The organism is Rhizobium changzhiense (genome assembly GCF_013087625.1).
In the GTDB taxonomy this organism is placed as follows: Bacteria; Pseudomonadota; Alphaproteobacteria; order Rhizobiales; family Rhizobiaceae; genus Rhizobium; species Rhizobium sophorae.
Map to the genome: position 1 here is coordinate 1 of NZ_JABFCQ010000002.1, position 54,663 is coordinate 54,663.

General features: G+C 60.0%; 54 protein-coding genes, 1 tRNA gene and 1 pseudogene (1 of these 56 only partly in view). 32 read left to right on the plus strand and 24 right to left on the minus strand.

Going from position 1 to position 54,663, the window contains the following annotated elements:
- The 5 genes and pseudogenes from G9X68_RS09350 to G9X68_RS09370 form a co-directional block, all read left to right on the plus strand.
- Positions 1 to 248, plus strand: a pseudogene (locus G9X68_RS09350) (sugar ABC transporter ATP-binding protein); the annotation flags it as partial.
- Positions 249 to 263: 15 nt separating this feature from the next.
- On the plus strand, positions 264 to 1,814 hold the full coding sequence (locus G9X68_RS09355) for a GMC oxidoreductase (RefSeq protein ID WP_171602191.1): 1,551 nt from the start codon (positions 264 to 266) through the stop codon (positions 1,812 to 1,814).
- Between the two features lies 1 nt (position 1,815).
- Positions 1,816 to 3,471 (plus strand): GMC family oxidoreductase, encoded by a 1,656-nt coding sequence (locus tag G9X68_RS09360; RefSeq protein WP_171602192.1) that lies wholly within the window; start codon positions 1,816 to 1,818, stop codon positions 3,469 to 3,471.
- A 24-nt stretch (positions 3,472 to 3,495) separates the two neighbouring features.
- Complete coding sequence (locus G9X68_RS09365; protein ID WP_171602193.1) at positions 3,496 to 4,674, plus strand: Gfo/Idh/MocA family protein; 1,179 nt, start codon at positions 3,496 to 3,498, stop codon at positions 4,672 to 4,674.
- Positions 4,671 to 6,755: an FAD-dependent oxidoreductase gene (locus G9X68_RS09370; protein ID WP_171602194.1), complete on the plus strand. Its 2,085-nt coding sequence runs from the start codon at positions 4,671 to 4,673 to the stop codon at positions 6,753 to 6,755. Before G9X68_RS09365 ends, G9X68_RS09370 begins: the two co-directional genes overlap by 4 nt.
- Before the next feature lie 31 nt (positions 6,756 to 6,786).
- On the opposite strand, the gene G9X68_RS09375 is transcribed toward G9X68_RS09370, so the two are convergent.
- From G9X68_RS09375 to G9X68_RS09390, 4 genes are all read right to left on the minus strand, one after another.
- On the minus strand, positions 6,787 to 6,969 hold the full coding sequence (locus G9X68_RS09375; protein WP_017963940.1) for a hypothetical protein: 183 nt from the start codon (positions 6,967 to 6,969) through the stop codon (positions 6,787 to 6,789).
- Between the two features lie 83 nt (positions 6,970 to 7,052).
- Positions 7,053 to 7,847, minus strand: coding sequence for an exodeoxyribonuclease III (gene xth / locus G9X68_RS09380; protein WP_171602195.1), 795 nt, complete (start codon positions 7,845 to 7,847; stop codon positions 7,053 to 7,055).
- Positions 7,848 to 7,883: 36 nt separating this feature from the next.
- Positions 7,884 to 8,285 carry a GFA family protein gene (locus G9X68_RS09385; RefSeq protein ID WP_171602196.1) on the minus strand — a complete coding sequence of 134 codons (402 nt, stop codon included), beginning with the start codon at positions 8,283 to 8,285 and terminating at the stop codon, positions 7,884 to 7,886.
- A gap of 10 nt (positions 8,286 to 8,295) precedes the next feature.
- The gene (locus tag G9X68_RS09390) at positions 8,296 to 8,793 is read right to left on the minus strand and encodes a hypothetical protein (protein ID WP_171603039.1); all 498 of its coding nucleotides are present in this window, start codon (positions 8,791 to 8,793) and stop codon (positions 8,296 to 8,298) included.
- 297 nt (positions 8,794 to 9,090) lie between these two features.
- Here G9X68_RS09390 and G9X68_RS09395 point away from each other — a divergent pair, with 297 nt between their 5' ends.
- Positions 9,091 to 9,603 (plus strand): hypothetical protein, encoded by a 513-nt coding sequence (locus tag G9X68_RS09395; RefSeq protein ID WP_171602197.1) that lies wholly within the window; start codon positions 9,091 to 9,093, stop codon positions 9,601 to 9,603.
- Between the two features lie 27 nt (positions 9,604 to 9,630).
- Here G9X68_RS09395 and G9X68_RS09400 read toward each other — a convergent pair whose 3' ends face one another.
- The 3 genes from G9X68_RS09400 to G9X68_RS09410 form a co-directional block, all read right to left on the minus strand.
- Positions 9,631 to 10,254 carry a response regulator gene (locus tag G9X68_RS09400; RefSeq protein WP_171602198.1) on the minus strand — a complete coding sequence of 208 codons (624 nt, stop codon included), beginning with the start codon at positions 10,252 to 10,254 and terminating at the stop codon, positions 9,631 to 9,633.
- A 2-nt stretch (positions 10,255 to 10,256) separates the two neighbouring features.
- Positions 10,257 to 11,645 (minus strand): sensor histidine kinase, encoded by a 1,389-nt coding sequence (locus G9X68_RS09405; protein ID WP_171602199.1) that lies wholly within the window; start codon positions 11,643 to 11,645, stop codon positions 10,257 to 10,259.
- 62 nt (positions 11,646 to 11,707) lie between these two features.
- Positions 11,708 to 11,884, minus strand: a complete 177-nt coding sequence (locus G9X68_RS09410; RefSeq protein WP_171602200.1) for a hypothetical protein — start codon at positions 11,882 to 11,884, stop codon at positions 11,708 to 11,710.
- Positions 11,885 to 12,059: 175 nt separating this feature from the next.
- On the opposite strand from G9X68_RS09410, the gene G9X68_RS09415 reads away from it, so the two are divergent.
- The 3 genes from G9X68_RS09415 (at position 12,060) to G9X68_RS09425 (ending at position 16,719) form a co-directional block, all read left to right on the plus strand.
- Positions 12,060 to 12,896 carry a class I SAM-dependent methyltransferase gene (locus G9X68_RS09415; protein ID WP_171603040.1) on the plus strand — a complete coding sequence of 279 codons (837 nt, stop codon included), beginning with the start codon at positions 12,060 to 12,062 and terminating at the stop codon, positions 12,894 to 12,896.
- 116 nt (positions 12,897 to 13,012) lie between these two features.
- Complete coding sequence (locus G9X68_RS09420; RefSeq protein ID WP_171602201.1) at positions 13,013 to 13,960, plus strand: FecR family protein; 948 nt, start codon at positions 13,013 to 13,015, stop codon at positions 13,958 to 13,960.
- A complete protein-coding gene (locus G9X68_RS09425; protein ID WP_171602202.1) occupies positions 13,957 to 16,719 on the plus strand; it encodes an EAL domain-containing protein in 2,763 nt (920 codons plus the stop codon). The genes G9X68_RS09420 and G9X68_RS09425 overlap by 4 nt, the downstream gene beginning before the upstream one ends.
- Positions 16,720 to 16,742: 23 nt before the next feature.
- On the opposite strand, the gene G9X68_RS09430 is transcribed toward G9X68_RS09425, so the two are convergent.
- Positions 16,743 to 17,009 (minus strand): hypothetical protein, encoded by a 267-nt coding sequence (locus G9X68_RS09430; protein WP_171602203.1) that lies wholly within the window; start codon positions 17,007 to 17,009, stop codon positions 16,743 to 16,745.
- A 198-nt stretch (positions 17,010 to 17,207) separates the two neighbouring features.
- Between G9X68_RS09430 and G9X68_RS09435 the strand changes: the two genes are divergently transcribed.
- The 5 genes from G9X68_RS09435 (at position 17,208) to G9X68_RS09455 (ending at position 19,819) form a co-directional block, all read left to right on the plus strand.
- Positions 17,208 to 17,606, plus strand: a complete 399-nt coding sequence (locus tag G9X68_RS09435; RefSeq protein WP_171602204.1) for a DUF1236 domain-containing protein — start codon at positions 17,208 to 17,210, stop codon at positions 17,604 to 17,606.
- 115 nt (positions 17,607 to 17,721) lie between these two features.
- Positions 17,722 to 18,594: a DUF1236 domain-containing protein gene (locus G9X68_RS09440; RefSeq protein WP_171602205.1), complete on the plus strand. Its 873-nt coding sequence runs from the start codon at positions 17,722 to 17,724 to the stop codon at positions 18,592 to 18,594.
- Positions 18,595 to 18,648: 54 nt separating this feature from the next.
- Positions 18,649 to 18,816, plus strand: coding sequence for a hypothetical protein (locus G9X68_RS09445; protein ID WP_171602206.1), 168 nt, complete (start codon positions 18,649 to 18,651; stop codon positions 18,814 to 18,816).
- A complete protein-coding gene (locus G9X68_RS09450) occupies positions 18,813 to 19,394 on the plus strand; it encodes a BA14K family protein (protein WP_171602207.1) in 582 nt (193 codons plus the stop codon). The genes G9X68_RS09445 and G9X68_RS09450 overlap by 4 nt, the downstream gene beginning before the upstream one ends.
- A 110-nt stretch (positions 19,395 to 19,504) precedes the next feature.
- A complete protein-coding gene (locus G9X68_RS09455) occupies positions 19,505 to 19,819 on the plus strand; it encodes a hypothetical protein (protein ID WP_171602208.1) in 315 nt (104 codons plus the stop codon).
- Positions 19,820 to 19,953: 134 nt separating this feature from the next.
- On the opposite strand, the gene G9X68_RS09460 is transcribed toward G9X68_RS09455, so the two are convergent.
- Complete coding sequence (locus G9X68_RS09460) at positions 19,954 to 20,847, minus strand: LysR family transcriptional regulator (protein WP_171602209.1); 894 nt, start codon at positions 20,845 to 20,847, stop codon at positions 19,954 to 19,956.
- Positions 20,848 to 20,966: 119 nt separating this feature from the next.
- Here G9X68_RS09460 and G9X68_RS09465 point away from each other — a divergent pair, with 119 nt between their 5' ends.
- Positions 20,967 to 21,968, plus strand: coding sequence for a L,D-transpeptidase family protein (locus G9X68_RS09465; protein WP_171602210.1), 1,002 nt, complete (start codon positions 20,967 to 20,969; stop codon positions 21,966 to 21,968).
- 81 nt (positions 21,969 to 22,049) lie between these two features.
- Here the strand turns inward: G9X68_RS09465 and G9X68_RS09470 are convergent, their stop codons facing one another.
- Complete coding sequence (locus G9X68_RS09470; protein WP_171602211.1) at positions 22,050 to 22,280, minus strand: hypothetical protein; 231 nt, start codon at positions 22,278 to 22,280, stop codon at positions 22,050 to 22,052.
- Entirely contained in the window at positions 22,277 to 23,632 is a 1,356-nt protein-coding gene (locus G9X68_RS09475; RefSeq protein WP_171602212.1) for a S8 family peptidase, read from the minus strand. Before G9X68_RS09475 ends, G9X68_RS09470 begins: the two co-directional genes overlap by 4 nt.
- Before the next feature lie 676 nt (positions 23,633 to 24,308).
- On the opposite strand from G9X68_RS09475, the gene G9X68_RS09480 reads away from it, so the two are divergent.
- The gene (locus tag G9X68_RS09480; RefSeq protein WP_171602213.1) at positions 24,309 to 26,090 is read left to right on the plus strand and encodes a peroxidase family protein; all 1,782 of its coding nucleotides are present in this window, start codon (positions 24,309 to 24,311) and stop codon (positions 26,088 to 26,090) included.
- Positions 26,091 to 26,151: 61 nt separating this feature from the next.
- On the opposite strand, the gene G9X68_RS09485 is transcribed toward G9X68_RS09480, so the two are convergent.
- Positions 26,152 to 26,943, minus strand: a complete 792-nt coding sequence (locus G9X68_RS09485) for a phenylalanine 4-monooxygenase (protein ID WP_018241701.1) — start codon at positions 26,941 to 26,943, stop codon at positions 26,152 to 26,154.
- A gap of 123 nt (positions 26,944 to 27,066) precedes the next feature.
- Here G9X68_RS09485 and G9X68_RS09490 point away from each other — a divergent pair, with 123 nt between their 5' ends.
- Positions 27,067 to 27,528: an Lrp/AsnC family transcriptional regulator gene (locus tag G9X68_RS09490; protein ID WP_171602214.1), complete on the plus strand. Its 462-nt coding sequence runs from the start codon at positions 27,067 to 27,069 to the stop codon at positions 27,526 to 27,528.
- A gap of 48 nt (positions 27,529 to 27,576) precedes the next feature.
- On the opposite strand, the gene G9X68_RS09495 is transcribed toward G9X68_RS09490, so the two are convergent.
- Positions 27,577 to 28,056, minus strand: coding sequence for an Lrp/AsnC family transcriptional regulator (locus G9X68_RS09495; RefSeq protein ID WP_003558671.1), 480 nt, complete (start codon positions 28,054 to 28,056; stop codon positions 27,577 to 27,579).
- 129 nt (positions 28,057 to 28,185) lie between these two features.
- Between G9X68_RS09495 and hppD the strand changes: the two genes are divergently transcribed.
- The 4 genes from hppD to maiA all read left to right on the plus strand — a co-directional run bounded on the left by hppD (position 28,186) and on the right by maiA (position 32,413).
- Positions 28,186 to 29,295 carry a 4-hydroxyphenylpyruvate dioxygenase gene (gene hppD / locus G9X68_RS09500; RefSeq protein ID WP_171602215.1) on the plus strand — a complete coding sequence of 370 codons (1,110 nt, stop codon included), beginning with the start codon at positions 28,186 to 28,188 and terminating at the stop codon, positions 29,293 to 29,295.
- A gap of 61 nt (positions 29,296 to 29,356) precedes the next feature.
- Complete coding sequence (hmgA, locus tag G9X68_RS09505) at positions 29,357 to 30,718, plus strand: homogentisate 1,2-dioxygenase (protein WP_171602216.1); 1,362 nt, start codon at positions 29,357 to 29,359, stop codon at positions 30,716 to 30,718.
- A 40-nt stretch (positions 30,719 to 30,758) separates the two neighbouring features.
- The gene (locus G9X68_RS09510; RefSeq protein WP_171602217.1) at positions 30,759 to 31,784 is read left to right on the plus strand and encodes a fumarylacetoacetate hydrolase family protein; all 1,026 of its coding nucleotides are present in this window, start codon (positions 30,759 to 30,761) and stop codon (positions 31,782 to 31,784) included.
- Positions 31,781 to 32,413 carry a maleylacetoacetate isomerase gene (maiA, locus tag G9X68_RS09515; RefSeq protein ID WP_171602218.1) on the plus strand — a complete coding sequence of 211 codons (633 nt, stop codon included), beginning with the start codon at positions 31,781 to 31,783 and terminating at the stop codon, positions 32,411 to 32,413. Before G9X68_RS09510 ends, maiA begins: the two co-directional genes overlap by 4 nt.
- A gap of 434 nt (positions 32,414 to 32,847) precedes the next feature.
- Here maiA and G9X68_RS09520 read toward each other — a convergent pair whose 3' ends face one another.
- Positions 32,848 to 33,756, minus strand: a complete 909-nt coding sequence (locus G9X68_RS09520; protein ID WP_171602219.1) for a COG3904 family protein — start codon at positions 33,754 to 33,756, stop codon at positions 32,848 to 32,850.
- Between the two features lie 162 nt (positions 33,757 to 33,918).
- Here G9X68_RS09520 and G9X68_RS09525 point away from each other — a divergent pair, with 162 nt between their 5' ends.
- From G9X68_RS09525 to G9X68_RS09535, 3 genes are all read left to right on the plus strand, one after another.
- On the plus strand, positions 33,919 to 35,187 hold the full coding sequence (locus tag G9X68_RS09525) for a patatin-like phospholipase family protein (protein ID WP_171602220.1): 1,269 nt from the start codon (positions 33,919 to 33,921) through the stop codon (positions 35,185 to 35,187).
- Positions 35,188 to 35,416: 229 nt separating this feature from the next.
- On the plus strand, positions 35,417 to 35,557 hold the full coding sequence (locus tag G9X68_RS09530; RefSeq protein ID WP_171602221.1) for a hypothetical protein: 141 nt from the start codon (positions 35,417 to 35,419) through the stop codon (positions 35,555 to 35,557).
- Entirely contained in the window at positions 35,541 to 35,951 is a 411-nt protein-coding gene (locus tag G9X68_RS09535; RefSeq protein WP_171602222.1) for a DUF2314 domain-containing protein, read from the plus strand. Before G9X68_RS09530 ends, G9X68_RS09535 begins: the two co-directional genes overlap by 17 nt.
- A gap of 68 nt (positions 35,952 to 36,019) precedes the next feature.
- Here the strand turns inward: G9X68_RS09535 and G9X68_RS09540 are convergent, their stop codons facing one another.
- Both G9X68_RS09540 and G9X68_RS09545 read right to left on the minus strand, forming a co-directional pair.
- Positions 36,020 to 36,388 carry a hypothetical protein gene (locus G9X68_RS09540; protein WP_171602223.1) on the minus strand — a complete coding sequence of 123 codons (369 nt, stop codon included), beginning with the start codon at positions 36,386 to 36,388 and terminating at the stop codon, positions 36,020 to 36,022.
- A 244-nt stretch (positions 36,389 to 36,632) separates the two neighbouring features.
- On the minus strand, positions 36,633 to 40,451 hold the full coding sequence (locus G9X68_RS09545) for a vitamin B12-dependent ribonucleotide reductase (protein ID WP_171602224.1): 3,819 nt from the start codon (positions 40,449 to 40,451) through the stop codon (positions 36,633 to 36,635).
- A 121-nt stretch (positions 40,452 to 40,572) separates the two neighbouring features.
- Between G9X68_RS09545 and G9X68_RS09550 the strand changes: the two genes are divergently transcribed.
- Positions 40,573 to 40,854: a hypothetical protein gene (locus G9X68_RS09550; RefSeq protein WP_171602225.1), complete on the plus strand. Its 282-nt coding sequence runs from the start codon at positions 40,573 to 40,575 to the stop codon at positions 40,852 to 40,854.
- A 186-nt stretch (positions 40,855 to 41,040) separates the two neighbouring features.
- Here G9X68_RS09550 and G9X68_RS09555 read toward each other — a convergent pair whose 3' ends face one another.
- The 4 genes from G9X68_RS09555 to G9X68_RS09570 all read right to left on the minus strand — a co-directional run bounded on the left by G9X68_RS09555 (position 41,041) and on the right by G9X68_RS09570 (position 44,227).
- Positions 41,041 to 41,631: a hypothetical protein gene (locus tag G9X68_RS09555; RefSeq protein WP_168310148.1), complete on the minus strand. Its 591-nt coding sequence runs from the start codon at positions 41,629 to 41,631 to the stop codon at positions 41,041 to 41,043.
- A gap of 192 nt (positions 41,632 to 41,823) precedes the next feature.
- Positions 41,824 to 42,318 carry a xanthine phosphoribosyltransferase gene (gene gpt, locus G9X68_RS09560; protein ID WP_168310149.1) on the minus strand — a complete coding sequence of 165 codons (495 nt, stop codon included), beginning with the start codon at positions 42,316 to 42,318 and terminating at the stop codon, positions 41,824 to 41,826.
- Positions 42,319 to 42,499: 181 nt separating this feature from the next.
- Positions 42,500 to 43,342, minus strand: coding sequence for a universal stress protein (locus G9X68_RS09565; protein ID WP_168316565.1), 843 nt, complete (start codon positions 43,340 to 43,342; stop codon positions 42,500 to 42,502).
- Positions 43,343 to 43,450: 108 nt separating this feature from the next.
- The gene (locus G9X68_RS09570) at positions 43,451 to 44,227 is read right to left on the minus strand and encodes a competence/damage-inducible protein A (RefSeq protein ID WP_168310151.1); all 777 of its coding nucleotides are present in this window, start codon (positions 44,225 to 44,227) and stop codon (positions 43,451 to 43,453) included.
- Between the two features lie 285 nt (positions 44,228 to 44,512).
- Here G9X68_RS09570 and wrbA point away from each other — a divergent pair, with 285 nt between their 5' ends.
- A complete protein-coding gene (wrbA, locus tag G9X68_RS09575; protein ID WP_003538774.1) occupies positions 44,513 to 45,109 on the plus strand; it encodes an NAD(P)H:quinone oxidoreductase type IV in 597 nt (198 codons plus the stop codon).
- A gap of 211 nt (positions 45,110 to 45,320) precedes the next feature.
- Positions 45,321 to 45,405 (plus strand) — tRNA-Leu (locus G9X68_RS09580).
- Between the two features lie 386 nt (positions 45,406 to 45,791).
- Here the strand turns inward: G9X68_RS09580 and G9X68_RS09585 are convergent.
- Positions 45,792 to 46,166 (minus strand): VanZ family protein, encoded by a 375-nt coding sequence (locus tag G9X68_RS09585; RefSeq protein ID WP_168316567.1) that lies wholly within the window; start codon positions 46,164 to 46,166, stop codon positions 45,792 to 45,794.
- A 183-nt stretch (positions 46,167 to 46,349) separates the two neighbouring features.
- Here G9X68_RS09585 and ilvA point away from each other — a divergent pair, with 183 nt between their 5' ends.
- From ilvA to G9X68_RS09600, 3 genes are all read left to right on the plus strand, one after another.
- Positions 46,350 to 47,600, plus strand: a complete 1,251-nt coding sequence (ilvA, locus tag G9X68_RS09590) for a threonine ammonia-lyase (RefSeq protein WP_168310153.1) — start codon at positions 46,350 to 46,352, stop codon at positions 47,598 to 47,600.
- 37 nt (positions 47,601 to 47,637) lie between these two features.
- Positions 47,638 to 47,964 carry an HlyU family transcriptional regulator gene (locus G9X68_RS09595; protein WP_003538786.1) on the plus strand — a complete coding sequence of 109 codons (327 nt, stop codon included), beginning with the start codon at positions 47,638 to 47,640 and terminating at the stop codon, positions 47,962 to 47,964.
- A gap of 234 nt (positions 47,965 to 48,198) precedes the next feature.
- Positions 48,199 to 49,470 carry a GGDEF domain-containing protein gene (locus G9X68_RS09600; protein ID WP_168316569.1) on the plus strand — a complete coding sequence of 424 codons (1,272 nt, stop codon included), beginning with the start codon at positions 48,199 to 48,201 and terminating at the stop codon, positions 49,468 to 49,470.
- A 7-nt stretch (positions 49,471 to 49,477) separates the two neighbouring features.
- On the opposite strand, the gene G9X68_RS09605 is transcribed toward G9X68_RS09600, so the two are convergent.
- Complete coding sequence (locus G9X68_RS09605; RefSeq protein ID WP_168310155.1) at positions 49,478 to 50,254, minus strand: SDR family oxidoreductase; 777 nt, start codon at positions 50,252 to 50,254, stop codon at positions 49,478 to 49,480.
- Positions 50,255 to 50,361: 107 nt separating this feature from the next.
- Here G9X68_RS09605 and G9X68_RS09610 point away from each other — a divergent pair, with 107 nt between their 5' ends.
- Positions 50,362 to 50,937: a TetR/AcrR family transcriptional regulator gene (locus G9X68_RS09610; RefSeq protein WP_168310156.1), complete on the plus strand. Its 576-nt coding sequence runs from the start codon at positions 50,362 to 50,364 to the stop codon at positions 50,935 to 50,937.
- A 49-nt stretch (positions 50,938 to 50,986) separates the two neighbouring features.
- Here G9X68_RS09610 and G9X68_RS09615 read toward each other — a convergent pair whose 3' ends face one another.
- Positions 50,987 to 51,601: an FMN-dependent NADH-azoreductase gene (locus tag G9X68_RS09615; RefSeq protein ID WP_168310157.1), complete on the minus strand. Its 615-nt coding sequence runs from the start codon at positions 51,599 to 51,601 to the stop codon at positions 50,987 to 50,989.
- Positions 51,602 to 51,739: 138 nt separating this feature from the next.
- Here G9X68_RS09615 and G9X68_RS09620 point away from each other — a divergent pair, with 138 nt between their 5' ends.
- Positions 51,740 to 52,708, plus strand: a complete 969-nt coding sequence (locus G9X68_RS09620) for a LysR family transcriptional regulator (RefSeq protein WP_168310158.1) — start codon at positions 51,740 to 51,742, stop codon at positions 52,706 to 52,708.
- A 39-nt stretch (positions 52,709 to 52,747) separates the two neighbouring features.
- On the opposite strand, the gene G9X68_RS09625 is transcribed toward G9X68_RS09620, so the two are convergent.
- Positions 52,748 to 54,663: the 3' portion of a bifunctional 2',3'-cyclic-nucleotide 2'-phosphodiesterase/3'-nucleotidase gene (locus tag G9X68_RS09625; protein ID WP_168310159.1), read on the minus strand. 73 nt of this gene lie beyond the right edge of the window; the window shows 1,916 of its 1,989 coding nt (coding positions 74–1,989); its start codon lies beyond the right edge, outside the window; it ends in the stop codon at positions 52,748 to 52,750.

Genomic DNA, 54,663 nt, shown 5'->3' on the forward strand with positions numbered 1-54,663 from the left:
CGGAGGCCTTGACCGATCCCGATGGCGCCGACCGCAAGGCGCGCTCGCTGACCGAGGGCGACTGCCTGATCGAGGTGGTCGAACCGGCCGGCTCCGACACCTTCGCCGTCACCAAACTCGGCGGCAAATCCGTCGTCGCCCGCCTGCGCGCCGACACAGGCATCGCGCCCGGACAAAACACCCGCCTTGCCTTCAATCTCGACAAGGCCGTGTTCTTCGATCCGGAAAGCCAGGCCCGGATCGGGTGAGGGTCAGGTGCTGATATGAGCAATTCACCAGACATCGTCATCATCGGTTCAGGCGTCGGCGGCTCCACCGTCGCGGCAGGCCTGGCTGTGTCAGGCGCGCGGATATTGATCCTCGAAGCTGGCGATCATATCGCCGATCTTCCCGTCAATCGTGACCAGCGCGCCATCTTCCAGCGGGGACATTTCCGACCGAAGGAAACTTGGTACGAGGCAGACGGCAGAGGCTTCAATCCGGGCAACTATTACAATGTCGGCGGCAATTCGAAATTCTACGGCGCCGTGCTGTCGCGTTATCGCAGGGAGGATTTCGACGTCATCAAGCACCGCGAGGGTGTGTCGCCGGCTTGGCCGTTTCCCTATGAGGCGCTGGAGCCGTGGTACTCAAGGGCGGAACTGTTGTATCAGGTTCGCGGCAGCCTAGGCGAAGATCCCACCGAACCGTACCACTCGGCTGGCTACGCATACCCGCCCGTGCCCGACGAGGCGCCGATCGCCGATATCAGGGCGCGCCTCAAGCAGAAAGGCCTGCATCCGTTTTCCCTGCCGCTCGGCCTGGATCTTGACGCTTGGCTCTCCAAAGCACGCACGCCATGGGATGCGCATCCGAACGCACGCGACGGCAAGATGGATGCCGAGACCGCGGCCCTTACGGTGGCGCTGAAGCACGAGAACGTGCGGCTCGAAACCAATGCGCGCGCGATAAGGCTCGACACAGGGGCGGGGAACCGGATCGACCGGATCGCCTATGTCAAGAACGGTCAGACGCTGACGGTGTCACCGAAGATCGTCATCCTGTCGGCAGGCGCCGTCCAGTCATCGGTGCTTTTGCTGCGCTCGAAAAACGACCGCTTCCCAAGGGGCCTGGCGAATTCCTCCGATCAGGTGGGCCGCAACTTCATGAATCACAACGCCTCCGCCGTCATCGGGGTCTCGCCAAAATTCAGGAACACGGCCGTCTACCAGAAGACGTTTGCCTTTAACGATTTCTATCTCTCCGACGGGGAGGGAGGACCACCGCTCGGCAATGTGCAGCTCCTCGGCCGCATCTCCGAAAAGGTTCTCAAGGGCTCGCTGCCGCAAGCGCCGGAATGGTTTCTGCGCTTCATCACAACCCATGCCATCGACTTCTATGCAATGAGCGAGGACGTGCCCAATCCCGAAAGCCGCGTCATGGTCGATGGAGACCGGATCGTTCTCCAATGGCAGCGAACCAACTGGGATGCGCATCTGGCGCTCGTGGCCAGGCTGAAGGTCATCCTGAAATCGATCGGATTTCCGATCGTGCTGTCGCGGCCTTTCGACAAGCGCACGCCTTCCCATCAATGCGGAACGGTCCGCATCGGCAACGATCCCGCGACAGCGCCGTTGGACCCGTACTGCCGGTCCTACGATCACGAGAACCTCTTCGTCGTCGACGCCGGTTTCCTCCCCACCTCGGCTGCGGTCAATCCTGCGCTCACCGTGGCCGCCCAGGCGCTGAGAGTGGCAGACCATATTGCGTTGAAGGACTTTGCAGGCATGACACAGGCGCTGGCGGTCGCCAGGCCGGATGCAACAGGACAGTAACATGGGATTCGATTACATCATCACCGGCGCCGGTCCGGCAGGATGCGTTCTGGCAAGCCGGCTGAGCGAAGATCCCGATGTCAGCGTGCTCCTGCTCGAGGCGGGCGGCGGCGACTGGAATCCTCTTTTTCATATGCCGGCCGGCTTCGCTAAGATGACCAAAGGTGTCGCCAGCTGGGGATGGGAAACCGTTCCCCAGAAACACATGAAAGGCCGGGTGCTTCGTTATACGCAGGCAAAGGTCATCGGCGGCGGCTCGTCGATCAACGCGCAGCTCTATACCCGCGGAAACGCCGTGGATTATGACCTCTGGGCGCGAGAAGACGGTTGCGAGGGCTGGGACTACCGTTCGATCCTACCCTATTTCAAACGCGCCGAGGACAATCAACGCTTCGCCGATGACTACCATTCCTATGGCGGTCCGCTGGGTGTCTCGATGCCGGCGGCAGCGCTGCCGATCTGCGATGCCTATATCCGTGCAGGGCAGGAGCTCGGCATCCCCTATAATCACGATTTCAATGGTCGCCAGCAGGCGGGCGTGGGATTTTACCAGCTGACGCAGCGCAATCGCCGTCGGTCGTCGGCGTCGCTCGCCTATCTCTCGCCGATCAAGGACCGCAAGAACCTGACGGTCCGGACGGGTGCGCGCGTCGCACGCATTATCGTGGAAGGAGGCCGTGCGACAGGCGTCGAGATCGTGACCTCGCGCGGCCAGGAGATCGTCCGCGCCGATCGCGAAGTGCTGGTCTCATCGGGCGCGATCGGATCGCCGAAGCTGCTTCTGCAGTCCGGCATCGGACCGGCCGACCATCTGCGCTCGGTGGGCGTCAAGGTGCTGCACGATCTGCCGGGTGTCGGCGGCAACCTGCAGGATCACCTGGATCTATTCGTCATTTCCGAATGCACCGGCGATCACACCTATGACGGTGTCGCGAAGCTCCACCGCACACTTTGGGCCGGGCTTCAATATGTCCTGTTCCGCACCGGTCCGGTCGCCTCGTCGCTCTTTGAGACCGGCGGCTTCTGGTACGCCGATCCTGAAGCCCGTTCTCCCGATATCCAGTTCCACCTTGGCCTGGGATCGGGCATCGAAGCAGGCGTCGAGCGCCTGAAAAACGCGGGCGTGACGCTCAACTCCGCCTATCTGCATCCGCGCTCGCGTGGGACGGTGCGTCTGTCATCCTCCGACCCGGCTGCCACGCCCCTGATCGACCCCAACTACTGGTCTGATCCGCACGACAGGACGATGTCGCTGGAGGGGCTCAAGCTCGCACGCGAGATCATGCAGCAGGCGGCGCTGAGGCCCTATGTCATGGCCGAACGGCTTCCCGGACCGAAGGTCATGACCGACGAGCAGCTTTTCGATTATGGCTGCGCCAACGCCAAGACCGACCATCATCCGGTCGGCACCTGCAAGATGGGGAGGGGACCGGACGCGGTTGTCGGGCTCGATCTCAAGGTCCATGGCCTGGAAGGCCTGAGGGTCTGCGATTCATCCGTCATGCCGCGCGTGCCGTCCTGCAACACCAACGCTCCGACAATCATGGTCGGCGAAAAGGGATCGGACCTCATTCGCGGCCTGCCGGCACTTGCCCCCACCATCTTCGCCTATGAACGCAACGATGCGAGGCCTCGGGCCCGCGCCGAAATCCGGTAAGTCCTGTCGAGAGGAGAGACGACAATGTCTGAAGTCAGAGTTGCAGTGCTTGGCGCCTCGGGCTGGATGGGAAAGGTCCACACGATGGCCTATCAGGCCTTTCCGCATTTCTTCGGAGTGTCGGACGGAACGGCACGGATCGTCGCTCTCGTCGAAGGCCCCTCGACGGCAGCCGAGGATCTCGCCCACAGGGCGCCGGGCGCAAGGATTCTTCAGGATTGGAAACTGGCGGTCGCTGATCCTGATGTCGATCTGATCGATATCTGCCTGCCTGATCATCTTCACTACGAGGTGGCCAAGGCCGCGCTGCTGGCCGGCAAACATGTCTACTGCGAGAAGCCATTGGCAAACACCGCTGCCGAAGCGTGGGAACTGGCCGACATCGCCAGGGAAAAGGGTGTGATTACCCGTGTCGGACACGCCTTTCCCCGAAACCCCGTCCATGATCTGGCGAAAGACATCATTCAATCCGGCGAAATCGGCGACATCAAACTGTTCCGCGGCTGCCAGCATGTCGACATGTATGGCGATCCCTACGCCCCCTTCATGTGGCGGGCCGATGGAGAGCTGGCGCCGACCGGGATCGTCGGTGACACCGGCTCGCACATCTTCAGCTTCATGGATTTCCTGGTCGGCCACGTCAGCTCGTTGATCGCCGACAACCTCATCGTCACGCCGCGCCGGCCCGTCGTCGGGGGCCTTGCCTATGGCGAGCAGGTGAAACTGACAGGCAATGAGTCCTGGGCAGACATTACCAATCCTGACGCCACGAACCTGCTTTGCCGGTTCGAAAACGGCGCCGGCGGGATCGTCGATTTCAGCCGTGTCGCGACCGGCCGCAAGTTCATGCAGACCTACGAGATCTACGGAACGAAAGGCAGCATCGCCTATAGCTATGACGAGATAAACCGGCTGCGCTTCTACTCCAACGACGACCGGACGGGACGGCGCGGCTTCCGGGAGATCGACGTGGGGCCCGAAAACCCGACCTTCCGGGCTTTCCTTCCTCTGCCGAATTTCGGCTTGGGCTACAATGAAAGCAAGATCATCGAAGCGGCCGAGGTGATCCGTTCGATCGTTGCCCACAGGCCGATGTGGCCGACATTCGAGACCGGCCACCACATCTGCCAGATCGTCGACGCATGCATGCAGTCTTCCCGGCAGAGGCGTTGGGTCGACATCCCGCTGGCTGAACGTCAATGACCATAGACGTTCCGCAGGAAATTCTTGACGCACTGACCGATGTGGAGATGCCGCGGCTGCCGTCCGAGGCCGCCCCTTCGGAAATGGTCCGGCTCGCTGGCATCGAGGTGCCGGTCTACCGGGCTGGTTGCGTCGTCGTCGGATCGGGTGCTGCAGGTCTGCGGGCGGCGGTAGAAATGAAACGGCGCGGCGATGACGTCGTCATCGTCAGCCAAAGCGCGTGGGGTGGAACCTCGGCCTGTTCGGGATCCGACAAGCAGACCCTGCACACGGCAAACACCGCCGATCAGGGCGACAATTACAAGGCGATGGCCCGCGCCATCCGCAGCGGCGGCGCAATGGACGAGGATACGGCCTACGTCGAGGCCGTGGGCTCGTCCCGGATGATGGCATCGCTCCAGTTTTTAGGCCTGCCGCTGCCTCAGGATCCGCTCGGTGGAACGCTGAGATACCAGACCGACCATGACGAGGTCGGCCGCGCCACCAGTTGCGGCCCGCGCACCTCGCGCCTGATGGTCAAGGTGCTGGCCGAGGAGGCGATCCGGCTGGGCGCGCCGTTCTACAACCAGACTACGGCGGTCAAGATTCTAACTGGGGGTGAGGGGGCTGAACGCCATGTCGTCGGCATACTTGTCATGCGCGCCGGCGACCGTACGGAGCAGAATCCGCTGGGTATCGCGCTGTTCGTCAGCGGCGTGATCGTGCTCGCAGCAGGCGGGCCGGGCGAACTCTATCGCGATAGCGTTTATCCCAACGGCTGCTTCGGCTGTCTTGGATTGGCGCTGGAAGCCGGCGTCGAGCTGGTGAACCTCACCGAAAGCCAGTTCGGCATCGGCACGCGCAGGGAAGGCTTCCCATGGAACCTATCGGGCACCTATGTCCAGGCGATCCCGCATATCTACTCGCTCGATAGCGAAGGCGTGGAGCATCACTTCCTGGCAGAATATTACCGCAGCACACAGGAGCTGGCATCGAACGTCTTCCGTAAAGGCTATCAATGGCCCTTTCATGCGACGCGCATGCTCGAATTCGGCTCGAGCCTGGTCGACCTTGCTATCTCCAGCGAAACCGCCGCGGGGCGGCGCGTCTTTATGGATTTCAATCGCAATCCGCCACCCGTGCCGGGCGACCTGCCGTTCAGCCTGGAAAGACTGGACGAAGACGTCCGCGGCTATCTCGGCAAGGCCGGTGCCGGCCAGGATATGCCGATCGATCGATTGAAGCATATGAACCCGCTCGCGATCGAACTTTACCGCCGCTACAAGATCGATATTGCCGAGGAGCCGCTGGAATTTGCGGTCAATAACCAGCACATGAACGGCGGCATCATGGTCGATACCTGGGGCCGCAGCAGTCTCGGCGGCTGTTACGCTGTCGGAGAAGCAGCGGGCACACACGGTGTGACGAGGCCCGGCGGAGCGGCGCTCAATGCCGGGCAAGTCTTCGGCACCCGGGCAGCCGAGCACATCAGTGCGAGTGGCCGGGCGAAGCGTGCCGCCACGAAGGATATAGCCGCCATGGCAGAGGCAGGCATTGCCTACATCCTTGCTGGCCTGCGGACGGAGAGCCTGCTCACCGTCAAATCGATCCGCTCGCAAGTGCAGGCGCGAATGAGCGACAAGGCCGGCATCCTCTGCGATCAGAAAAGTGTCAGCGGTGCCCTGATTGAAGCACGCAAGCTGAATGCTGAAATTCGCGATAACGGCGTCGCCTACGGTCGAGCAGCGGAGGCGGTTCGCGGCGTGCAATGGCGGCATATGGCGCTTGCTTCGGAAGCCGTGCTCAGCGCGCTTGATTTCTTCATTCGCAACGGAGGCGGCAGCCGTGGGGCGCGGGCGATATGCGATACGGAAGGCGAATCTCTCCCGCTGGCGCGCTCAGGACCGTTGCAGGATTATCGCTTCCGGAAAGAACGCGAAGCGCATCGCAAAGAGCAGATTGTTGTTCGTGTTGATGGGGATGACATAAGGCTTTCCACACGTCCGAACCGCAGCTTCGACGAGAGTGCCAGATCCTTCTTCGAGCGGGACTGGCCGGCCTGGTTGACCGGCCGCATCTACGACCGCGGCACGGATGGATAAGGCTGCGCATCGCCCTCGCTGGGTGTGTTGATCAATCGGGATTCGGCACCGGCGGCGGAACACGGATGCGTTCGGTGTCGTCAGAACCTTCGGCGACGGCTTCCTCGCTTTTGCGCACGTGCCGCGGCGGATCCTTTCCTTCGACCGGCTTCGGCGACAACTGGTCGTCGGCCTGGATTTCGTCGGTGTTCAGGTAGTTCTTGCTCTCGTTCATTGCGGTCACCTCCCTTTGCAAGAAAACTCCCGGCGATATGGCGAGGTTCCCTCGCTCCTCTGCTTGCCGCGCCGGAGCGCGGCTTATAGATCGGCCCCAGCTTCGGAAACGTCGAGCTCGATCATGACGGGCGCGTGGTCGCTTGTATGCTCCCAGCTGCGCGGCTTTCTCCTGACTGTTGCCGATCGAAGCCATGGCGCGACTGCCGGACTGAGCAGGAAATGGTCGATCCGAAGCCCTGCATCACGTTCGAAGCTGTTCCGCCAGTATTTCCAGAAGGTATAGATACGCTCTCCCGGATGCAGATGCCTGACGGCGTCGGTCCATCCCTGAGCGACGAGATCAGCGTAGGCCTTGCGCACTTCAGGCCTGAAGAGGGCGTCGTCCAGCCAGCGCTCCGGCTTGTAGACGTCGATCTCCGTCGGCATGACGTTGAAGTCGCCGGCCAGGATCGCAGGCACCTCGAGTTCGAGGAGTTCGGCGGCGTAGCCGTGCAGCCGCCGGAACCAGCGGAGCTTGTAGTCGAACTTAGCACTCGGGAACGGATTGCCGTTCGGCAGATACAGGCATCCGATGACGATACCATCGATGACGGCTTCGATATAGCGGCTGTGGCTGTCATCGGGATCGCCGGGAAGCCCGCGCCGCGTCAGGATCGGTGTCTTGCCCCTCGCCAGGATGGCGACCCCGTTCCAGGATCTCTGTCCGTGCCAAACGGCGCCGTAGCCAGCCCGTTCGATCTCCTTTCGCGGAAACCCGGCGTCGTCGGTCTTCAGTTCCTGGAGGCAGACCACATCAGGGGCATCCTCCTTGATCCAGCGCAGCAGGATGTCTAGCCGCCCATTGATCCCGTTGACATTGTAGGTTGCGATTTTCATGAGATCCCCGGAATTCGAGGCGGTGCCGGATATCCTCTAGAAGCGCTCCTGAGTTTCCTCCTCAGGAAGTCCCCGCCCGCAATCGGCCCAATCAAGACGGCTCTCCACACCGTAGTGTCCCGCCGGGCTGATCTTTTCCGGGTGGTCGAGCGAGCCGACGGTCACCCGGATCAGTTCGTCGCCGTCGTACTGAAGATAGAGTGGTGTTCCGCACTTGCAGCAGAAGCCACGAGTCGCAATCGGCGAGGATCGGTACGAGGTGGGCGTACCGGCCGTCCAGGCAAGGTCGTCGATCCTCGCCTGGACCAGGACCGCGAAAGGGCCTCCGGTCGCTTTCTTGCACATGTCGCAGTGGCAGTACCCCGAATGCGGCGGATCAACAGCGAATGCGTACCGGCAGGATCCGCAAAGACAGCCGCCAGTCCATCGCGCTGCCATGGCTGGCTCCTCAACGCGTCGCGCCGAAGACGAAGGCGATGCCGGCGACGATCGCTGCGGCTGTCAGCGGCTGCCGGCGTATGCGATCCTCGAGGTCATGGACGAATGTGCGTGCTTCCGCCTTTGCCAGGCGGGCTGTTCCAGAAGCCAGTTCCGAAGCAGATTCAACCATCCGACCGGCTTCCTTCTGAAGCGCGCGCATTTCTTCGCGATCCACATCATATCCTTCGGAGGGGCGGACGGTTTCACCGCTTGAGCGCAGGGCTTGATCCACGAGTGGAAATTCCTCGTCCAGCCTGCTGGGATCTGGCTCCCGCTTCACACGCTCAGCCGCCTCGACGTCGCTGCGGCCGGCGGGAATGGAGGTGTGGGTGGCTGACACCGGGTCGGACGCTGGAAAGGTGTCCTCGATTGCTTTGTCGAGTTCGCCTTTTCGCGGCTGCTTCCGCTGCTCTGCCTGCTCATTTCGCATCGACTGGACTGCGGGGGAGTCGTTCGGATTTGCCATTGGGGTTTCCTCTGTTGCACTTCGACAATCAAAGCGACGACAGGGAAAGAAGTTCCATAGAAATGCTTCCGTGCTTAATCCAAAGGATTGAACGGAGGCCAGCAATGGTGCTTACGGTGACATTGCACGGCCTTTTTCCGATGATAAGCATTGCAATCGGGTCAAGCCGGACCAAAGTCTTGCCGGTGCCTACTACCTAGGTCGGTTGCATTCTTTACTCGGAACAGCGAGAAATCTCATACGTCATATTCATATATTGTATGGGAAACCGCGAGGACGGGCGAACGAGGCTATGGCATGAGTATCCGGAAACGCGATTTTCTAAGATTGGGCGGCAGCGCGGCCGTCGCACTCGTCGCTGCCGCATTGCCAGTCAGTTTGAATTTCGGCGGTTCCCTTCCTGTTCTGGCATTGGACTTTGCGCAGGCAAAGGACGGCAACAACGGGAATGGCAATGGTAATGGTGGAGGGAATGGCGGCGGCAACGGCGGTAACGGCAACGGCGGCGGTAACGGCAATGGCAACGGGGGAGGGAATGGCAGCGGCAACGGTAACAGCGGTGGGAATTCCTCCGGTGGGAATTCCTCCGGCGGCGGCGGATCCACTTCCTCGACCACAGGATCGTCAGCGGGATCTGGACCGAGAGCGACAGCAGCGTCCGATGGCTCGATCGACGTCCGTCATTCGAATGGCATCACTGAAGTCCTGCAGCGCGGTCGCTACATTATGAAGGACTCGAAGGGCCGGACGATTATAAATCGACAGGCGACGGCCAACGATGCCCGCCGGCTGAGCCGCTTCCTTCGCTGAAATGTGGTAGGCGGGCGATAACCTCTTTCAGCGGCGTTCGCGCCATTGTAAAGCCGCTTCAGTCCTGTTCGAGGCGCCGAGCTTGCTCAGAATCTGGGTCATATGGTGCTTCACCGTCTTTTCCTGCAGGCTGAGACGCAAGCCGATATGCTTGTTTGACAAACCCTGAGCGACAAGATCCATCACCTCGCGTTCCCGTGGCGTCAGGCTGCTTTTGTCGGAGGTTCCGCCATTCAAGGAATTTTCCATGACTTTCGCCGACATGGTCGGCGAGATATATCGCGAGCCGCGCAAAACGGTTTGGATCGCTTCGGCCAGGCCACGTGAACCAACACCTTTCAGAACATAGCCCATCGCACCCCGTTGCAGAGCTCCCAGTAAAGTGTCTACCTCCTCGGATACCGTCAACATCAGCACTTTCGTTGTGGGGCTCCGCGCCAGGACGTCACTGATCGCAGAAAGTCCGCCGCCGGGCATCGAGACATCGAGGAGCATGATGTCGGGGTGGTTGTCCGAAGCGATCATCACAGCGTCATCGCTGCTGGCCCCCTCGCCAACGACGATAAAGCCGCTGATCTCGGAGAGGCTGCGCGTTACACCCTCACGAAAAAGCGGATGATCGTCCACGACGCCGATGGTGATTGCTGTCATCCCTATTCTCCCACTTCCATTGGCTCGAAGATCATGGTCACGGTTGTTCCTCCTTCGCCTGTCTTGATGTCGAAAGATCCTCCCAGGCTGTCGATGCGCTCCCGCAACCCGACGAGGCCGAGGCTCGTTGGCCTCACCTCGGTCGGATCGAAGCCGTCGCCGCGATCGCTGACCTCGATACGGACATGACCCTTGTGCGATACGGCCCTGACAGTCTGCTGAACGCCGCCGCCGTGGCGATAGGCGTTGTTCAAGGCTTCCTGAACGAAGCGATAGATACAGATCTTCACGGCAGGAGCGAGTTCGGGTCCATCCTCGTCGATGACAGTTTCGACAGGTGTTTCGGTCTTGTGTTGATGCGCTTCGACGACCCGCTTGACGATCTCGGTGATCGAGGACTTCTCGATCTGAGGGAGCACCAGTCCGCTGCAGATATTGCGGATCTCCGCCATCGCTTCGGCAAGGCTCGAACGTATCCAGGCAAGCTCCTTTTCGCGCGCTTCGGGCTGGGTGGACGCATTGATCAACACGTCGCTGTCCAGGCGCAAGGAGGCATAGGCAATGTGCTGGGCCGGACCGTCGTGCAGATCGGCACCGATGCTGCGCAAATATGTTTCGTTCAGCGCTGCCGCCCGCTGGGAGGCGCGCTGCAGGCGCCGCTGAAGTCCGCGGTTTTCCGCAAGCAGCGCAGAGAGTTCGGTGACCCGTTCTTTGAGATCCTTGCGCTGCGCCTCGATCGTGCGGCTACCCCGGAACACCAGAATGGAGAGAACAAGGAAAAAGGTCGCCGTGAGGGCGGCGACGGCGCCCCAGCTCCGGAGCCTGGCATGCGCCAGACTATCGCCCAGTCCTTCCGCTGTCTCGTAGAACTCGAGGACGGCGACTGCCTGTCCGGACCATGGCTGGAGCACCGGGTTATAGATCTCCATCAGCGGCTTGCCGAGCGCGCGCTCCTTGTCGCTTTCCGGATCGCTGGCGATTTCGTAGCGCGCGACGAGAGACCCTGCGAATGCCCTCCGCAGCTTGTCGCTGACTGCAAACGTCCTGCCCACCAGTTCCTTCTCGTTCGAATAGAGGATGGTGCCGTCGCTTCGCCACAGCTTGAACGAAACAAGGCGTTTGCCGAGTGCACCCTGACCGAGCGTCTCGTCCAGAGCCAGAGCACTCGCTTCATCAAGCAGTGATTCTGTTTGCATATCGGGAAGCAGCGGCGCGATCACGCTGTCCACATAAAGCGCCGTCGCCGCGCCTGAGTTGTGGATAACGGTCTCCTCTATCAGGTGGCTCACAAAAAAGCCCACCACGAACATGGCGGCAATCGAAATGAGCCCACCCGCGATGAAAAACTGGGAGGCGAGAGAGCGGGCATTCCAGCGGCGAAGCCAATTCATTTTGATACCGGTAAGAGACTGCCCGATTAACCTACCGCGTCTTTAGAGTTTTCCAAACAGCATCAGGGCACATTCCTGGTATCGAACACCTCGGCGCCTGTCACGCTCTGGGTCAACCCGGCGGTATCGCCGGACATGGCTGCGCCGAAGATGTAGAGAAGAGCGGCCAGAACAATAACAAGTGCGAAGACGGACGCGTTACAGGCGTCATTCACTCGGGATCTATGACTCTGGTTCATGTTCGGATCTCCTTCAGTATCGTTCGAAACGGCGCGAGTCCGACGCGCGTTCCACCCCAGGGACTTCGGTCCGACAGGGCTAGGACCAAGGTCTGACGTCCATAGACATCAACAGATTCAGTCATATCTCACGATCGACAGACCAGGGTTTGGAGGCATGTGAGTGACGATTTCCATGGATATCGAAAGCAGCGCCCATGACGCATCTGCCTCTTCTCTCGCGCCGTTCGAGGAAGGCGTCGCCGAGCTTTACGACACCCTCCTCGTGCCGATCATCTTCGAACCCTATGCGTCGGAGATAGCGATCGTCGCCGGACGGTTGAAACCCGGCAGCGTTCTCGAGGTCGCGGCGGGGACTGGCGCCTTGACACGCGCTTTGCGGGCGACACTCGATCATGCAACAGAGCTCGTTGCCACCGATCTCAGTCAGGCGATGATCGACGTCGGGGCACCATCGCTGACGATGTCGCGGACTCACTGGATGCACGCCGACGCGCAAAATCTCCCTTTCGCGCCCTCGATGTTCGATCTCGTCGTCTGCCAGTTCGGGGTGATGTTCTTTCCGGACAAGCTGAGGGCCTATGGCGAGGCTGCAAGAGTGTTGCGGAGCGGCGGTCGTTTCCTGTTTGCGACCTGGGATTCACTTTCTGCTAACGACTTCGCGAGATATATGGACGAATGCCTGGCAGGCATCTTTCGCTCCGACCCGCCGGACTTTCTAAGTCGCCTGCCATATTCCTATTTCGACCCCCATACGATCAAGGCGCATATGTCTTCGGCTGGATTTGATTCGGTTTCTTGCGATCGGATCGAGTTGACCTCCGTCGCGGCCGCGCACGACGTCGCTGCAGCCTTCTGTCAAGGCACTCCGCTCAGAGGAGAGATCGAAAAGCGGGCGCCGGGGCGCATTTTGGAGATCGTCGACGAGGTGGCCGAGCAACTGGAATCGCGCCACGGAGCGCGTCCGTGTGGCGGCATGAGTGCGTTGGTCGTCGTCGGCCGTGTTTCATAACGCCCGTCGCCGTATACCTGCATTCCAATCAAGCGATTTCTACAATCAACGTCCCCATTTATAATCATTCTTAATTGGAAGGTGCTTCACTCGGCTGAAGGTCGGGGATAGCATCTATGGTGGCAATATTTCGAATTCTGGTCGCAGCATTGTTGTTGCTGTCGACCGCCGCGTTCGCGGCTGCAGGCGACTGGAAGGTCGTCAGGGCGACGGAGCAGGTGAAATATACCGTCGACAGAACGAACTGGCTGGAGCTGCGCGCCGGCGACGTGGTTCCCAACCGAGCATGGGTTTCGACTGGTCCGCGCGGGCGGGTGCAGCTTGCCAGGGGCGTCGAAAGCATCACTTTCCAGCCGAACACGCTCGCCTCCATCACCGGCTATGGAGGGTTCCTCTCGCCGCAGACGCAGATCGTCCAGCAGGTTGGCTCGCTGGAGCTTGAGATTGAGAAGCGAAGCCAGCCGCATACGACCGTGCAGACGCCCTATCTCGCGGCCGTCGTGAAAGGGACGATCTTCCACGTGACGGTCGATAAGACGAAGGCATCCGTCTTCGTGGATCGCGGCCTGGTTCAGGTAACGTCTTTCGCAAGCGGCCAACAATCCAACCTTGGGCCGCGCCAAAGCGCAACAGTCGACAGCATGGCGGGCATGACGGTGAGGGGCCAGGCAACCAAGCCCGGGATCACGTCGGTTGCACCGTCGCTCGCTAAGATTCCTCCCGTCGGCACCACGAAAATCGCGGGTGCAGTCGAAGCGTCCGAGGCTGAGAATAAGTCTTCGGCCGCGGGCAAGGATAAGGGTTCCAGCGCCAGCAGCGATGGTAACAGCGCGAACGGCAAGGGCAATGGAAGCAGCAGTAACGGAAACGGCAACAGCGGGGGCAATGGCAAGTCCGGTGGAAACGGCAACGGCAACAGCGGTAAGAGCGACAACAATAGCGGGGGCAGCGGTAACGGCAATTCCGGCGGAAACGGCAGCGGTAATTCCGGCGGCAATGACAACAGCGGCAAGGGCGACAACAATAGCGGCGGCAACGGAAACGGCAAAGGCAAGAACAAGTGAGACGAAGGACCAGGGCTGCTGGGGACTATTTCTCCGGTAGCGTCAGCACCATAACGGTTCGCATTCTGCTGATCGCTATGATGCTGGCACTGCCGCTAGCCAGTGCCAATTTCGGCATCTTTCAAGGAATCAACAACAGTCTTTTTGCCAAGCGCTTCGAATGGGCTCCTCGCCAAGCCACCGGCAACGTCGTCTTCGTTGCAATCGACAAGCATTCTCTCGATGCCGTTGGGACTTGGCCCTGGCCGCGGAGCATTTATGCGACCGTGCTCGATAAGCTGATCGCGTCAGGCGCCAAAGACGTTTTCCTCGACGTCGATTTCAGTGCATTCTCCAGCAAGCAGGAGGACGACCGCCTGGCGGCGGCGCTGACTAGAGCCGGAGGGGGCGTGCTTTTGCCGGTGTTCCGGCAGCAGGAGACGGCGTCATCGTCTCAAACCGCGGTGACGAGGCCGATCCCACAGCTTCTTCAGAATGCCTGGCCCGCATTTGCCAATGTCGCGATGGATGCGGATGGGATCGTCCGCCGTTTCGATTTGGGAAGCCAGCTTGACGGGAATCCCACCCAGTCCGCTGCATCAGCCCTTGGCAGGATCGACAGCAGTTCCGGTTCCCTGCTGGTCGACTACTCGATAAGACCCGACACTGTCCCGACCTTCTCCTTGTCCGACGTTCTGAATGGGAGCGTACCGGCCGAGGCGGTGAGAGACCGCTCAGTTGTGGTTGGAGCATCCGCGACCGAGCTGAAAGACATTTTCGCCGTTCCCGTATACGGAGCCATCGCCGGCCCGCTCATCCATGTGCTCGCTGCGGAAACGCTGCTGCAGAACCGCTTCCTCGGGATGCTCGACCAAGCGCCGTTGGAACTCTTGTTTGCGGCCCTGCTTATTGTCGGTGTGATCTGTGGGCGCTCGACGGCAATTGTCACGATGGCGGCAGTCGGACTGCCCATGGTCATCGTCGGCGAAATCGGCGCATTCCTGCTGCAATGGCAGTACGGCCTTCTTGTCGGGACAGCGGTGCCGTGGTCGCTGCTCCTGCTCGCGTGGATGCTGGCCCTGAACGAACGCGTCGACCTCGGTCAAATGCTTGTCGCCATAGCCAACACGGAAGCTCGAAACACAAGACGCCTCATGAGAAGGATTATTGCCGACAGTTCGGACGGCGTCGTTGCATTCGACGGCGATCTGAGGATCGTCGAGGTGAGCGAATCCGCAAAAGCCCTGTTGCGAGTCGATATTGGCGCCTCCCTTCTCGATGGCGCCGACACCGCCATGATCGGCATCCTGCAGAGGCTGGTTTCAGAGCACGATGCTGAGCCAGGCAAGATACATACCGCGCTCGCCGACTTCACCGGCAACAGCGGTTCACATGCAGCTCATTACGAGGCGTCCATCACAATTTCACCTACCGAACAGCCGACGGCGGCGCGGTCGCGGTTCGCCGGCTGCCTGATCATACGAGACGTCACAGCGCGACGCGAATATGAACGGCGGTTGAAGAAACTGTCCGAGCTGGACGACCTCACCGGATTGCTTAATCGTCGGGAATTCGCGTCTCGACTGGCTGCCATTGAAGGCGAGGTCCTCGTCTCGGTGTTGGATATCGAGCGTTTCTCGTCGCTTTGCGCCACTCTTGGCCGCGACGCTGGGGACGAGCTTTTGAAAGCGGTGGCGGCCAGGCTGGGGAGCGCCTTCGCCGACGATTTGCTGGCAAGACTGGACGGCGACCATTTCGCCATCGCCACCTTCACAACCGATGAACGTCGGATCGAAGATTTTGCAGATAGTCTTTTGCGGCTGTTCGAAGAGCCCATATTGCTCCGCGGCGCGGTTGTCCCGGTCTCGATTCGCCTCGGAGTAGCGCGCTCGGGCGACGCGGCTCCCGGCGCTCTTCCGACCGCCGCTGAATCTGCACTGGACGCCGTCAAGGCCAGCCCTGGGCAACGATGGTCGTCTTTCGATCCTTCTACTGCCATTCGCCAAGCGCGGTCGCGCCGGCTGGAGCGGGACATGCGCGATGCTCTTCAGAACCGGCAGTTCTTCCTGCAGTTCCAGCCGCAGATCGAATTGAGAAGCAGGCGCCTCGTCGGCGCGGAGGCATTGATCAGATGGAACCATCCGGAGTTCGGGTTGATATCTCCGGCCGAGTTCATCCCGATCGCTGAATCCTCTGGCCTGATCTGCGATATCGGCCGCTGGACGCTGTTTGAAGCCTGCACCGAGGCGGCCGCTTGGCCCGGCGAGTTCAGCGTCGCAGTCAACGTTTCGGCACTTCAGTTCGAGCGGTCCGACGTTGAGGCCGACGTGATGGACGCGTTGTCCTGCAGCGGGCTTCCTTCTTCCCGCTTATGTCTCGAATTGACGGAATCCACTTTCCTCGATCAAGGCGGCGCCTCGATCACCAAGATGCGCGTGCTTCGCGATCGAGGGATCGTCATTGCCCTCGACGACTTCGGGACCGGCTATTCGTCGATGAACTATCTTGCCGATCTTCCTCTCGACAAGCTCAAGATCGATCAGTCCTTCGTCAGGCGAATGACCGGCAATCCAAGCATATTCGAAATAGTGCGGGCCATCATCTCCCTTGCGCACGGCTTGAAACTAGAGGTCGTCGCTGAGGGCGTCGAAGAGGAGCCGGAAGCCGAAGCACTGCAGCGGCTCGGATGCGAGATGGGGCAGGGCTATCTCTTCGGCCGGCCCGACGGCTCTGGTCGCATGCATTCCGAATGGAGCGTACAGAAGTTTCTGCCCGCCTAATTTAGATATGACGGCTCACTGACTCAGCTCGTGCGTTGTGCGTAGGAAGGCTCGCGCATGGCCCGGATGACGTGCTGCTCGATGTCGGAACAAGTCTCATCGTATTCCCGCACCAGATTCGGATCGAACCGTTGCCGCTGCACTGCGTCGCGGGCTTCGACAGCCATCTGGTAGGCTTCGAAGAGCTCGAGCTGCAACGGGTCGCAGGCTGCCATGATCAGCTTGCGCATCTGCGGCAGGCGCATCGCCAGGCGCCTGCGTCCCGCTTCCCGGCGGTTGGATCGTGCCATCTCCTCCAGTCTCCTCAATGCCCGCGATCACAGGGCCTTCCGATCCACAATTAGCGCCGGCGACCAATATTGAAATGGGTTTTAGGACCAAAGGCCGGGGCCGATCGGACTGAGGTCCGGGGCGTGGAACGACCCTGCCTCCAGCTAGTTGGTTTCGCAGCGGTCACGAAGGCCGCCTCGAAACAGAAGGAGGAGAAAATGCTCTCCAAGCTTATCGTCGGTGCGGCCACTGCCGCGACCCTGATATCGGGCGTCGCATTCGCCCAATCTTCGACCGTCAATGGTGCGGCCGGTGGCGCGGTCACCGGCGCGATCGTCGGCGGTCCCGTTGGTGCTGCTGTCGGCGGCGTTGCCGGTGCAGTCGTTGGCACGGCAATCGATCCGCCGCCGCAAAAGGTCATCACCTATGTCCGCGAGGCTCCGGCACCGTCGGCGCGCGTGGTAGTGAAGGAGAAGATTGTCGTCGGCCAGCCCCTGCCGGAGACGGTCGTCGTGACGCCTATTCCGGATGACCCGACCTATGCCTACGCAGTGGTCAATGATGAACGCATCATCGTTGAACCGTCATCCCGCAAGGTGATTCAGGTTATCAAGTGACCTGATCTTTGCGGCCTCGGCCGCGTCTTGCCTCCTAATATCACGTCAGAACCTGAGAACCGCCGCACGACGGACGATCGCGTCGTCGTGCGGCCAAAAAAGCAGAGAGATTGTTATGAAGACCAAGACACTCGTCATGCTGATGACAGCACTTTCGATTGGCGTTTCGCCGGTCGGCATCATGTCCGCTACGGCGCAGGATGCACCGATTCTTCCCAAGAAGGGTGCCGCTCAAAACGACCAATCCAGCGGTGGCGCAACACAGCAGCCGGATGCGGGCGGTGCCTCCTCGGGCGGCGCGGGAGCATCGAGCGAGCAGGCGACGCAGCCTTCCGGCTCCGACGGAAGCTCGTCGGGTGCGTCGGGCGGAACCTCCACGGATGGATCTTCCGATCAGACGACAACCCAGCCTGGTGCTAAGACGCAGTCCGGAAGCTCGACCGAATCTGGCTCCGGTGCCGCAGGTACGGACGCTTCTGGCGGAAGCCCGAACGGTTCGAAGTCTTCCACGTCGGGCAAGTCCTCGACGGAAAGCCAGAAACCTGCCGGCAGCCAGGACACTGGCACGTCGACCGGCTCCGGTGAAACCCAGAAGTCCGGCGACGTCAAGTCTTCCAGCGGCTCGACTGAGACCCAGTCGAACAGCAAGACGAAGGTCGAGACCAACAACACATCCGCCGACAGCAACACTCAGAACACCACGAAGACTGAGACGAACAACACGACCAACGTGAATATCTCCGTCGAGCAGCAGACCGAAATCCGTAGCGTTGTGAAGGAGGTTCATGTCGAGCCGGTGCGGGAGGTGGACTTCACTGTTTCGGTCGGCACCACCATCCCGAAGAAAATCAGGCTCGAGCCACTGCCGCCGCGGATCGTTGAGATTGTACCGCAGTACAAAGCCTACCGTTTCTTCCTTCTCGCGGATGGCCGGATCGTCATCGTCGATCCTTCTGCATTCACGATCGTCTACATCATTTCGGCATAACGGGCGGTGCCCGGCGGCGACCTCCGCCGCCGGAGCGCCAGCGAGGAGAGGAACATGATCTATTCCGAAGAGAAATCCGGCGGCCTGGCCGTGCCGCTGATCGCCATCCTGCTGGCAATCGCCGGCATTCTCGCCGTGCTTGTCGTTACCGGCGGCCGACATAACAGCGCTGCCGGCCGCGTCTGGGTTCCACAGGCTCAACAGCAGGGGTCGGGACAATGAAAGCTATCGCATCCGTCGCTTTTGGAATCTTAAGCTCGGTCGGGGCCTGCATGGCTGCTGCATCTGTCGCCTCCCACGTCGTGGCGGATTCCGAGCGCCACGCCTTCAGTGACTTTGCATCGCGCGATCTCTGGACGACGACCCCAGTGAAAGTCGACCCTCGGCAGCAGCGCTATGAACGAATTCCGCCTCTCTATTCCAGCTATGTCACCGAGGCATCGGCCATCGTCACCGCAAGGGCGAGGCCGGATTCCGCTCGCGTGCCGACCGAACTTCAAACACGGCAGCCAAAACTTGCCGCCGAGCATCTTGCCTGGTGTACGGACCGTTACCGCTCTTTCGATCCCGCGACCAACAGCTACCGATCCTATAGCGGCGGGACCCGCGAGTGCATTTCGCCGTTCCAGCGGATTGTCGCCGGGGCCGATGGCGGCGTCGGCATGAAAGTGAATGCACAGGCGGCAGCCCGCTGCGCCGCTCGCTACAGGTCGTATCGGCCGCAAGACAATACATATCAACCGTGGGAAGGACCGCGGCGTAGCTGCGACATGTCGGATCTCGTAGCGGCGAGTAACTGATGTGGTCGCACGGTGCGGACCCGATTGCACCACCTGGTCAGTCGGACTAAAGTCCGTGTTGCAAACGCTACGGTTGTGATACCTGGTTGCACGAGGGTTGGAGATCGGGGATGGCGACGCCGCTGATAACGGAAATCCAGCAGGCACAGACAAGGCTTCCGCTCTTGAGCCGGGCGGACCGGGGAGCCCTTATCGTTCGCATCCTCCGCGAGCTGAAGACGCATCGGCGGGAGGTTCTCGGACATGTGCCGGCCGAGCGCTGCGTTTGGATCGACAAGCTGATCGCGTCCGTGTCCTCGACGATATCCGAAATCGCCAACATGCAGGACGCCGAGTTCAATCGTGTCTTGAACGAGTTCGAAAAGCTTATGGCGACGCTCGATGACATTTCGCATGCCGAGAAGCCGTCGAAGACAATTCACTGAGAGGGTCACCAGCGGGCGGCCAAAATAGCGCCTCACCGGAAACGGCCCCTGCGCGTCAGCGTTTTCCATCCATGATTCGTTCAATCGAATAGGCAGCCATTCAAAGGGCGCCGTAGAAAAGACGATGACTATCGTCAGGCTCGATGGCGCAAGGCGTCCACGAGCGCCACGAAAGCCGGAGAGGACTGCCTTCTGCTCGGATAGTAGAGATGGTAGCCATCCCAGTGTGGCGAAAAGGCTTCCAGCACGCGTCTCAGGCGACCCTCCGCGATATGAGGAAGAGCGATGTCTTCCGGGACGTATGCCAGGCCAAGGCCTTCCAGCGCCGCTTCCACACTTTGATAGGCGTTGTTGAAGGCAAGCTGTCCCTCCACCCTGATCCTGATCTCTTTCCCATTGTCTTCGAACTCCCATGCCCAGAAGCCGCCATATGTGGGCAAGCGCTCGTTGATGCAGTTGTGGCGGACGAGGTCCTGCGGATGCTCCGGAACCCCCTTGCCGTCGAAATATGAGGGCGCGCCGACGACGGCAAACGGGAAATCAGGCCCGATGCGTGTCGATATCATGTCTTTCGCCACCTGCTCTCCCATGCGGACGCCGCCGTCGAAGCGCTCGGTCACGATATCCGACAGCCCGTTCTCGCGCATCAACTCCACCTTGATATCAGGGTTGTTGGGCAGGAAACGCTGAAGCTTCGGCCAGATGATCCAGTTGATCGCGTGGTCGGATGCGGTGATGCGGATGTTCCCGGCCGGATTTTCCCGGAACTCGGTGAGAATGTCGAGTTGAGCCTCGATTTCGTCGAAATGAGGTCCGACGCCTCGAAACAACCGCTCTCCAGCGTCGGTGAGCGAAACTGCCCGCGTGGTACGGGTCAGAAGCCGGATTCCGAGCCGCGTCTCGAGTTGGCGGACAACGTGGCTGAGCGCCGATTGAGACACGCCCAGCTTCGCAGCCGCCCGTGTAAAGTTCTTCTCTCGGGCGACCGCCAGAAAGGCCATCAGGTCATTGACGCTGTCGCGCGGCATTCACGAGCTCCTTCGGATCGAATGGCGGTTTTACTGAATTTGCAGAGACTGGACATTGAAATCATCGTGAACGCCTGCCTCGCTCGGTTCGCACTGGAACAAGTTGCGGCGCCGGCCATTTGTCGTCCATGAAAACAGCCCTGCCGATGTCGCTGCTCGCTCTGGCCTTCTCCGTTGGCGGTGCCGCCGCGCGGGAGCTCCGACCTGAAGAAATCAATACCGCATTGATTGCGTCCATTGGGACTGAAAAGCCGGAGCCGGGAGATCCAGACCCGGCGATGGTCCGCCTTCAAGTCCTGCTCGACCGTGCAGGCTCATCTCCCGGCGTGATCGATGGCCTCTCCGGCGAAAACGTCGACAAGGCCGTGGCCGGCTTCGAGGCGATGAACAATCTGCCTGTCGATGGGAGACTGGATCCAGACGTCGCCTCCCGCCTGGAAGGCAATGCCCCCATCGTTGAGAGCTATGTCGTCTCGGCAGAGGATGCCGCGGGTCTCGTTGACAAGATCCCCGACGACTATGGCGAGAAGGCAAAGATGCAGAGCTTGGGGTATACGAGCGTTGCCGAGAAGTTATCCGAGCGATTCCACATGGGTATCGATCTCGTGCATGCGCTCAACCCGGCTTCGCAGTTCGCTCCTGGCGATACCGTGTGGGTCGTGGACCCCGGTCCTCCCAAGGACGGAAAGGTCAAGAGGATCGAGGCCGACAAGAAGACGGGGCAGGTGCTCGCCTATGCGGCGGACGGATCGCTGCTTGCGGTCTATCCCGCAACGATCGGAAGCGAAGACAATCCGGCGCCGTCGGGCAAGCATAAGGTCAAGGGCGTCGCGAGGATGCCGGTCTACCGGTATGACCCGAAGCGCAATTTCAAGCAGGGAAAGAACGACAAGGTCCTGACGATCCCGAAAGGACCGAACGGCCCGGTCGGCACGGTCTGGATCGACCTGACCGAGCCGACCTACGGAATCCATGGGACACCCGAGCCGAAGCTCATCGACAAGGTGGGATCGCATGGCTGCGTGCGGCTTACGAACTGGGACGCCGAAGAGCTGGCTGGCATGGTCAAGACAGGAGTCATGGTGGACTTCGTCAATCGAAGTTCGGCCACGCCGAAGTGAGGGGAGTATATTGAAAATCCCACTCTCTCAGCTTGTCACTGAGACCTCCGGCTCGGCGCCTGCGCCGTGCCGCCCGCATGATCAGTTCGCTTGGGTCTTGTATCCGACATCTTTCCGAACTGAAGCGACGCCCTTTACCGCGCGAAGCGCGTCGAGCGCGTCAGGATTGACACTACCGTTGACAATCATGAAGCGCTCGTGGCTTTGCACCTGTTCGAGGCCTTGCGATTTCAGGTCGCCGACGACCTCTCCCAGGCTGCGGGTCTCGTTTTTGTCGATCCGAATGGTGACTTCAATCTTGTTGGTCGTCATACCTCGCCGCTTCCTCTTGCTTGGAGCAGGCCTTTGCCAACATCCCTAGCAGGGGAAGATAGAGGCTTTGTAAGCTGAATCAAGCGCGCCCATAGCGCCCATCCGCGAAACTTCGGATCAGACTGAGCAATAAGAGCTGCAACGCCAGCAACATGTGGGGTCGCCATACTGGTGCCATTCCACCGGTCATACTTGTCATCAGGCAAGCTCGAAAATATGTCGACGCCAGGAGCGGCAATATCCACTTCCTGACCAGGATTCAAACCGCCGCATGAGAAAGACGCCGGCGCGAAGGAGCGATCCACGGCACCAACTCCCAGGATCGTGGACGCGTTCGCCGGAGAACCAACTGGCTCAATTTGTTGAGGACGAGAACTTTCGTTCCCGGCAGCGGCAATAACTAAAGTTCCCGCGTCTAAACAGACTTGCCCAATTTGCTCGTAGTCGTCACTCGGTGCATCTCCAACTTGCGTTGCAGCGCCTAGCGACATCGAAATAACATGGCAACCTTCATCCAGCGCCCATTCCATGCCGGCAATGATCGACCGGTCGGTGCCGAAGCCGTCGTCGCCGAGCACCTTTCCAGCGTAGATTTCCGCCTCATAGGCGATGCCGTAGCGTGGGCCGCTGGTCGGTCGTAATGGACCGCATGCCGTACCGATGCAATGCGTTCCGTGACCGTGAACGTCGCCTTCGGAACTACGTGTTGCAAAGAGCTTCTTGGTGACTGAACGGCCGACAAAATCCTGATGAGTTTCGTCAAATCCGGTATCCAGTACTGCTACCTTGATGCCGGCCCCGCTCAGTTCACCTTCGATAGCCCTGGCAGCCTGAAGTCCCCAGGTGTTGCTGGTCTCGTCAAAGGCGGCCTGGGCGACAAGTCCCTCTGCCCCCTTTTTGCCCAATAAGCGATCGACCAGTTCATTCACGGCGTCACGATAGCCGAGCAGGTAGTCACGGTCCAAAGGGGTTGCAACGCCGCCCACCGTTCCCCGTGCGAGGTTGAGCCGCTTCGTCAGCGGGCCGCCGAGGGCACGATAGGATCGCTCCGGCCGAGCCGCGCTGATGACCTTCTGTTGCATGGCATTTTGCAGCATGGGCTTCAGTTTCTCTCCGTCCCGTCGCACAATCGCGATTCCGAAACGTTCGAAGTATTGAACATCAGCGCCATCGAAATCATTTGGCACCGCCGCGGCGCTGCGAAAATCTTTGGACGACGCGACACGGAAGCCGCCTTTTTCGAGTTGCTGTACACCCTCGCTCCTTGCTTTGGGTGTAAATCGCACCACCATGCCAAGACCCGATGTGCCGTCGCTCGGTGCGTTGACCCTGCGTCGCGTTGATTTCGCCATGATACCAACTCCCCCATTTTTCACGGTTTCAAAGCAATACAAAAGCCGCAAGCTGGACGCGGCACCCGTTAATCGAGCCGAACCTCGCGTTCGGGACAGCGGCGGCGCTAAAGGTAGATCGATGCGGATTGATGTTTTTCCGCTGACTTGCCGCGAGAACAGAAAGCTTCGCCAACCGAAAATTGGAGCGTTCGGCAAAGAAGCGTAGTAAATTGTACCTTGTAGGTCGATTTCGGGATGTACTTCCCCTAGCCGAAATCTCGGCGGCAAATATACATCTTATTGTTGAGTTAGCAAATGAAAATTCTAGCGGTCGTTCGCCCGCGTTTCATTGCTTTTCAGGTAGTCTATACTTCTCCATCTCTTCACCATTGGATTTCCTCGTTATTTTGGTGCCAGAGCAGGCTCTATCCGATTTCCATACTGCAGTGCATAACGGACTTGCCGCGAAAAGCACCAGCGATGCCGGCTGTGGCCACCGTTTGCGACGAGGCGCCAACAGCGGGGCAGGGGGTATGATGCGCACAAGACGAGTGCGCTGAATCCGCACAGATATCGACTGGGTTTACGGGTAATTTACCAACTTTAAGATGAATAATAGCTCAATATGATTAGTTGACTTCGCGTTCTAGCTGTATGAATTATCCCGCGGGCTGGAAAACGGAGGGTGTTGCCAATGGCAATCGTTTTTCAATCGCACGGGGGTGCAGAGAAAGAGCGTGCAGTTCCAGGCCCGAGCGTTCGGGCCGGGCGGCCAGCGACGGGTGACGTCGCGGTCGATGAAGAAGCTGACTTCGGTTATTTCGTACCGCCATTAGATGCGCCAGAGAATTACCTTCCCAATACGGCGGAGACGCTTGGGGAGCTCGATGAGCTCGGCGAAATGATGATCGATGTTGTCGCGACGCCGACGAGCGAGGATCCGACGGAAGATTCCACGCTCCCGCCTGTGTTCACATATTGGGGACAATTCCTGGATCACGAGCTGACGGCCCGAACTGATCGCGAAGGGGCGATCTCGAGCATGGTCAACGCCCACCCGCCTGTCGCCTCGTCGACGGTGGAGAGTCAGTTCAGGAATGCTCGCTCGCCCCGCTTCGATTTGGACAGTGTCTACGGCGGATCTGCCGTAGGCGAGGGGATCGATGCGGATGTTGTCAAAGTGATCTCCGGCCTTCGCCACCCGACGCTGACAAACAAAATGCGTGTCGGGACAGCCGTCGACCCGGGGCCGCTTCCAGACAACCTCGACGAACATCGTGACCTTCCTCGTTATGGCCAGGTCCAGTCGTCTGTCCGGGAGGCGGCTTTACGTCTGGCTCAGGCCGCGATGACTCCCGAGGCGTTTCAGAAATTCTCTGATACCTTGCCTCAGCGTGCGATAATCGGGGATAATCGCAACGACGAAAATCTCGTCGTCGCGCAGTTCCATCTGAGCTTTCTCCGGTTTCATAACAAGGCGGTCGACTATCTTGCATCGCATGACACGGGCTGGATCGCCGATTTCAGCTCAGCGCAGGCTCTGACCAGACTTCATTACCAATGGTTGATTGTAGAAGGATATCTCAAGGGCGTTTGCGATCCGGTTGTCGTGGACCGCGTCGTCAAGGATCGGGCATCTCATTTCTTCAAATTCAGAGCCGAGTTCGATGCCCGGAGGCAGAATACCCGGCTCGGCAATGCTCTGCCGTTGGAGTTCTCCACCGCAGCCTATCGGTTCGGTCATTCCATGGTCAGAACCTTCTACGACTACAACAAGAACTTTGGGCGGCCGGGCACAGGTATTCTACCGCGCGCCACCTTGAGGTTGCTTTTCGAATTCACCGGCGGCGGCGGCAGGCTGGATGACGACAAGAAGCTGCCCAAGAATTGGATAATCGACTGGACGCGCTTTACGGGAGCCGATCCCCATGATGCGAGCGATGGGGAGCCGGCCCGTCTTGCCAGGAGGATCGATACGGAACTTGCTCCGCCATTGCATACGCTGTTCAAGGAGGGGGAGGACCAAGCCGACCAACAGCTCAAGGAGTTGTTCAAGAACCTGGCAAGGAGGAACCTTCGTCGGGGCTACAATCTCAGGCTCCCGACGGGTCAGGCTTTACACAAGCATCTCAACCAGACTGGCGCGGTGCAGTCCTCGCCGATCCAAGATGTCTCAGCGCTGTTCGCCACGAAGCCCGATCTGAAGAACTTCCTCGCCGGCACTGCATCGCGTTTCCACGAACGTACGCCGCTCTGGTTCTACATTCTGGCCGAAGCCGAGGCTGCAGGCGGAAATCGATTGGGCGAAGTTGGGAGCTGTCTCGTGGCGTCGACCTTCGTGGGCGTGCTGCTTGCGGACCCGGACTCGGCTCTTTCGCGTGGGTTCACGCCCAATCAGAGCCCTCTCAAGATGCCGGACAACTCACCGATCGACTCGATCGTCAAGTGGATGCGGTTTGCGGCTGTCATGCAGTAGTGCTTGTAGGACTGTTGCCTCGCCGCACTGCGGCGAGGCAAACCGCCGCATCATCCGCGATTCACGAAGCTTTTGCCTCGAAAGCGGGGGCGAAATCGCCCAGCGATTTTGCCTTGAGGATCGTGGCCTCGATATCCTGCTCCACGATCGCTTCAAGATCGGCGAAGCTGTCGATGACATAGTAGATCGGCTGGAGGATATCGATCCGGTAGGGTGTCCTCAGCACGCTCAGCAGATCGAACGGCCGGAATTCGCACGCCTTGCCTTCCATGGCCGCCTTCGCTTCGCTGGGCGATGAGACGATGCCCGCGCCGAAGCAGCGGCGTCCCTGCGGCGTATTGATCAGGCCGAATTCGACGGTGAACCAGAAGATGCGGAACAGGTGCCAGGAATAGCCCTTGCCGAGACGGACGGCGGTTTCGCCGAAATGCCGGACGAAATTGGCATAACTCTGGTTGGTGAGCATGGGGCAGTGGCCGAAAACCTCATGGAACAGGTCCGGCTCCTCGATATAGTCGATATGCTCGCGACGGCGGAGGAAAGTTGCGAGCGGGAATTTGCCTTGCGACAGAAGCTCATAAAAGCGCGAGGGCGGGATGAGCGCCGGCACGCCTTCCACACCGAAGCCGGTGGTCTCGTTCAGGCGTCTGTTCACATCGAGAAGCTGAGGCACTTTGTCCGGCTTGAGGCCTAGCATTTTGACGCCGTCCAGATATTCGCGGCAGGCCGTATCGGCGAGCAGCTTCATCTGCCGCCGGTAGAGTTCGCCCCAGATCGCATCTTCATCCGGGGTGTAGTCATACAAACCGTCCGGGCCGGGCAGTTTGGCGGTGTAGCTGCTTTCCTTGGTCATAGGCTGATCCTCCCAGGCACGGCGCTATTCCTGCCATTATGATCCAGGTTCGGAGGATTTTCTTTTCTTTCGTGCTGGCTATCGTCATACTCTTGGCAAGCCTTCCCAAAAGTGAAGCCAAAAATGAAAGAAACTGGGAATTTCCGTCGCAAGCTTCTGCAACTCGTCCAGGCCGACGGCAGCCTTTCGCTGGCCGACCTGGCGGAAAAGGCTGGAATGTCGCAGAGCTCGGCCTGGCGGAAGATCCAGGAACTGGAAGCCGACGGCGTCATCCGCAAGCGTGTGACACTGCTCGATCCTGGAAAACTCGATCTCAAGCTCTGTGTCATCGCCCATGTGACGCTGGAGGATCACCACGAAGAGGCGGTCGCCTCTTTCGCGTCCGTTGTGCTGGAGCGACCGGAGATCATGGAGTGCTACGCCCTGTCAGGCGCCTTCGACTATATGCTGAAGATAAGGGCAAGCGACGTGGAAAGCTACGAGGCCTTCATGACCCGCTATCTCATGCGCAACCCGCATGTGCGCACCGTCGTCTCTAGCTTTGTGCTGCGGGAGCTGAAATTCTCGACCGAACTGCCGCTCTGATTTTTCGGCGGGGCGAGGCCGTCTACATCATCGTGTGCTGCCGCCATGTCAGTGCCCCGGCATGAGCACCGGAAAACCTTCGAATGTCTTCAGCGTGTCGAGCACGATTGACGTCTTCACGTGCTGCACCGACTCGTGTGGCAACAGAACGTCGTTGACGAACTTGGAGAGGTCGGCGAGCCCGCGGGTCGCGACCGTCAGGTGATAATCCATTTCACCGGTCAAGGCATAGGCTTCGAGAACTTCCGGCAGTCCGTTGATCAGTTGCGAAAACCGGCGGGCATTGTCTCTGTTGTGGGTCGCCAGCGTCACGGAAATGACCACCAGCATATCCAGGCCCAGCTTCTGCCGATCGAGGTAGGCGCGGTAGCTGCGAATATACCCTTCAGCCTCCAGTCTTGTCCGCCGGCGCGAGCATTGCGACGGTGAAAGCGCGATCCGCTCCCCCAGCTCGTTGTTCGTCAGCCTGCCGTCCTTTTGAAGTTCCTGGAGCAGGCGCAAATCCAATTTGTCGAGCGGTTCATCCATTGCACGAAATCTCCAATACACTCACGGATCGTGCATAATTTCTTCCTTTAGCATGAAGAATGCAAGAACTTTGCACGCGTTTTGGGCCACACTTTGCATAGAAATGCAATCTCCTCTGGAGGAAAGAAAATGGGTCCCTTCCCACATGACGCGCCGCCCTCGGAAATCACCGCCGACAATCCGGCCGGTACCGACGGCTTCGAATTCGTCGAATTCGCCCATCCCGAGCCCGAGACGCTGCGCGAGCTCTTCACACGCATGGGCTATGTTGCTGTCGCCAGGCACAAGACAAAAGACATCACCGTCTGGCGACAGGGTGACATCAACTATGTCCTCAACGCCGAACCCGGCAGCCATGCCGCGCGTTTCGTCGCAAATCATGGTCCTTGCGCCCCGTCGATGGCCTGGCGCGTCGTCGACGCCAGGCACGCTTTCGACCACGCGGTGTCGAAAGGCGCCGTTCCCTATGAAGGGGACGACAAGGCACTCGACGTCCCGGCGATTGTCGGCATCGGCGGCTCGCTGCTCTATTTCGTCGAGACCTATGGGGCAAAGGGATCGGCTTACGATGCCGAGTTCGATTGGCTCGGCGAGCGCGACCCGCATCCCCAGGGGATCGGCTTCTATTATCTCGACCACCTGACGCACAACGTCTTCCGCGGCAGCATGGACAAGTGGTGGGATTTTTACCGCAACCTGTTCAATTTCAAGCAGATCCACTTCTTCGATATCGATGGGCGCATCACCGGTCTGGTGAGCCGCGCCATCACCTCGCCCTGCGGCAAGATCCGCATACCGCTGAATGAATCGAAGGACGACACCAGCCAGATCGAGGAATATCTGAAGAAGTACAAGGGCGAGGGCATCCAGCATATCGCCGTTGGAACAGAAGACATCTACGACGCCACCGACAGGCTTGCCGACAACGGCCTGCGCTTCATGCCGGGTCCACCGGAGACCTATTACGATATGTCCTATGAGCGCGTGAACGGTCACAGCGAACCGATCGAACGCATGAAGAAGCACGGCATCCTCATCGATGGCGAAGGTGTGATGAATGGCGGCATGACGAAAATCCTGCTGCAGATCTTCTCCAAGACCGTCATCGGCCCGATCTTCTTCGAATTCATCCAGCGCAAGGGTGACGAAGGCTTCGGCGAAGGCAACTTCCGTGCTCTGTTCGAGTCGATCGAGGCCGATCAGATCAAGCGTGGTGTCATCGGGACTGCAGCGGAGTAAACTCTAGAGCGCCGCGCATCTTTCAGACGCGCGGCGCTCGAGCTTTCGGGGAGGAGTGAGCATGGACCAGACATCGATCCAGACGTCCGACGGTGAAGCCGCGACGGCAAACAAACTGAAATATATGCCGGGATTCGGCAATGACTTCGAAACCGAGTCGCTGCCCGGCGCCTTGCCGCAGGGCCAGAACAGCCCGCAGAAATGCAATTACGGTCTCTATGCTGAACAGCTTTCCGGCTCGCCGTTCACAGCGCCTCGCGGGACGAATGAAAGGTCCTGGCTTTATCGCATTCGCCCGAGCGTGCGCCACACCCGCCGCTTCTCCAACGCTTCCTATCCGCTCTGGAAAACCGCGCCTTGCCTCGACGAACATTCGCTTCCTCTCGGCCAGCTTCGCTGGGATCCCATCCCCGCACCCTCGGAGAGACTGACCTTTCTGGAAGGGGTGCGGACCATCACGACGGCAGGCGATGCCACCACTCAGGTCGGCATGTCGGCCCATGCCTACCTTTTCAATGAGGACATGGTCGACGATTACTTCTTCAACGCCGACGGTGAACTGCTGATCGTGCCGCAGCTCGGCGCCATCAGAGTGTTCACCGAAATGGGCATCATGGATGTCGAGCCCCTGGAAATATGCCTCATCCCGCGCGGCATGATGTTCAAGATTATGCGGGGCGGCGAGCAGACGGTGTGGCGTGGATATATATGCGAGAACTACGGCGCGAAATTCACGCTGCCGGACCGCGGGCCGATCGGCGCCAACTGCCTGGCAAACCCGCGCGACTTCAAGACACCTGTCGCCGCTTTCGAGGATAAGGAAACGCCGTGCCGAGTGCATGTGAAGTGGTGCGGAAAATTCTATGTCACGGACATCGGCCACTCGCCGCTCGATGTGGTGGCCTGGCACGGCAATTACGCGCCTTACAAATACGATTTGCGGACGTTTTCTCCGGTCGGCGCCATCAGCTTCGACCATCCCGATCCGTCGATTTTTTCGGTGCTGACCGCACCCACCGAAGATGCCGGTACCGCCAATGTCGACTTCGTGATCTTTCCGCCGCGGTGGCTGGTCGCCGAGCATACGTTCCGGCCGCCCTGGTACCACCGCAATATCATGAGCGAATTCATGGGCCTGATCCACGGCCAGTATGACGCCAAGGAGGAGGGCTTCGTGCCGGGCGGCATGAGCCTGCACAACATGATGCTTCCCCATGGGCCGGACGCGGTCGCCTTCGAAAAGGCATCCAATGCCGAGCTCAAACCGGTGAAGCTCGATCACACCATGGCCTTCATGTTCGAGACCAGGTACCCGCAGCAACTGACGAAATACGCAGCCGAGCTCGAAACACTGCAGGATAATTACCTGGAGTGCTGGGACGGCCTGGAACGCAAGTTCGACGGAACCCCCGGCATCAAGTGATGCATCAACTGAAGTCATCCTCCGGCGCGGAATTTCGGACATGAAACTTGCAACGTTAAAAGACTCCACACGAGACGGCCGGCTCGTCGTCGTTTCCCGCGACCTGACCCGCTGTTCCGAGGTCGGTCATATCGCCCGCACATTGCAGGCAGCACTCGACGACTGGGAGCATGTGGCTCCGAGGCTCGCGCTCATTGCCGAAGGCGTCGAGACGGGCGCTCAGCCGACGATCCGGTTTCACGAACATGACGCGACGTCACCTTTGCCGCGAGCCTACCAATGGGCCGACGGCTCCGCCTACGTCAACCATGTCGAACTGGTGCGCAAGGCACGCGGCGCCGAGATGCCCGCGAGCTTCTGGACCGATCCGCTGATCTATCAGGGCGGGTCGGACGCTTTCCTTGCGCCGCGCGACCCGATCGTCATGGCCGACGAGGCCTATGGGATCGACATGGAGGGCGAGGTCGCCATCATCATCGGCGACGTCGCCATGGGCTCCAGCCCGGAAGCGGCGCGCGGCGCCATCCGCCTGCTGATGCTCGTCAACGATGTGTCGCTGCGCGGTCTGATCCCTGGTGAATTGGCCAAGGGATTTGGTTTCTTCCAGTCGAAGCCGGCATCGGCATTTTCTCCGGTCGCGGTGACGCCGGACGAGTTCGGAGAGGCCTGGGATGGCGGCAAGCTGCATCTTCCGCTGCTGGTGAGCTTGAATGGCAAGCCATTCGGCAAGGCGAACGCCGGCATCGACATGACCTTCGATTTCGGCCAGCTGATCGCCCATGCCGCCAAGACCCGCAATCTCGCGGCCGGCACGATCATCGGCTCGGGGACGGTGTCCAACAAGCTGGACGGCGGTCCGGGCAAACCGGTGGAAGAGGGAGGAGACGGCTACTCCTGCATTGCCGAACTGAGGATGATCGAGGCCATCGAGACCGGATCGCCGAAGACGCCGTTCATGAAGTTCGGAGATCAGGTCCGCATAGAGATGAAGGATAAGGCCGGCCATTCGATCTTCGGGGCGATCGAGCAGACGGTCGAAAAATACCAAGGGGCCGACCCGCAATGAACGAGGTCGTCCTTTACGACTACTGGAGATCATCGGCGAGCTATCGCGTCCGCATCGCGCTCAATCTCCTGGACATCGACTACAAAACCGTGTCCATCAACCTGTTGGACGGCGCACACAAGACTCCGGAATATCTGGCGCTCAACCCGCAGGGGCTGGTGCCGACATTGGTGATCGACGGAAAAACACTGACGCAGTCGCTGGCAATCATCGAATATCTCGCCGAGACCCGGCCGGAATGCGGATTGCTGCCACCTGACATTGCCGATCGCCAGAAAGTGCGCGCCCTCGCATATGCGGTCGCCATGGACATTCATCCGATCTGCAACATGCATGTCGTGTCGCATCTGATGACCATGACTGAGAAGGCCGATGCCCGCGAGGAATGGATGAAACATTTCATCAGCGACGGACTGCGCAAACTGGAAGCCATGATCGGCAAAGCGGATGGCGCGTTCAGCTTCGGAGATAGGCCGACGATGGCGGACCTTTGTCTCGTTCCCCAGGTCTACAATGCCCGCCGCTGGGGCGTTGATATGACCGCTTTCAAGCGCATTGTCGACATCGACGGCAGATGCGCCGAGCTGCCGGCTTTCCAAGCGGCGCATCCTGACCGCGTGAAACCGTAACGGCAGAGCGAACCCGCGACGAAATCCGAAGAAGCGTTCCCTTCTTTTCTGCAGCTCCAGCATCAATTGCCGGCACCGCGTCGGATCGCGTGGACCGCGATCTCACGATCGCGGCGAGAACCGGGGTTTACCTTGTATCATCACTTCTGATTGTGTCGCTTGCCAGAAGATTTCCCCTTGTGCATTGATCAGATGCTGCTGGGGTAGGTCTGAAATGTTCTCGTCAGATCGGTCCGCTGCTCGATCGCGTCGACTGGTGCTATGGCTATGAGGATGAAGCCAGAATGGACATGAAATGGCACAAATGCGATGCCAACTCCTGTAGGTATAGGGATTAAATATGCCGGATCGGGGGCGAGCAGCCGCAAGATTCGGCAGTTTGCCTGAAGGACAGGCGAGCGGTCAGTGACTTCCCGCAAAGCAAAGGCGGCGGCTCAGCAGCCATCAAGCGCTTTAATCCTCGAGACCAAAGTCTTGCCAAACACATAGGTGGTCTGGACATCGGCGCGACCCTGGCAGCGACGGCCGTCACTGGTGACGTATTGGTACGAAACCCTGACATCATCATTGCTGCGCAGCGCCGTGCCGGTGAGTTTGAGCGGTTGCGACATCGCGCCGTAGAAGGCGTGGATCGACGCTTCGTTGAAGGGTCCCTGGCCACGCTTCTCCGGAACGACCAGCGCCGAGGCGGTTTCACCATCAGCTGCTGCGAGCGCTGAGTAGAAGGCCGTCACCGCGCCCATCGGGTCGTGCGGAAACGTCTTGCCCGCCTCGGACGCCGGATCAGGTCCGTCCTCATCAATCGCGTCGTAAGTGATGCCCACGCTCTGTGCCTTGGCGGCTGTCAGCCATGCGATGCCTTCAGGCGGCGCTGACGTCACGTAGGCGATGGCAGTCTCGGACAATCCCAACTGGTTGAGATAAGCTCCGACCAGTGCGTTGGCGACACCACTCTCGCTGGCCTTTCCGTCGACCACGCGATAGGCGGCATGGAAACCGATATTGGATTCGGGCTGAAGAAACCGCTGCGAACCGGCAAGCCAGGTGAGGGCGCAAGCTGACGCACACAAGGTCCCCGGCGGGGTAGCCGTCGCAAAGCCTCGAAGGCGGATGGCACGCCCGATCTCGATCCCGGCTTTCAGATCCCCGCCCTCGCTGTTCAGAAAAACAAGGGCCTTGCTGGAGGCAGCGGCCACGTTTCTGAAGACGATTTCGTCACCGTCGTTCAAGACGCCCGTGACGGAGATGAGGTCCGTGTCACCCTCCAACGGCTGTCGCGTGATCTCCGCCGCAGACAGAGGAAATGCGATAAGAAGCAACAACCCAGCCACGATGTAACGCATCGATTCCCTCCGCCTTTGTACTTGTTATTGAACACTGAGAGGAGTGTTTTGCAAGTCTGATGGGGACAGCGCGAGGCAGGCTTCGGCCACTCCGCGGTGTGGCGGATCGGCCTTGATCTGGTATACATCGTCGCCATCCCTTTTAACGTGACGCGATAAAACATGTCAGAGGACGAGCATTTCGAGGAAGACACTGTGCTGCCGGGATCCGACGAACCCGAGAAGCCCGCTGAGCGTTATAAACTCGGCCTCTGCCTTTCGGGCGGCGGTTATCGGGCCATGCTTTTCCATGCGGGATCGCTTGCCAGGCTCAATGAGGCCGGTCTTCTCGCGAAACTCGATATGATCTCGTCGGTGTCGGGCGGATCCATCGCGTCCGGCCTGCTCGCCTATATCTGGCCACGGCTGGTCTTTGAGAACGAGGTCGCCGTCAACTTCAAGACCGAATACCTCGATCGCATTCTGGCCTTCAGTCAGCTATTCGCGGATGGGCCGAGCTTCCTGAAGGGCGTGTTCAACCCCTTCTCGAGCGCGGCCGAGGAAGCCGCTAAACTCTACGAGCGGCATCTCTTCGACGAAAAATCACCAAGCCTGAGCGATCTTCCAAGCTCGCCATGGTTCGTATTTTGCTCCAGCAATCTCAGCACCGGTTCGCTCTTCCGAATGTCGAACCGCTATCTCGCGGATTATAGGATCGGGGTGTCCTTTCATCCGAGACTTTCGCTCGCGACCGCGGTTGCAGCTTCGGCGGCATTCCCGCCCGTGCTGTCGCCGCTACGATTGGATCTGTCGCAGTTTTCCTGGAAGAGGGAAAAGCTCGACGACACCGTTGGCGAACCGGTTGCTCCGGGCAGGGCGATATTGAGCGACGGCGGCATCTATGACAATCACGGCATCGAGCCGGCGCTGAAACGCTGCGATTGCCTGCTTGTTAGCGATGCCGGAGCGCCTTGGCGATCCTCGTCCCGCGGATATTGGAACTATCTCTCCCAGCTCAAGCGCGTTCTCGATACCACCGACAATCAGGTGCGGTCGTTGAGGCGGCGAGACCTGATCGGCGGCTTCAAGGCTGCAAAACAGGCCGATCAGCTTGGCCTCGACGATCTCGCGAAATCGGCTCTGCGCGCAAGAACCCGCGGCGTCTATTGGTCGATCGACAGCAAGGACTTCGAGCTCAGGCCCTCCGCGTCATACACGCTGCCGCCGTCGTCGGTCGTTCCCTCCGAGGTCGGCACCTATCTCCATTTTCTGGGCGCGAAAGAGACGGAGCATCTGACGAACTGGGGGCACTACGCCTGCGACGCGATGCTCAACCGGTTCTATCAATCGCCCTTGGCGCCATCACCCGGCCCGCCGTTGGCAGTCGGGACCGTGAAGCCATCTTGGGCGGCGAGGTTGAGTAAGCTCCTGTTCGACTTCCTTTCCTTTTGAGCGCAAGCCGGAGGTGCCGGCTAAAGACAGCCTGAAGGAGTCATGGCTGTCTTTTTTCGCGAGGAAGCAACCGCTTGTCCATTCGCCATTCAAACGCGAAACCTTTCCTGAGAAAAAGCAGCGGCCGGACCCGCCAGGAGCACCGCATCCAATTCCAAACCAGATATTGAAATCAACCCCAGGTGGCGATACTGCGTTGGTATGGTAACAACAATTTCGGATCTATCGAATGTTGCGCAGCGTCATTCCACTCTTCTCAATGCTTGGACTATCCATCCTGGCCATTCCTACCGAACTCGCTCTGGCCAGCGACAACCCAAACGTCAAGTCGATCGCGCGCGGCGATTCCGGCCATGGCGAAAGCCCATGAAAAGTCTGAAAAAGGTTTGGACGGCTTCCTCGAAAAACTGCGCAGTCCACCGCCGGGAACCGAAAATTACAGCATCAAGCTGGGTTTCACGGACAAGGGCAAGGAGGTGGCCCTGACCACTGACGAGATGGAGCCTGACGTGGAATACATGTGGGTCTATCAGATCAGGGCATCAGGTGATCATTTCACCGCTCTTCTTGGCGATACGCCGGAATACATCCATAACATCAAGCCCGATGATCGCGTCGAGTTCGAAAGGTCGGATATCTTCGATTGGATGTATATCGAGAATGGGAAAGTGAAGGGCAACTATACCGCTTGCCCGCTGCTGTTGGCCGGTCCGAAGGAACAGTTGGAACAATATCGCGACATCTACGGCATTGTCTGCGACTGACCGCAACGCCGCTCCTATACTCCCATCAACATGATCTCGATGATGTTGATGGTCTCATATACGCATGGTTAGTCAGGCTTTTTCGATGCACAGTGGGTAAAATAGCTCCCATACAACTCAGGCATGCCTCCTATCGACCACTCCGATACGCTGACGTGGGTCCGCCCTGCTCCCGATCCAACAACATCAATGATGGTCGAAAATTTACCTGGCGGGAGCTGAAGGAATCTCACTTGTTTGGCGTCATCATGGTCTTCGCGAAGCCAATGATCGCTGGGCAGATACTGAGTTGCGCACTGGGCTATCGCTTTATAGTCGCCGCTCAGTTCAAAATCGGCAAAATGTTGGGTCACAGGATCGCAGCCGCATAGCGGGATGAAGACCAAAGATGTCGCCAAGCGCTTGCACCCGTCTACGAGAGTTACCGATTCAACCATATATGGTTTCCATGCTGGGCTTGAGTGCGACAATCCGTCAAAAGCCGATGGTTTAGTTCTTGGCCCGCTCAGGCCCGGCCAACGCCCAACTCGTTATTGGCGGCTTACGAATTTTTGATCCTGTTTTGTTCCTTCAGGCATTTCCCAGGCGACCTGCCACCTGGGAAATTCTCGATATGAGGGAAAGCAGCCTGCTGCATTTCCTGATTCACCCGCTCACACATGAGAAGAGGAGGGCGAATGATCAGCTGCACCCGCTCGTCGCACCACACGTGTCGCACTTCTCGCAAGTCCCATTCCGCACCATCGTGAAGTTCTGGCACTCCGAGCACATGTTGCCGGTATAGCCCTGCATGATCGAGCGCTGGCGGCGTTCGGCTTCCCGCTTCTTGGCTTCGGATTTCGCCGTTGCCGCGTCTGCCGCCGCCTTGTCGGAGAACAAGGCCGTTGCGTCGCTGGTGATTTCCTCGGTCACCTCTTCGGCGATCTCTTCCGCCAGTTCCTTGGCGCGCTCTTCGTAATCGCGCTTGAAGGCGACGATTTCGGAGGTGGAGATGGCAACGGTTGGCTCCAGCTTGCGGGCAGCGCTGCCGGCAAAGGCGGTCACGGTGCCGGTGGACGTGGCGCGGGCAGGGGCGGCGGTCGCCGCACCCTTGGGCTCGGCCGCCGCCTGGCGTTCGCCGCCGGTGCCGGACACCAGCGTCGGCTTGTAGCCGCGGGTCCAGCCGGTGGAGAGCAGGTTGGTCTTGCCTTCCTGGATGCCCTTGCCGAGTGCCGTGTTCGAGAAATCCGACGTATCGACATGGGCGAGGTCATGGCGGCCGAGATAGGAGACGGCAAGTTCGCGGAAGACGTAGTCGAGGATGGAGGTAGCGTTCTTGATCGCATCATTGCCGATGACCATGCCGGCCGGCTCGAACTTGGTGAAGGTGAAGGCCTCGACATATTCTTCGAGCGGCACGCCATATTGCAGGCCGAGCGAGATGGCGATGGCGAAATTGTTCATCATCGCACGGAAGGCAGCGCCTTCCTTGTGCATGTCGATGAAGATCTCGCCGAGGCGGCCGTCGCCGAATTCGCCGGTTCTGAGATAGACCTTGTGTCCGCCGACGGCGGCCTTCTGGGTATAGCCCTGGCGGCGGTTCGGCAGCTTCTCGCGTTCGCGGGAAACACGCTCGATCACCCGCTCGATGATCTTTTCGGTGACGGTGACAGCCTGGGCGGCGAGGGGCGCCTGCAGCAGTTCCTCCAGCGCATCCTCGTCGTCCTCGTCTTCGATCAGCGAGGCGTTGAGCGGCTGCGACAGCTTCGAGCCGTCGCGATAGAGCGCGTTGGCCTTGAGGCCGAGCTTCCACGACAGCATGTAGGCGTTCTTGCAATCCTCGACGGTCGCCTCGTTCGGCATGTTGATCGTCTTGGAAATCGCGCCCGAGATGAAGGGCTGGGCCGCCGCCATCATGCGGATATGGCTTTCGACCGAGAGGTAGCGCTTGCCGATCTTGCCGCAGGGATTGGCGCAATCAAAGACCGGCAGATGCTCGGCCTTGAGGAAGGGCGCGCCTTCCAGCGTCATCGCGCCGCAGACATGGATGTTGGCGGCTTCGATGTCTTTCTTGGAGAAGCCGATATGATCGAGCAGGCTGAAGCTCATGTCGGCCAGCTGTTCGTCGGAAACCTTCAGCGTGTCCTTGAGGAAGTCGGCACCGAGCGTCCACTGGTTGAAGACGAACTTGATGTCGAAGGCGCTTTTCAGCGCGGCGTTGACGGCTTCCACCTTCTCGTCGGTGAAGCCCTTGGTCTTTAGCGTCGACGGATTGACAGCCGGCGCCTGGTTCAGGTTGCCGTGGCCGACTGCATAGGCCTCGATCTCGGCGATCTGGCTTTCCGAATAGCCGAGCGTGCGCAGCGCGTCGGGCACGGCGCGGTTGATGATCTTGAAGTAGCCGCCGCCGGCAAGCTTCTTGAACTTGACGAGGGCAAAGTCGGGCTCAATGCCGGTGGTGTCGCAATCCATGACGAGACCGATCGTGCCCGTGGGCGCAATGACCGAGACCTGGGCATTACGGTAGCCATGCTGCTCACCGAGCTCGAGCGCCTTGTCCCAGGCCGATTTAGCGTGGGCGACGAGATCCTGGTCGGGGTTTTCCGAATGGATCAGTGCGACCGGGTTGATCGACAGCGCTTCATAGCCGGAGCTCTCGCCATGCGCCGCACGGCGATGGTTGCGAATGACCTTGAGCATGCTCTCGCGGTTCGGCGCGAAATTCGGGAACGGGCCGAGCTCGGCAGCCATTTCGGCCGAGGTCGCATAGCAGATGCCGGTCATGATCGCGGTCAGCGAGCCTGCAATGGCGCGTGCCTCCGCGGAGTCGTAGGGAATGCCCGACGACATCAACAGGCCGCCGATATTGGCGTAGCCGAGGCCGAGCGTGCGGTATTCGTAGGAGAGTTCGGCAATGCGCTTCGACGGGAACTGCGCCATCATCACCGAGACTTCCAGCACGACGGTCCACAGGCGAACCGCATGTTCGTAATCGGCGATGTTGATGCGCTTGGTGGCCTTGTCCTTGAACTGTAGGAGGTTCAGCGAGGCAAGGTTGCAAGCCGTGTCGTCGAGGAACATATATTCCGAGCACGGGTTCGAGCCACGGATCGGGCCGCCGGCCGGCGAGGTGTGCCAGTCGTTCATCGTCGTGTTGAAGTGAATGCCGGGATCGGCCGAGGCCCAGGCGGCGTAGGAAATGGTTTCCCAGAGATCGCGCGCCTTCAGTGTCTTCATCACCCTGCCGTCCTTGCGGGCGGTCAGGTTCCATTCGCCATCATTTTCGACGGCGCGCAGGAAGTCGTCCTTGATCGAGACGGAGTTGTTGGAGTTCTGGCCGGATACCGTGAGGTAGGCTTCCGAATCCCAATCCGTGTCGTAGGTCTTGAATTGCAGATCCTTGTAGCCCTGGCGGGCGAACTGGATGACGCGCTGGACGTAGTTCTCCGGAACCTGGTCCTTCTTGGCGGCACGGATTTCACGCTTCAGGGCAGGGTTCTTGTTGGGGTCGAAGCAATCGCCGTTGTCGCCGCCTTCGCAATTGAAGCAGGCCTTCATGATCGCCTTCAGATGCTTGGCGACGACCTTGGAGCCGGTGACGAGGGCCGCCACCTTCTGCTCTTCCTTGACCTTCCAGTTGATGTATTCCTCGATATCGGGATGGTCGATATCGACGACCACCATCTTGGCGGCGCGGCGCGTCGTGCCGCCCGATTTGATGGCGCCGGCAGCACGGTCGCCGATCTTCAGGAAGCTCATCAGGCCGGAGGAGCGGCCGCCGCCGGAAAGCTTTTCGCCTTCGCCGCGCAGCATCGAGAAGTTGGAGCCGGTGCCGGAGCCGTATTTGAACAGGCGGGCTTCACGCACCCAGAGGTCCATGATGCCGCCTTCGTTGACGAGATCGTCCTCGACAGACTGGATGAAGCAGGCATGCGGCTGCGGGTGTTCGTAGGCCGACTTGGACTTGGTCAGCTTGCCGGTGAAGGGATCGACATAGAAATGGCCCTGGCCGGGACCATCGATGCCATAGGCCCAGTGCAGGCCGGTGTTGAACCACTGCGGCGAGTTCGGGGCGACACGCTGGGTGGCGAGCATATAGGCAAGCTCGTCCTTGAAGGCCGAGGCATCTTCCTCGGAGGAAAAATAGCCGCCCTTCCAGCCCCAATAGGTCCAGGTGCCGGCAAGACGGTCGAAGACCTGGCGCGCATCGATTTCCGAGCCGGTCTGCTCATCCTTGGACAGGGTCTTCAGCGCGCCATCGTCGGGAACGGAGCGCCACAGGAAGGAGGGAACGTCGTTTTCCTCGACTTTCTTCAGCCGGGTGGGAACGCCGGCCTTGCGGAAATACTTCTGCGCCAGAACGTCGGTCGCGACCTGGGAGAACTGCGCGGGAACATCGATGTTCTCGAGGCGGAACACGACCGAACCATCGGGGTTCTTGATCTCGCTCGTCGCCTTGCGGAATTCGATATCCGCATAGGCGCCTTGGCCGGCCTTCGTGAAACGACGTTCGATGCGCATGGTCTTGACCTCGTGTTGGCGCCCGGTCCCCGCGACCGGGGCGCAAAATTCCTATCCGGCGGCACTTTATCGTCGTGCAGCCAGCCGCGTTTCCGTATCGTGACAGGGGTGTCATCCGGAGATGTCCTTCCTGTATCTTGTGGTGATGGTGGCTGCAAACGCTAAATATAGTATTAACAGCTTATTATCGCCAGTCCCAATGTCACTTTTTTTGGAGGCTGAAAATCGCACAGAGATCCTGTCAGGCCTGAACCGCTCCCGGCCCATCACCCTGATTCTGCGTCCTGATTTTCAAAAGGGAACCGGGCTCGTTACCTCCGGTCCTGTCGCCGCCGCAACATCAGAGACAGTAAAGTTTGAAACAGCTGATTCCGTCAAGGGCTGGCTTTTAATTGATTGCTAACCACAACATCTTGTGGATGCGCCTGTGAAGATTGGGGAAAGCCGGGGAGCGCTGAAATTACAATGGCTTGCAGGCATTGCCGGCTAAGGAAAAGGTCGGAACGAGAAAAAAGCGCCCTGCGGCAAATCTTGTGATGGCATTTCCGGTGCAAATGGGCATGCCGATTCGCCCGCATGCAAGCGCCTATCAGAGCGCATCTATGGCGATGGTGACGGTCGCCACGCCGATCGGCCTGTTCTCTTCGTCCATGACGACGAAGCTCGCCTGCGTTTCGAGTATCTGGGTGGATTCGTTGCGCTCCGCCCGGTCGATGAAGACCTCGCGCGAGCCGTTGGCGAAGGTTCTGAGGTATTTCTCCTCGTCGCCCTGCCAGTAATCGGCGGTAATGATGCTCTGCCCGACATTCAGCCCATGACTGTCGGTGACGAAAAATTCGACGATCGCTCCCTGCGAGGCGTCCTGCCTGGCTTTCAGGTAATGCGACACGGATCTGTCGAGCAGCAGCTTGACCATATGCAGGTGATGCTGATCGACCTCCGATCGGTAGGTGTCGTCGAGCACCCGCATATCCATTTCGCTGACATTGCCGAACTCCGCGTTCTGTTCGGCAATGGCTTTCAGCACCAAGGGCGTTTCCACGATCGGCCGGATCTGCTTCTCGACATAGTCGCGCACGAGGGGAATATAAGCAGGCTCGGCGCGGACAGGCGTGAGGGGAAACAGTGATGCCGCCAGCCCGACGGTCACAACCGCTCCTCTATGCCCCCACCGCGCCATCTTGCTTCCTTATATCGCATCGTTTCTTGCACGCTTTAAGCGCAATTTGATGTGATTCGCAGCTGTCGAGTTTATGCGGACAAGATAAAATAGATGTGCAGATCCCGATAGCGGATTCGGGAAACCGCGCCGACAAAAATTGGAACAATTTCAAGTGGTAAATGCGATGGTCGCGCGCCGCGATCGGTGGTGTCAGCGTGCGCCCTTGGCGATCGGCTCCTGATAGGTGAAGCCCATGTCCCAGGGGAAGTAGATCCAGGTGTCCTGGCTCACCTCGGTGATGAAGGTGTCGACGGTCGGCACGCCCTTCGGCTTGGCGTAGACGCAGGCAAAATGGGCCCTCGGCAGCATGGTACGCACCTGTGCGGCCGTCTTGCCGGTATCCGTCAGGTCGTCGACGACAAGCACGCCTTCGCCGCCATTTTCCTGAAGTTCGGGCGCGATCCCCTTGAGCAGCACCATGTCGCCCTGGTTCACATAGTCATGATAGGAAGCGACGCAGACGGTCTCGATTAGCCGGATGTTCAGCTCGCGTGAGATGATAGCCGCCGGAACGAGGCCGCCGCGGGTGATGCAGACGATTGCCTTGAACGCCTGATTGAGGCCGGCAAGCCGCCAGGCAAGGGCGCGCGCATCGCGGTGGAACTGATCCCAGGAAACGGGAAAGGCTTTATCGGGAAGGGACATCGGGCTGCTCCGCGGCATGAAAAAACGACACGCCGTTTGCCGGCGACCGGACAGGCTTGAGGCGGCGATTGGCAAAACGCAAATCGCGCAGCCGGAACTGCGCGAGATGGGGCCGAGGCTCGAAGCTGTCATCGGTCGCCGCAATTAGCGGGATTTGCCGGCAAAAGGCAAGAGCAGCCAATCAACGCGACAACAGGGTCAGCGCCGTCATCGATTGCAGCAGGGTCTTCGTCGTGCCGCCGAAGATCATCTGCCAGAGCCAGGAATGCGTATAGGCGCCCATGACGAGAAGATCGATGCTGCTGTCCGAAAGCCGGTTCTCGATGACATGCGATGCGCTCTTATCCACACTTTGGGCCGTCGAAAGCGTCGTCTTGACGCCATGACGAGCAAGCGTCGCGGCGATGTCGGCGCCGGCGGTCAGCGGCGATTGCAGCGCCGTGTCGGCCGGATCGACCGAAAAGATCTCCACCTCGTCGGCGGCTTTGAGGATCGGCAGCGCGTCGAAGGTCGCGCGCGCCGCCTCCTTCGAGCCGTTCCAGGCGATCAGCACGCGCTTGATCGGCTTCGGCTGGCGGATGATATAGGGGATCATCAGCACCGGCCGGCCGGTTTCGAAAAGGAAACTGTCGACGTCGACGTGGCTGTCGGAAGGTTTGGCCGGGTCGGCCTGCGAGGCGATCAGGAGGTCGGCGCTGCGCGCACTTTCGATCAGCGGGGCGGAGCCGTATCCGGTTGATGTGGCAAAGCTGCGCCATTCGAAGGAGGCGCCAGCCGCCTCCGCTTTCGCCCTGAAGATGCGCTCCACGGCAATCGTTTCGCTATGCGCCATATCCTGCAGCGCCTGCACGGCAACGGGATCGGGGATTTCCATCGGCGCGACCAACGGCACGGCGGAAATGATTTCGGCATGAAGGCCGATCACATGGGCGCCGCTTTCAGCGGCGATGGCAAAGGCGAAATCGGCAACCGCAGAACTATTGTCGGATGTATCGAGAATGGCGAGAATGGTTTTGTAGGACATATCAATTCTCCTTGCGCTGAAAGGGCTTGCGCGAGGGAAGGAATGCGCCGGACCGTTTTCCTGTTCCTTGATCGGGATCAAGGATGGCCTTGAGTTCCGGCGTTGCCCTCAAGCCTCGGCGGAATGGTTTTCGGCGATGTCCTTCCTTCGGCGGATGGCGTCGATCATCTCCCGCACCTCGGCGCCGGCCGCGTCGATCACCGCCTGCGAGCGGCCGCGCACGACGATCTCGGTCGAAAATTTCTGGCCGATATAGCGCGGGTAGGAGCCGATGCTTGTTTCCGGATGCGCTTTCTGGATCGCGGTCAGCGGCGTGCCGATCTCGCCTTCGCCGTAAGGGCAGGCGATGGCCAGCGACAACACCGGCGTGCCGGTCCGAAGCGTCGGCAGCACATTGTCGACCATCGCCTGGAAGACCTGGGGCACACCGGCCATGACATAGACATTGCCGATGATGAAGCCCGGCGCAGTCGAGACCGGGTTGGCGATATGCACAGCGCCCCGCGGCATGCGCGCCATGCGCTGCCGCGCCTCGGTGAATTCCATCTCGCGGCGGCGGTACATCTCCGCAAGCAGCGTCATTGCTGTTTCGTCGTATTCGCAGGGCACGCCGAAAGCCTTGGAGATAGCATCGGCGGTGATGTCGTCATGCGTCGGCCCGATGCCGCCCGAGGTGAAGACGTAATCATATTTGCCGCGAAGCGCGTTCAACGCCTCGACGATCGCGTCCTCGTCGTCGGCGACTATGCGCACCTCCTTGAGGTCGATGCCGGAAAGCGTCAGCAGATCGGCGAGATGGCCGATATTTTTATCCTTGGTGCGGCCGGAGAGAAGTTCGTCGCCGATGGCGAGCATGGCGGCGGTGACGACGATGTCTTGGCTCATGGGATGTTCCGTGATGTGAGGCTGGGAAATAGGTAGCGCCGTTCGGTCGCTTTGCAAACACCAGAGGCATGATGCCGAAAAGTACAGGGGGTTCGGGCGACATGATGCTCCAACTTTTCAATTCGGGCGATGCGTCATTTTTGCCGAAGTGAAAACCGCAAGCGAATTTTCGTCTCCAAGTGGTGAACACTGAGTTCTTCGGCACGGGGCTTTGTTCAGCCAGGCGCGCTGATAGAAATCGCGTCGGGCACGAAATTCAACCCGATGTTTCAAGGAAGATAAAAGATGGCGAAGGTTCTCGTCCTTTATTATTCGGCTTACGGCCATATCGAAACTATGGCCTACGCCGTCGCAGAAGGCGCGAAGTCGGCCGGTGCCGAAGTCACCGTCAAGCGCGTTCCGGAACTGGTTCCGGAAGACGTCGCCAAGGCTTCCTATTACAAGGTCGACCAGGCGGCTCCGATCGCCACCGTCGACGAACTGGCGGATTATGACGCGATCATCGTCGGCGCGGGCACCCGCTTCGGCACGGTCGCCTCGCAGATGCGCAATTTCTGGGACCAGACGGGCGGCCTCTGGTTCGCCGGCAAGCTCGTCGGCAAGCTCGGTTCGGTCTTCACCTCCTCGGCAACCCAGCACGGCGGCCAGGAATCAACCATCCTCGGCTTCATCCCGACTTTCCTGCATCAGGGCATGGTCGTTGCCGGCCTGCCTTATGCCTTCCAGGGCCAGATGGGCACCGAGGAAGTCAAGGGCGGCTCGCCCTACGGCGCCTCCACCATCACCAACGGCGACGGCTCTCGCCAGCCTTCCGAGATCGAGCTGGAAGGCGCGAAATACCAGGGCGCCCATGTCGCCAAGCTTGCTGCCAAGCTCGCCTGATCTTTGACGCTGAAATAATGAAGGCGCGGCGGGCGTGAGGCTCGCCGCGTCTTTTCTGTTTTCTCCCACGACAGACTGCGCAGCCTTCATCGCTTTCGGGAGGGAAATGCCTGGCCGATCATTCGTCGGTGCTGCCGGCAAAACAGGCATGATTTTTACGCCTTGCGGCTCTTCCCATCGCCCATGACGCAAGATATTGAAAATGCCGCAAGCGGGCGTGGCGAAACTGGTAGACGCAAGGGACTTAAAATCCCTCGGCCTTGGCTGTACGGGTTCGACCCCCGTCGCCCGCACCACCTTCATAATCCTGTGTGAATATGCCTGTATTGAATCTGCTTGTATATTGTGCATAAAAGCAAGTTATCGCTTGACAAAGGAATTTCCGGCGTAACGATTGCGCCGCGACAGTTGAGTAAGGGTTGTCTTGTGGGAGTAAGACGATGGTTTACGATTGGAATGGGACTAAGGTTCGGCGCATCCGCATCTTCAAGACCAGTGTCGCACTTGTTCTGGGGACTGCGATAGCCGCGATACTGCTATTCTTCTGGGCAATGCATTTGCGCGGGTTCTAGAGCGTCCTTAGCGCGTCTAAGAAGACGCTCTAAGGACGCTCTATCACTTTCGATCTGGACAGATGCCGTATTCGATTTTCGGGATTATGTGCGGTCTGTTCTGATCGTGATCATCGCTCTGTGAGCGGAACCGCGTTTGGCGCTTTGGTCTCGCGCCACCTGTTGATCAGCCAGCCAGCCAGCAGCCCGAGGGCTGCGCCCGCGGCCTTGATGCCGGCATCGTGCAGGCGTGGATGGCGTGTTGGTGTGAGATATTGCAGATATTCGATGGCGACTGCACCGGCAATCAGCAGCACCGCCACCATCTTCCATTGTCTCGGATAGGCGAGCGCGAAGGCGAGGCCGACGAGAACAAAGGCGCCCCCGCGGTCGGTATCGACCGTCGTGACCGTTTCCGGCCTCAGCCCGATCGGCGAAACCGTGACGAAGAGGATGAGGGCGAGCAGCAGCCAGGCGAGCGGCCTTGCAAATTTGAAGATCATCATGGTTTCATATTAGTGGCTTGGCTTTTCATTGACAGTTAAAATCAGTTCATCTGCCGCCGATTTCGCGATTGGCTTAAGAAAGGCTTGCCCGGGAGCGAACCGGAAATGGCCGAAACGGGCTTTCTTTTGCCGGTCGGCCTATGCCATAGCGGCAGTGGCTACTCATGAGAATGGACCACGCCCGTGACGAGACTTGATGTCGAAAGCGCCGAAGAGGCAATGCGCAGCCTGTTTCCGGCAACGCCGCTGCAGCTCAACGATCACCTGTCGGCCCGCTACGGAGCCGATATCTGGCTGAAGCGCGAGGATCTGTCGCCGGTGCGCTCCTACAAGATCCGCGGCGCCTTCAATTTCTTCCGCAAGGCGATCGGGCAGGGTGCTGCCGGCAAGACCTTCGTCTGCGCCTCGGCCGGCAATCACGCTCAGGGTTTTGCCTTCGTCTGCCGCCATTTCGGCGTGCCGGGCGTCGTCTTCATGCCGGTGACGACACCGCAGCAAAAGATCGACAAGACCCGCATGTTCGGCGCCGAATTCATCACCATCCGGCTGTTCGGCGACTTCTTCGACCAGTGCTACCAGGCCGCCCGCGAACATGTGGAGGCGGTGGGCGGCGTCATGGTGCCGCCCTTCGACCATGCCGACATCATTGAAGGCCAGGCGACCGTCGCCGCCGAAATCATGCAGCAGCTGCCGGAAGGAACGGTGCCCGACATGGTTGTCCTGCCGGTTGGCGGCGGTGGACTGGCTGCCGGCATCACCGGTTATCTCGACGGCACGGTGCCGAAATCGGCTTTCGTCTTCACCGAGCCCGCCGGCGCGCCGAGCCTTAGGCGCAGCATCGAGGCGGGCAAGGTGACGACGCTTGCCAAGGTCGACAATTTCGTCGATGGCGCAGCCGTCGCCCGGATCGGCGACCTGAATTTCGCCGCTCTTCGTGAGTTCCCGGCAAGCCAAGTGCAATTGATGCCGGAGAACGCCATCTGCGTCACCATTCAGGAGATGCTGAATGTCGAGGGCGTCGTTCTGGAGCCGGCAGGCGCGCTGTCGCTGACGGCGATCGCCGTGATGGACGGCCAAGCGATCCGCGGCAAGACCATCGTGGCTGTCGTCTCCGGCGGCAATTTCGATTTCGAGCGTCTGCCTGACGTAAAGGAAAGAGCCATGCGTTACGCAGGGCTGAAGAAATACTTCATCCTGCGGCTCGCCCAGCGCCCCGGTGCGCTCCGGGATTTCCTCAATCTGCTCGGCCCTGACGACGATATCGCCCGCTTCGAATATCTGAAAAAATCGGCGCGCAACTTCGGCTCGATCCTGATTGGCATCGAAACCAAGGCGCCGGAGAATTTCGCCCGGCTAATCGAAAATTTCGAAGCAGCCGGCATGGGTTACGAGGATATCACCGAAAACGAGATCCTCGCCAATCTGATCATTTGACTTGGCGATAGCGATGTCGTCGTGCTAAAGGCGGAGCATGGCTTCGTTCATTTCAAATATCTTTTCGATGTTCTCCGGCGGCGGCAAACCGGCTTCGGAGGCGGCAGGCCCTTCCGGCGAGCCGCAGCTTTACGGTGATTGCACGATCTATGCCGAGCCGCGCAAGGAAGGCGGCCAGTATCGCCTTGCCGGCCGCATCGAAAAGAAGGTCGGCGACGAGGTGCTGGTGCGCAATTTCATCCGCGCCGATCTGTTTTCCTCCTCCGATGACGCGCTCGAATGCACGGTGCGAAAGGCGCAGCAGATCATCGATCAGCATGGTTCGTCGCTCTTTGGCGACGGCGAGAAGCTTCGTCAGGTCTGAATCGGGATCCGGGCATAGGTCCCTGATACCCGGCTGCAACTATTCCTGTGTGTGACCGGCTGCCCTCCAGCGAGCGCGTTTCGCTCACGCAATCTTAAAGGATTGCGGTGAAAGGTATCGCCTGCAGGATTTGCAGGACACCCCCGTGTTTGACTGTTTCGGACGATTGACCAATGGATTCGCTGTCGCGATCACCGCGCCAGGACGAGGCCGAACGTCCGGAGCCGCGGTCTGATGATGGAGACACTCAACCTCCTTCTCTTCGTCGTCGAAGCCGTCGCCTATTTCGCGCTGATGGTGACGCTCCTGCACTTTCGCCATCGGCTCGGTCTCGGGGTTTTCCTGACGGCGCTCGGCGTCATGCATTTCATGGAGACCTATCTGGCGGCGGTTTTCTATGTCTCGCTGCCGTTCGGGGACGTGTCACCGGGCTCATCCGTCTTCTTCTCCGGCAAGCTGATGATGATCCTGATGCTTTACCTGCAGGAGGATGCCGCGACGGTGCGCCAGCCGATCTACGGCCTCTTCCTCGGCAACCTGCTCACCGTCGGTATTGCCTGGGTGCTGCAGCTGCACCAGCCGCTGCAGATATCGACCAACCACACGCCGGACGTCGATTTCCTCAAGGAGATGGGCTGGCTGATGGTCTGGGGCACGGCGCTGCTTTATGTCGATTCGCTCGGCATCATCCTGCTTTATGAAAAACTCGGCGATTTCTTCCGCCGCCGCGTCGTCCTGCGTTTCCTGATTTCGGGCTTCGTGCTGCTGACCTTCGACCAGATCGGCTTCTTCGCCGCGCTGCATTACTTCCTGGATGTGCCGATCGCCGCATTCTGGGGTGGATGGAAGGCGAAAATGCTTGCCGTCTGCCTCTACGCGGCGATGTTCGCATTCTATGAATATCGTGTTCGCCGTATCGGCGCAGCTGGGTCCGCACGCTCGATTAGCGACGTATTCGGCGACCTGACGTTTCGCGAGCGCTACAACGATCTGCTGGAGCGCACCGGCCGCGACATGCTCACCGGTGTCTACGATCGGACGCGCATGGAAATGGAAGCGCCGCTGATGCTGCTCGAGGCACTGAAGCAGGGGTCATTCGCCACCGTCCTCATTATCGACGCCGATCACTTCAAGGATGTCAATGACGGCTACGGTCATCTACAGGGCGACGAGGTGCTGAAAGCGATCGCCGCTCGGCTCGGTACAACACTGCGTTCCAGCGACCGCGTCTTCCGCTTCGGCGGCGAGGAATTCGTTGCCGTCTGTCCGGGCACCGACCACGAGGAAGGTCTGCTGCTTGCCGAGCGCCTGCGCTGGACGATCGCGACCAGCGTCAAGACGCCGGATGACAGGCCGATCACGGTCAGCATCGGCGTTGCGACCGCCGACGAGGACGGCGTCGATTTCACCGCCGTGCTGACAGCAGCCGACGGCAGGCTCTACGCAGCCAAGAAGAGCGGCCGCAACTGTGTCGTCGGCCGCTCCGGCGTGGTGAAACTCAGCTGAAACTCATTCAGGCAGCGCGGAAGATCTTGGCGCCGGATGGCGCGCTCGTCATGCCGCCGTCGACGGTGATCTCGATGCCGGTGACGTTGGCCGAATCATCCGAAGCCAGATAGAGCGCCGCCTTGGCGATTTCGTCGGCTTCGCTCATGCGGCCGAGCGGGCTCATGCCGCCGATGCGCGCCTCGAGCGCCGACATGGCATCTTCCGTCTGAGCCATCGGCGACCAGATCGGCGTTTTGGTGCCGCCGGGCGTTACCTGATTCACCCGAATGCCGCGCGGCGCGAGCTCGGATGCCATGTTACGCGTCATTGCCCGGACAGCCGCCTTGGTCGCCGCATAGGCCGACCAGCCGGGAGCGCCGAGCACGGCATGCACGGACCCGTTGAGAATCACCGAAGCGCCGTCGTTGAGATGCGGCAGGGCTGATTGCACGGTGAAGAAAACCGCCGTGAGATTGGTGCTGATGATCTGGTTAAACTGCGCCGGTGATGTCTCGCCGAGCGGCGTCGCGCCGCCGATGCCGGCATTCGCGAAGACGATGTCGAGCTTGCCGACCTTTGCGGCGGCTTCCGCAAAGGCCTTCTCCGTGGCAGCGGCATCGGTGACATCGACCTTCAGCGCCAGCACGCCGGCGCCCAGCGCCTTTTCGGCAGCCGCGAGCGTTTCCGGATTGCGGCCGGTGATCACCACCTTGGCACCCTCGTCGATGAAGACCCGGGCGGTCGCAAGACCGATGCCACTGTTTCCGCCGGTGATCAGGGCGACTTTGTTTTGTAGACGCATGATTCATGCTCCTCTTGGAATTGGCAACGATCTGGATTATGATCGTTATCCATGAGGATTATGGTAATAATCTATATGAGTCAAGAGGCAGTGCCGGGGAGATTCCGATGGGCCGTTCGCAGTTGGAAAAACAGAAGACGCACGAGAAGATTGTCGAGACCGCATCGAAGCGGCTGCGCGAGGAGGGGCTCGAAGGTGTTGGCGTCGCCGACCTGATGAAGGAGGCCGGATTGACCGTCGGCGGTTTCTACAAGCATTTCGCCTCCCGCGACGATCTGGTCGCCGAGGCGATCCAGTCCGCTTTCGATTCATGGCGACGCAAGCTGGAGGCCGAGGGGATAAACCCGGCGGAGATGACGGCTGCCGATGTCGCCGATCGTTATGTCAGCGCCTATCATCGCGACAATCCGGGTGAGGGCTGCCCTTTTGCCGCGCTGACCTCCGATATATCACGCAGCGGCGAGAAGGCACGGGGGATTGCGACGGACGGGCTCAGGCGCAATTTCGCGTCGCTGGCGAGCAAGGCAGCGGGAGCGGACGAAGGAGAAAGGCGGCGCAAGGCGATCACGGCCTTCGCGATGATGGCCGGCGGCGTCGGCCTTGCCAGGATTTCCTCCGACGAGGAACTCTCGGCCGAAATCCTGGCGACGGTGCGGGATTTTGTCGCCGATATCGACAAATGAAAAACGGCCGGCGAAGGGCCGGCCGTTGCGTGAAGCGTTTAGGAGCCGATCAGGCGGCCAGCGCGATTTCCTGGACGCGCGACTTGGCGGCGTCGATCGCCTTTTCGGCAGCTTCCGGACCAAAGGCCAGGCCTTCGACATAGATGGTCTCGATGTCGCTGATGCCGAGGAAACCGAGAACCGACTTCAGGTACGGCACGGCATGGTTCAAGGCGGCGGCCGGGCCCTGCGAGTAGACGCCACCCGAGGCCAGCACCACATAGACCTTCTTGCCGGTTGCCAGCCCAACCGGGCCGCTTTCCGTGTACTTGAAGGTCAGGCCGGCGCGGGCGACGTTGTCGATCCATGTCTTCAGCGACGAATAGATGTTGAAATTGATGAGGCCGGTGCTGATGACGATCGTGTCGGCGGCGAGCAGCTCGTTGACAAGCTCGTCGGAGGTTTTGACGGCTGCCGTTTCCTCAGCGGTGCGGGCGTCGGCCGGCTTGCGAATAGCGCCGGTGAAGAGGTCATCGATATGCGGCAGCGGATTGGCGGCAAGGTCGCGGCGAACGACGACGCTGCCCGGATTCTGGCTCTTCAGCTTTTCAGCGAGATCGACGGCGATCGGCGTCGAGAGCGATTCGGCACGCGGGCTGGACGTCAGAAGAAGGATGGACGACATGGTGCATTTCCTTTCGAATGGGATTTGACGGCCCGTTACTGGGAGGTGAGCCGCAGTTCGATGAGGAAAATAGGTCTGGCCTGCTATCGAAAAAACGGTGATAATGTCGATCGAAACTATCGATGGAATGGATAGAGGATGCTGCCAAACCCCACTCTGGACCAATTGCAGGTATTTCTGACCGTTGCCGAGACCGGCAGCTTCTCGGCCGCTTCGCGGGCGCTGAACCGTGCACAATCGGTCGTGAGCTATACGATCGCCAATCTAGAGGCGCAGCTCGAAGTGCCGCTTTTCGAGCGTTCCGGCGCGCGTCAGCCGAAGCTGACGGAGGCGGGCAAGGCGATGCTTGAGGATGCGCGACGCATTCTGGGCGACCTGCAAGTCATGCGGGCGCGCGTTAAAAGCCTGAGGGAAGGACTCGAAGCGGAGGTTTCCGTCGCCATCAGTGTCATGGTGCCTTCGCGAGCCCTGGTGGACGTCCTCCGCGAATTCCGCGAGATGTTTCCATCCGTTTCATTAAGCCTCAATGTCGGTGAGCTTGGAATGGTCATGGATCTTGTCCTCAGCGGCAAGGCGACGATCGGGATCGGTGGCGCAGTTCTAAAGCAGGACGATTCGATCGTCACGGAGCGGATCGGTCATTCCTTCATGTTGCCGGTTGCCGCGCATAACCACCCGCTTGCCGGAATCGGCCGGCCGCTGACGCTCGGCGACGTGCGCGAGGAAGTGCAGCTCGTCGTCACCGATGCGTCGGGACGGACGAAGGGGCGCGATTTCAACGTACTCTCCTACAAGACGTGGCGCGTCAGCGATATTGCGACGAAGCACCAGCTCATCACGGCCGGCCTTGGCTGGGGCGGCCTCCCGGCTTCCGTGATTCATGACGATCTGACGAGCGGCAGGCTCGTTCATCTCGATCTGGATGCCTACGAACAGGGGGAGTATCCCATATATTCGGTCCGTCAGCTCGCCAACCCGCCCGGACCTGCCGCCACCTGGATGATCGACGCGTTCCGCACGCGGCTTTCCGCCTGCCCGAGCCAAGCCGATTTCCATGCTCAGATAGCGGAACTCCAGGAAGCTGGTACGCCGCTCGCAGCCGAATGATGAAGGCGCGGGTGCCGCGCCTTCGCTGATACTGTCTTCCTAAAGAACCAGCCTGAACTTCGAGAAACCGTCGGCGCCTTCGCCCGCATCCTCGATCTTGACGCTCTTGACCTCGGCGAGGAACTGCTTCGCCTTCGGGCCGCTTTCGAAGGTCGCGGTCGTGCCCGGGAGCGGCTTGAAGGTCCAATTTGCGTCGGCCGACGGATTGATCGTGCCTTGATCATGGACATAGCGGACGATGACGTCGCGGTTGGTATCCGGCGCCTGGAAGATCACCTTGTCCGCGGTGATCTCGGGGAAATTGCCGCCGCCGCCGGCGCGATAGTTGTTCGAGACGACGACGAACTTTTGAGCCGGATCGATCGGCTTGCCATTGAAGGCGAGGTTCTGGATGCGGTTGGCGTCCGGATTGATCGGCTTACCAGACGAATCATATTTCGGCGGCTGCGACAGGTCGATCTGGTAGGTGACGCCATCGATCACGTCGAAGTTGTAGGACGGGAAGTCGTTGTTGAGCAGCGCCGCATCCTTTGAGCCCGCCTCGATGTGATTGAACATGCCGGCCGACATTTCGAGCCAGTTCTTCACCTGGGCGCCGGTAATAGCGACAGCCTGCACCGTATTCGGGTAGAGATAGAGGTCGGCGACGTTCTTGATGGCGATATCGCCGGCCGGAACATCGGTATAATAGTCGGCGCCGCCGCGGCCGCCGGCCTTGAAGGGTGCTGCTGCCGAGAGAACCGGCAGGTCCTTGAATGCGGTGTCGGCCAGCATCTGCTTGATGTACCAGGTCTGCGCTTGGCTGACGACCTGCACCGAGGGGTCGTCGGCGACCAGCGCGAAGTAGGAGTAAAGCGGCGCAGACGTCTTGCCGACGGGGGTGCGGACATAGGCAAGCGTTGCCTCGTGTTCAGCCTTGGCGGCCTCGACCACTTCCTTTTTGTCGGCGTAATCGGCGACCACTTTCTTCTTGTCGTCGCGGTGATAGATCGGCCGTGCTTCCGACGTGAAATCGACGATCTTCCAGCTGTTGCCATCCTTTTCCAGCAGCAGGTCGATCAGGCCGAGATGCGAGCCCCAGAAGCCGGCCATCACGGCAGGCTTGCCGTGCAGCGTGCCCTTGACCGGATCGGCATTGGCCACACCGTCCCAGCTCTTCGGGCCGGGGAAGACGAGATGCTGGTGGCCGGTGAAGATCGCGTCGATCCCGTCGACGGCGGCGAGATGCAGCGAGGCGTTCTCCATCTTTTCGGACGGTGCGCTGCCATCGATGCCGGAATGCGAGAGCGCAATGACGATATCGGCGCCGGCTTCCTTCATGGCGGGAACCCAGGCCTTGGCGGCCTCGACGATGTCGCGCGTCTGCGCCTTGCCTTCGAGGTTCTTGATGTCCCAGAGCATGATCTGCGGCGGTACGAAGCCGATGAAGCCGATCTTGACGGGGCTCTCATTGCCGGCGCCATCCTTGATCTGCTTTTCGACGATGATGTAGGGCTTGAAGAAGAGATCGTCCTGCCTCGGGTCCGAGGCGAGCTGGCCCTTGGTCAGGTTGGCGCAGACGAAGGGGAAGTTTGCGCCTGATAGAACCTTGAACATGAAGTCGAGGCCGTAGTTGAACTCGTGATTGCCGAGCGTGCCGACCGTATAGCCGAGCGTGTTCATCGCCTTGATCACCGGATGGACGTCGCCGTCCTTCATGCCGTGCTGATAGGCCATATAGTCGCCCATCGGATTGCCCTGCAGCACGTCGCCATTGTCGATCAGCAGCGAGTTGACGGCCTCTGCGCGGATCGCGTCGATGATCGTCCCGGTGCGCGACAGGCCCATCGTGTCGTTCGGCTTGTCGGCATAATAGTCATAGGGGAAGACGTTGACGTGAATGTCGGTCGTTTCCATCAGCCTCAGATGGGCCTGGTTGGCACTGGCGCGCGCGCTGAAAGGGTGCAGCAGCACCA

What these genes read in the sequence shown, in the direction of transcription:
- G9X68_RS09355 (WP_171602191.1), top strand. Translation starts at nt 264, where the DNA reads ATGAGCAATTCACCAGACATCGTCATCATCGGTTCAGGCGTCGGCGGC.
- G9X68_RS09360 (WP_171602192.1), top strand. Translation starts at nt 1,816, where the DNA reads ATGGGATTCGATTACATCATCACCGGCGCCGGTCCGGCAGGATGCGTT.
- G9X68_RS09365 (WP_171602193.1), top strand. Translation starts at nt 3,496, where the DNA reads ATGTCTGAAGTCAGAGTTGCAGTGCTTGGCGCCTCGGGCTGGATGGGA.
- G9X68_RS09370 (WP_171602194.1), top strand. Translation starts at nt 4,671, where the DNA reads ATGACCATAGACGTTCCGCAGGAAATTCTTGACGCACTGACCGATGTG.
- G9X68_RS09375 (WP_017963940.1), bottom strand. Translation starts at nt 6,969, where the DNA reads ATGAACGAGAGCAAGAACTACCTGAACACCGACGAAATCCAGGCCGAC.
- xth (WP_171602195.1), bottom strand. Translation starts at nt 7,847, where the DNA reads ATGAAAATCGCAACCTACAATGTCAACGGGATCAATGGGCGGCTAGAC.
- G9X68_RS09385 (WP_171602196.1), bottom strand. Translation starts at nt 8,285, where the DNA reads ATGGCAGCGCGATGGACTGGCGGCTGTCTTTGCGGATCCTGCCGGTAC.
- G9X68_RS09390 (WP_171603039.1), bottom strand. Translation starts at nt 8,793, where the DNA reads ATGGCAAATCCGAACGACTCCCCCGCAGTCCAGTCGATGCGAAATGAG.
- G9X68_RS09395 (WP_171602197.1), top strand. Translation starts at nt 9,091, where the DNA reads ATGAGTATCCGGAAACGCGATTTTCTAAGATTGGGCGGCAGCGCGGCC.
- G9X68_RS09400 (WP_171602198.1), bottom strand. Translation starts at nt 10,254, where the DNA reads ATGACAGCAATCACCATCGGCGTCGTGGACGATCATCCGCTTTTTCGT.
- G9X68_RS09405 (WP_171602199.1), bottom strand. Translation starts at nt 11,645, where the DNA reads ATGAATTGGCTTCGCCGCTGGAATGCCCGCTCTCTCGCCTCCCAGTTT.
- G9X68_RS09410 (WP_171602200.1), bottom strand. Translation starts at nt 11,884, where the DNA reads ATGAACCAGAGTCATAGATCCCGAGTGAATGACGCCTGTAACGCGTCC.
- G9X68_RS09415 (WP_171603040.1), top strand. Translation starts at nt 12,060, where the DNA reads ATGGATATCGAAAGCAGCGCCCATGACGCATCTGCCTCTTCTCTCGCG.
- G9X68_RS09420 (WP_171602201.1), top strand. Translation starts at nt 13,013, where the DNA reads ATGGTGGCAATATTTCGAATTCTGGTCGCAGCATTGTTGTTGCTGTCG.
- G9X68_RS09430 (WP_171602203.1), bottom strand. Translation starts at nt 17,009, where the DNA reads ATGGCACGATCCAACCGCCGGGAAGCGGGACGCAGGCGCCTGGCGATG.
- G9X68_RS09435 (WP_171602204.1), top strand. Translation starts at nt 17,208, where the DNA reads ATGCTCTCCAAGCTTATCGTCGGTGCGGCCACTGCCGCGACCCTGATA.
- G9X68_RS09440 (WP_171602205.1), top strand. Translation starts at nt 17,722, where the DNA reads ATGAAGACCAAGACACTCGTCATGCTGATGACAGCACTTTCGATTGGC.
- G9X68_RS09445 (WP_171602206.1), top strand. Translation starts at nt 18,649, where the DNA reads ATGATCTATTCCGAAGAGAAATCCGGCGGCCTGGCCGTGCCGCTGATC.
- G9X68_RS09450 (WP_171602207.1), top strand. Translation starts at nt 18,813, where the DNA reads ATGAAAGCTATCGCATCCGTCGCTTTTGGAATCTTAAGCTCGGTCGGG.
- G9X68_RS09455 (WP_171602208.1), top strand. Translation starts at nt 19,505, where the DNA reads ATGGCGACGCCGCTGATAACGGAAATCCAGCAGGCACAGACAAGGCTT.
- G9X68_RS09460 (WP_171602209.1), bottom strand. Translation starts at nt 20,847, where the DNA reads ATGCCGCGCGACAGCGTCAATGACCTGATGGCCTTTCTGGCGGTCGCC.
- G9X68_RS09470 (WP_171602211.1), bottom strand. Translation starts at nt 22,280, where the DNA reads ATGACGACCAACAAGATTGAAGTCACCATTCGGATCGACAAAAACGAG.
- G9X68_RS09475 (WP_171602212.1), bottom strand. Translation starts at nt 23,632, where the DNA reads ATGGCGAAATCAACGCGACGCAGGGTCAACGCACCGAGCGACGGCACA.
- G9X68_RS09480 (WP_171602213.1), top strand. Translation starts at nt 24,309, where the DNA reads ATGGCAATCGTTTTTCAATCGCACGGGGGTGCAGAGAAAGAGCGTGCA.
- G9X68_RS09485 (WP_018241701.1), bottom strand. Translation starts at nt 26,943, where the DNA reads ATGACCAAGGAAAGCAGCTACACCGCCAAACTGCCCGGCCCGGACGGT.
- G9X68_RS09490 (WP_171602214.1), top strand. Translation starts at nt 27,067, where the DNA reads ATGAAAGAAACTGGGAATTTCCGTCGCAAGCTTCTGCAACTCGTCCAG.
- G9X68_RS09495 (WP_003558671.1), bottom strand. Translation starts at nt 28,056, where the DNA reads ATGGATGAACCGCTCGACAAATTGGATTTGCGCCTGCTCCAGGAACTT.
- hppD (WP_171602215.1), top strand. Translation starts at nt 28,186, where the DNA reads ATGGGTCCCTTCCCACATGACGCGCCGCCCTCGGAAATCACCGCCGAC.
- hmgA (WP_171602216.1), top strand. Translation starts at nt 29,357, where the DNA reads ATGGACCAGACATCGATCCAGACGTCCGACGGTGAAGCCGCGACGGCA.
- G9X68_RS09510 (WP_171602217.1), top strand. Translation starts at nt 30,759, where the DNA reads ATGAAACTTGCAACGTTAAAAGACTCCACACGAGACGGCCGGCTCGTC.
- maiA (WP_171602218.1), top strand. Translation starts at nt 31,781, where the DNA reads ATGAACGAGGTCGTCCTTTACGACTACTGGAGATCATCGGCGAGCTAT.
- G9X68_RS09520 (WP_171602219.1), bottom strand. Translation starts at nt 33,756, where the DNA reads ATGCGTTACATCGTGGCTGGGTTGTTGCTTCTTATCGCATTTCCTCTG.
- G9X68_RS09525 (WP_171602220.1), top strand. Translation starts at nt 33,919, where the DNA reads ATGTCAGAGGACGAGCATTTCGAGGAAGACACTGTGCTGCCGGGATCC.
- G9X68_RS09530 (WP_171602221.1), top strand. Translation starts at nt 35,417, where the DNA reads ATGTTGCGCAGCGTCATTCCACTCTTCTCAATGCTTGGACTATCCATC.
- G9X68_RS09535 (WP_171602222.1), top strand. Translation starts at nt 35,541, where the DNA reads ATGGCGAAAGCCCATGAAAAGTCTGAAAAAGGTTTGGACGGCTTCCTC.
- G9X68_RS09540 (WP_171602223.1), bottom strand. Translation starts at nt 36,388, where the DNA reads ATGGTTGAATCGGTAACTCTCGTAGACGGGTGCAAGCGCTTGGCGACA.
- G9X68_RS09545 (WP_171602224.1), bottom strand. Translation starts at nt 40,451, where the DNA reads ATGCGCATCGAACGTCGTTTCACGAAGGCCGGCCAAGGCGCCTATGCG.
- G9X68_RS09550 (WP_171602225.1), top strand. Translation starts at nt 40,573, where the DNA reads ATGTCCTTCCTGTATCTTGTGGTGATGGTGGCTGCAAACGCTAAATAT.
- G9X68_RS09555 (WP_168310148.1), bottom strand. Translation starts at nt 41,631, where the DNA reads ATGGCGCGGTGGGGGCATAGAGGAGCGGTTGTGACCGTCGGGCTGGCG.
- gpt (WP_168310149.1), bottom strand. Translation starts at nt 42,318, where the DNA reads ATGTCCCTTCCCGATAAAGCCTTTCCCGTTTCCTGGGATCAGTTCCAC.
- G9X68_RS09565 (WP_168316565.1), bottom strand. Translation starts at nt 43,342, where the DNA reads ATGTCCTACAAAACCATTCTCGCCATTCTCGATACATCCGACAATAGT.
- G9X68_RS09570 (WP_168310151.1), bottom strand. Translation starts at nt 44,227, where the DNA reads ATGAGCCAAGACATCGTCGTCACCGCCGCCATGCTCGCCATCGGCGAC.
- wrbA (WP_003538774.1), top strand. Translation starts at nt 44,513, where the DNA reads ATGGCGAAGGTTCTCGTCCTTTATTATTCGGCTTACGGCCATATCGAA.
- G9X68_RS09585 (WP_168316567.1), bottom strand. Translation starts at nt 46,166, where the DNA reads ATGATGATCTTCAAATTTGCAAGGCCGCTCGCCTGGCTGCTGCTCGCC.
- G9X68_RS09595 (WP_003538786.1), top strand. Translation starts at nt 47,638, where the DNA reads ATGGCTTCGTTCATTTCAAATATCTTTTCGATGTTCTCCGGCGGCGGC.
- G9X68_RS09600 (WP_168316569.1), top strand. Translation starts at nt 48,199, where the DNA reads ATGATGGAGACACTCAACCTCCTTCTCTTCGTCGTCGAAGCCGTCGCC.
- G9X68_RS09605 (WP_168310155.1), bottom strand. Translation starts at nt 50,254, where the DNA reads ATGCGTCTACAAAACAAAGTCGCCCTGATCACCGGCGGAAACAGTGGC.
- G9X68_RS09610 (WP_168310156.1), top strand. Translation starts at nt 50,362, where the DNA reads ATGGGCCGTTCGCAGTTGGAAAAACAGAAGACGCACGAGAAGATTGTC.
- G9X68_RS09615 (WP_168310157.1), bottom strand. Translation starts at nt 51,601, where the DNA reads ATGTCGTCCATCCTTCTTCTGACGTCCAGCCCGCGTGCCGAATCGCTC.
- G9X68_RS09620 (WP_168310158.1), top strand. Translation starts at nt 51,740, where the DNA reads ATGCTGCCAAACCCCACTCTGGACCAATTGCAGGTATTTCTGACCGTT.